Genomic DNA, 49,841 nt, shown 5'->3' on the forward strand with positions numbered 1-49,841 from the left:
TATCGCGACGCGTTACGATAAGCTCAAGCGAAACTACGAAAGCATAGTGGCCTTGGCGTGCAGCTTTTTATGGCTGCCAATGTGAAACGTCAACAGGCCCTAGTAGGGAAGCGACAGTGCCGTGGTTTAACCCTTTTTTCGGACGTGAACAGGAATAACTAAAAATCAGCAGCTTAGCGGCACTATTCAAAAAAGGGTAGTGCCGCTTTTTGGCGCATTAGCTCTTTAATAATCAATCAATTACGATTATCATGCTCTAGCTCGCTGCCGCCCAGGCAGCTCAGAAAGATGGAATACGACGGCAGCGACTTGCAGCTGGGCTCGCTGCCGCCCAGGCAGCTCAGAAAACGTATTCAAGGCCGCGCTCCTGAACCGGAAGGCTCGCTGCCGCCCAGGCAGCTCAGAAAAACAGCGCCCCGCTTCGGCGGGGCCATGGAGAGCTCGCTGCCGCCCAGGCAGCTCAGAAAAGAGTGGGTGCAGGATGCGATGGGTATCGGCCGCTCGCTGCCGCCCAGGCAGCTCAGAAATACACCGGCAAGGCCGCGCTGGTCATGCGGCAGCTCGCTGCCGCCCAGGCAGCTCAGAAAGTTACGCTCCTGCTACGCTTTTTGTGGCGACCGCTCGCTGCCGCCCAGGCAGCTCAGAAATATATGCCGATGGTCGCCGGCATCCTGAAAAAGCTCGCTGCCGCCCAGGCAGCTCAGAAATCGAAAAGAAAAATATCATCACGCCGGGGCGTGCTCGCTGCCGCCCAGGCAGCTCAGAAATTCGATCTGCGCGATAGTCTCGGCATCGGTGAGCTCGCTGCCGCCCAGGCAGCTCAGAAATGCCCGTCCTGCGGGCTGGCGCTGACCAAAAAGCTCGCTGCCGCCCAGGTAGCTCAGAAAAATATCATTATTGTGGACGAGGCCCACCTGTCGCTCGCTGCCGCCCAGGCAGCTCAGAAAAACAACATCGCAGCATTCGCCCGTGCCATGACGCTCGCTGCCGCCCAGGCAGCTCAGAAAGAGCAGGTGACGACGATCCCCCGGGGCTCGCAGCTCGCTGCCGCCCAGGCAGCTCAGAAAATGCCGCCGCTCTCGTCCGGCAGGTGGGCCAGGCTCGCTGCCGCCCAGGTAGCTCAGAAATCCCTGGCTAAACGCCTGACTCCATTTGCGTTGCTCGCTGCCGCCCAGGCAGCTCAGAAACGATCTCCGCACCCGCGGGGGTGGTCCGCTACGTTCGTTGCCGAACAGGCAGCTTATGCAGGGCACTATCCGGCAGGCCTCCGGCCTGCTTTGCCCGGTAAAGCCGGCTTCTTGCGGAAATGGGTGCGCTGCCCCCGGGCACTGTTAACCCTCCCGCGTGCAATTTTTTCAAGCACCTGAAACAATACGTGGGTTTTCGCAGCCGTACGCGCGCGGCTGCGATATGCTACAACGGTAGCCAGATTTTGCTCGGGCGGGGCCGCCCGCCGGCACTTATTTCACGTTTAGCGACGACGCTTATCCCGGAGACCTGCATGTCAGCCAAGACGCTCGCCCTGATCGAAGAACACGATGTGAAATGGATCGACCTGCGCTTTACAGACACCATCGGCAAGGAGCAGCACGTCACGATCCCGGCGCGGGACGTGGACGAGGATTTTTTTGAAGACGGCCAGATGTTCGACGGCTCTTCGATGCTGGGTTGGAAGGGCATCAACGAGTCGGACATGGTGCTGCGCCCGGAAGACGGCACGGCCTACCTCGACCCGTTCACCGAGGATGCCACTCTGGTGCTGCGCTGCGACATCATCGAGCCGGCGACCATGCAGGGCTACGACCGCGACCCGCGCTCGATCGCCAAGCGCGCCGAGGCGTTCTTGCAGTCCACGGGCCTGGGCGATACGGCGTTTTTCGGCCCGGAGCCGGAGTTTTTCATCTTCGACGAGGTGCACTGGAAGACCGACATTCAGGGCTCCATGTACAAGATCACCTCGGAAGAGGGCGCCTGGTCGTCCGATCACTCCATCGAAGGCGGCAACCTGGCCCACCGCCCCCGAGTGAAGGGCGGCTATTTTCCGGTGCCGCCGGTGGACAGCTTCCACGATATTCGCGGGGCGATGTGCAACACCCTGGAGGCCATCGGTCAGAGCGTTGAAGTCCACCACCATGAGGTGGGCACCGCCGGCCAGAACGAGATCGGGGTCAAGTTCAACACCCTGGTCAAAAAGGCCGACGAAGTGCAGGAAATGAAGTACGTGATCCATAACGTGGCCCACGCCTACGGCAAGACCGCGACTTTCATGCCCAAGCCGCTGGTGGGCGACAACGGCTCCGGCATGCACGTGCACCAGTCGTTCTGGAAGGACGGCGAGAACCAGTTTGCCGGTGACGAATACGCCGGGCTTTCGGAAATGGCGCTGTACTACATCGGCGGCATCATCAAGCACGCCCGGGCGCTGAACGCGTTCACCAACGCCTCGACCAACTCCTACAAGCGCCTGGTGCCGGGCTTTGAAGCGCCGGTGATGCTGGCCTACAGCGCGCGCAACCGCTCGGCCTCGATCCGTATTCCCTACACCGCAAGCCCCAAGGGCAAGCGGGTGGAGCTGCGCTTCCCCGACCCCACGGCCAACCCCTACCTGTGCTTTGCGGCGATGCTGATGGCGGGGATCGACGGCATCAAACACCAGATTCATCCGGGTGATGCCATGGACAAAAACCTCTACGACCTGCCGCCGGAAGAGGGCAAGGAAGTGCCTACCGTGGCGAGCAGCCTGGAGCAGGCGCTGGACGCGCTGGACGAAGACCGCACTTTCCTGACCGAAGGCGGGGTGTTCAGCGACGAGATGATCGATGCCTACATCGCGCTGAAAAGAAGCGATGTGGATGCGCTGCGCATGACCACGCACCCGGTCGAGTTTGAGCTGTATTACAGCTGTTAAAGGCCGGGTACACTGCCGGAAAAGGCGGAATCGGAAAAGTTGAACGGGAAACAGTTGAACCGAAAAAAGCGGCGTCAGGAAAAGCGAGCCTAACCGCGCCATGGCCGATGATGGGTACTCCCGCTTGGTGAGCGGGAGTCGCCGTCGCGCGTGGCCGACGGTCAGTCGACGCCCAGCCGCTCCATAAAGTCGGGCGCGGGTGCGGCCTCCAGCAGATACACGGCGTCGGCCGGGGCCGGCGTGTTCGGGCGGCAGGTGGCAGCCGGCAGCGGCATAAGCGTCATCTGTGCCTGCACGCTGCGCTCGGCAAGCTGATGGGCCACGCCGTCGTTGTACTGCATGTGCCCTGTGCCCATGAGCCCCACGGCGAGGCGGCCGCCGGCGCTGGCTCGGGCCAGGGCATCGGCCATGGCGGCGTCCCAGGCCAGCTGGGCGCGCAGGAATGTGGCAAACGGCTGCTCCAGCGGGTGGGCGTCGTATACCCGGCGCAGGCGCTGGCGGTAGGCCGGCGTTGGCGCGGCGGGCGGGGCAATGTCGTGGCGCTCGGCGGCGGGCACGGCGTCAAAGCCGTCGTCGGCCAGCCGGCGGCGCAGCTCAGGGGCGATGTTGAGCGCTATCAGCGGAAGGCGGTTCATCCGCGCGAAGTGGAAAATCGGCAGGTACATGGCCGCCTCAAAGCCCCACACCTCGTCCCAGCGGCTTTGGCGTAGCAGGGCGGCTTCGCTGAGTTTGCCGGCGACCCAGGCGTCAAGCACCGGCTGGGCGCTGCGGGGCAGCATTTCCAGGCCGATCACCATGTCGTCGCGGTGGGCGGCAAGGCCGGCTAGGGTGGCAAGTTCGAAGCGGTGATGGGCGATTTGGTCGTGGTGCTCGCCGATCAATACCACGTCCTGGGCGGCGGCCTGGGCCATGACGCGGGAGGCCGGTGTGACGGCCTCGTGCTGCCACCAGTCGCCCGGGGTCAGGCAGTCATCGGCGGGGCTGGGTGCGGCGAAGGCGGTAAGCATCAGCCCGAGCGGTAAAAGGCGTGATCGGCGCATGGCAATCCTTGACGATGTTGGTGAAGGCGAGAAAGCGAGAAGGCGAAGTGAAGCAGCGCAAAGCCGGCTCAGGCGCGGTTGGCAAGGGTCTGGCAGTGGCGCAGAAAGCGTGCGAAGTCATCGCCGATGAGGGCCAGGCTTGCGTGCAGGCGGTGGTCGTCGTCGACCAGGCGCAGCGACAGGCGCTGCTCTCGGGCGTAGTCGATCACCGCGCCGGGGGCGATCACGTCGTCCTGCCAGCCGTGAATGATGTGCGTCGTCTGAGCGCTGAGCAGCGGCGAGGTCTCCGGGTAGTCGACCAGCCCCAGCGCCGGGGCCAGCAGAAAACAGCCCAGCACGGCATGTTCGGCACCCAGCATGGCGCTGAGCCAACCGCCGAGGCTGGAGCCGGCCATGATGCAGCGGGCCGGGTCGTCGCCGCGGGCAAGGCGCGTGTGGCGCAAATGCAAAAGCCGTTCGCGAGGGTCGGGCAGGGTGCGATAGTCCATCACCACGGCTTCTATGTCGTCAATCTGCTCGGCGATGCCCTTGAGCGCTTGCATCTTGAGCGCGCCGGGGCCGCTTTCCAGGCCGTGAGAGAGGTAAACGGTAATCATGATTGCCCCGCGGTTGCGTGCCGATGAGCCGGATGCCGCAAGTGCGCCGCCGACGTGTAATGAAACCCTAGCGGGTTCGCCGGCGGCTGCCAAGCGAGGCGTTCGGTGCCCTGTATGACGTTTTGCAGTGAACGGGCCACATCCTTGGCGGCGAAGGTGACAGCCATGCCGGTTTCGGGCACGCTAGGAGGATGCGGGCGGTAGTCGGCGGCGCAGGCCGACGTTGGCTTGAACACAGGATAAAAACACGGCAAAGGAGAGCGCTCAGGTGGCAGTTTACGGCGGCATACGGGCCCATGAGCTGGGCTATTGGCTGAATGCGCTGACCCATGCAGCGTATGACCCGCGTCGCCCGCTGACCGGCGTTCACGGCGGCTCTGCCCGGGCGCGCACTGCCCGGCAGGATCTGCTGGATATCGCCTGCTGCTACCGCAGCAATCGATACAGCGCGGAAGAGGGCGCCGCTGCACTTTCCCGCTGGTGTCTGCACTATCTGGACGAAGCCGAATGGTACCGCCTGACCGGTGAGCGATGCGCCCCGGCCGCCGACAGCCGCAAAGCGCCCGCTGAGCCGCTGCCGCGCCATCGTGCCGGCTAGCTGTCCCGCCCCACTTTGTTATCGCAAGATCAATCGTTACGCTCAGGGAGTTATTTGTATGGCGGCTACCTACCGCGCGCCGGGGCAGGTCATCACCTCACTTCTGGATACCGACTGGTACAAGCTCACCATGATGCAGGGGGTGCATCATAAATACGCCAACGCCAGCGTGGTCTGGGAGTTTCGCTGCCGTAATGCTGAAGACCTGAGCCCTTATCTGGACCAGATCCGCGAGCAGGTGGAAAGCCTGCGCTCGCTGTCGCTGTCGCCGGCCGAGTCTGACTATCTGGGCGGCTTTGCCTATATGTCGCCGGATTTCATTCGCTTTCTTGAGCTTTACCGCTTCTGCCCTGACTACGTATCCATGCACATGGAAGGCACCGACCTGTGCATCGTCATCGACGGCCCCTGGACCCACAGCATTCTGTTTGAGATTGTGATTCTGGCGATTATCAGCGAGGTGCGTAACCGGGTGCTTTACCCCGGCGCCACCGTGGATCAGGCCGTTGGCCAGCTGCGCGACAAGTTTGCCGCGCTGCGCCGCGACTATGCCCCGTCGCAGCTGGCAGACCTGCGCCTTGCCGACTTCGGCACGCGCCGGCGGCTGTCTCAGCCGGTTCAAGAGGCCGTGATCGAGGTGCTGGCGGACGAGTTTCCCGGCCAGTTCGTGGGCACCAGCAACGTGGATCTGGCCCGGCGTTATAACCTGGCCCCCATGGGCACCATGGCCCATGAATGGGTCATGGCGCATCAGCAGCTGGGTAGCCGGCTGGTAGACAGCCAGCGTGCGGCGCTGGAAGCCTGGGTGCAGGAATACCGCGGCCATCTGGGCATCGCGCTCACTGACACCGTGACGCTTGACGCCTTTCTCGGTGATTTCGATTTGTACTTTGCCAAGCTGTTTGACGGGCTGCGCCACGACAGCGGCGACCCTTTGGTTTTTGCCGAAAAGTGCATTCGCCACTACGAAAAGCTGGGGATTGATCCGCAAACCAAAACGCTGATCTTCAGCGACGGGCTTACCTTCGACACCGCCATGAGCATCAGAAAGGCGCTTGCCGGGCGCATTCGCACCAGCTTTGGCATCGGCACCAACCTGACCTGTGATCTGCCCGGGGTGAAACCCATGAATATCGTGATCAAGATGGTCTCGTGCAACGGCCAGCCGGTGGCCAAGATCACCGACGAGCCGGGCAAGGCCGCCACCCACGATCCGGAATACGTGCACTACCTGAAAAGCGTGTTCAACGTGGCAGACTAATTTCACCCTTTCATTCATCGACAAAAGGCAACGTGTTACATGGCCGATCAAATTCGAGTCGCCATTGCCGGCTACGGCAATCTCGGGCGCGGCGTGGAAGCTGCGCTCCGGCAAAATCCTGACATGCAGCTGGTGGGCGTATTCAGCCGCCGGGACCCGGAAAGCGTCACGCTTCTGGACCCAAGCGTGCCGGTGTACGCCATGAGTGAGGTGGAAACGTTCAAAGATGAGGTCGACGTGATGGTGCTGTGCGGCGGCTCCAAGACCGATTTGCCCGAGCAGGGGCCGCATCTGGCGCAGTTTTTCACCACCGTGGACAGCTTCGACACCCACGCCACGGTCAACGACTACTACGCTGCGCTGGACGCACCGGCGAAAAAGGCCGGCACCGTGGCCATGATGTCCATCGGCTGGGACCCGGGCCTGTTTTCGCTCAACCGCGCCTTCGGTGAAGCCGTGCTGGCCGAGGGCGAGACCTATTCGTTCTGGGGCAAGGGCTTAAGCCAGGGGCACTCCCAGGCCGTGCGCAGCGTTGAGGGCGTGAAAAAGGGCGTGCAGTACACGCTGCCCTCTGAAGACGCCATTGCCCGGGTACGCAGCGGCGAGCAGCCCACGCTGAGCACCCGGGAAAAGCACGTGCGCGAATGCTACGTGGTGCTGGAAGACGGGGCCGACGCTGACGCCGTGCGCGAGGCCATCGTCACCATGCCGCACTACTTCGCCGAGTACGACAGCGTGGTGCACTTCATCGACGACGATACCTTTGCCCGGGAACATACGGCCATGCCCCACGGCGGCTTCGTGATCCGCAGCGGCGTGACCGGTGACGGCAACCGGCAGTCGATTGAATACTCGCTCAAGCTCGACAGCAACCCCGAGTTCACCGCCAGCGCGCTGGTGGCCTACGCCCGTGCCGCCTACCGCATGGCCAAACGCGGCGAGTCCGGCGCCCGCACGGTGTTTGATGTCGCCCCGGGCCTGCTTTCACCCAAAGATCCGGCCCAGCTGCGTAAAGAGCTGCTCTAGACGCTGAGCTGGCACCGGCACCGGGACGCGCGGTATCGGTGCCGGCGATCGAGGGAACATCGCAGTGCAGGAAAGGCAGCCACAAAAAAGGGCTTACGCCGTAGCGTAAGCCCTTTTTCTGATGTTGGTCGGAATAGCAGGATTCGAACCTACGACCTCTGCCTCCCGAAGGCAGCGCTCTACCAAGCTGAGCTATATTCCGAAATGCTGCCGGCCGTTACGGCCAACTGGTGGGCTACTATACGCCGCTCGCAGCGCTTTATCAAGCGTTTGTTGTCACGCGGCGACGATCCCTTTATGCCGTGCGCTCTACTGCGGTACGGGCCAGCGTGGCCATGGTGTCGCGAAATTCGCTTGCCGGCAAAACGTCCAGCTGAGCCAGTGCCTTGGCGGCCATGTCTTCTGCCCGGGCGCGGGTATCGTCCAGCGCGCCGGTGGCGTGGACAATTTCAAGCACCGCGTCGAGCCGGTCAAGCCCGCCCTTGCGGATGGCCTGGCGGATCAGCTTGGCCTGTTCCGGCGTGCCTTTGGCCATGGCACGCAAAAGCGGCAGCGTCGGCTTGCCTTCGGCCAGATCATCGCCGACGTTTTTGCCCATCGCCCCGGCGTCGCCCTGATAGTCGAGCAGATCATCCATCAGCTGAAAAGCCAGCCCCAGGTAGCGGCCGTAGCGCGTAAGCGCCTCTTCCTGTTCCGGGGTGGCCCCGGCGATGACGGCGCCGGTTTGGGTGGCCGCCTCGAACAGCTGGGCGGTCTTGCCTTGAATGGTGGCGAAGTAGTCGTCTTCGCTGATCGACGGGTTGCCGATGTTGGTCAGCTGGCGCACTTCGCCTTCGGCGATGATGCAGGTCGCAGCGGAGAGGATTTCCATGATGCGCATGGAGCCTACGTCGACCATCATCTGAAACGAGCGCGAGTAGAGAAAATCCCCCACCAGCACCGAAGGCGCGTTGCCCCAGGCGTCGTTGGCGGTTTGCTTGCCCCGGCGCAGGTGCGACTCGTCCACCACGTCGTCGTGCAAAAGCGTGGAGGTGTGCATGAACTCGATCAGCGTGGCAAGGGTTACGTGCTTGTCGCCGCCGTAGCCCAGCGCGCGCGCGGCCAGCAGCACCAGCAGCGGGCGCAGGCGCTTGCCGCCGCTGTCAATGATGTAGCCGCTGATGGCCTCGACCAGCGGCACCCGTGAGCTTAGCTGCTGGGTAATGGTGCGGTTGACCGCGGCAAAGTCATCGGCCACCGCCGCGTGCAGCGGGGAGGAACTGGCAGGCGTACAGGCGGAGGTGTCGGTGGTCATGGATTGTATTCATCGCGGCAGGTGAAGACGGCAAAGCCGCCGGGTGATGTGTGGCTTATGCTATGGGGCCGCCTGCCGGGCGTCAAGGCAGTACCGGCGCGTTCCGGAGGAGGTTTTTTTTGATCGGCCGATGCGTTTGCGCCGTGGCAGCGTGCCAAGGGCGTGGTAGGCTCACAGCGGCTGGGTGGCAGCGGCGCATGGACAGCGCGCCGGTCCCGCCGGCCCACAAGCGTATTGAAGTGCCCTTCTGGAGAAGGGCGGTAACGATGCGGGTGCAGAAAACGAGCGTTGAAGCGCCTGCCAGGGAAACATGAGGGAACATGATGCAAGGAGCTATAAAGGCCGTTGCTTTGGCGGCAGCCGTCACCGCGCTGGCGGGCTGTTCTTCCTACCAGCAGCGCAGCCAGATGGAGGCGTTCAACGCCTCCTGGGTGCAAGGGGATTATCAGGCAGCCGCTGAGGCAATGAAGGCCAAACCCGGATTTGGCGGCGCGAAAAAGGCAGAAGACAAGCGCCTTCTGCAAGTGCTCCACCAGGCCGAAGCCAAGCGAATGCTGGGCGCCCACGCCGAGGCCGTTGCGCTTTACGATGAAGCCGAGGCGGGCATGAAACTCGATGACACCTCGGGGGTGGCGTCCAATCTGCTGGAAGGCGGTATGTCCGTGCTGATCAACGACGCGGAGCGTGACTACACCCCGATGCTTGCCGAGACCGTGCTGGTCAATACCTACAAGGGGCTGTCTTTTTTGCAGCAAGGCCAGCGTGATCTGGCCCGCATCGAGTTCAATCGCGCTGACGACCGCACCCGGCGGGCAGTCGCCTCGTTTGCCGATGAGATTGCCGCGCAGCAGGCCGCACTGAAAGACGGTGACAGCGCCGAGCAGGCATCCATCAGCGACAGCCTGGAAAGTGACGCCCTGCAGCAAAGCGTGGCTCAGCACTACGGCAGCACCTCGCAGTGGAACGTCTATTCGCAGTTTATCGTGCCGGCGTCTACCTACCTTCACGGCCTCTTCTTTCTGGCCAGCCGGGACAGCGGCGACCTGGACAAGGCCAGCGTGTCGCTTTCGCGCGTCGCCGATATGGCGCCGGGCAATAAGGCACTGCGCGCCGATGCCGAGCTGGCCGAGGCGCTTGCCTCCGGCAGGCAGTCGCGGCAACGCCTGACGCCGCAGGTCTGGGTGCTGTACGAAAACGGCCTGGGCCCGGTGGCCAAGGAGACGCGCTTTGATGTGCCGCTGCTGCTTTTCCACGGCAACAGCTCCGTTCCCGCCTATACCGGCATTGCCCTGCCGCGCTACAGCAATCGCACGGCCAACCGCGACACGCTGGCGGTGCAGGCCGACGGCAGCCCGATTGCGCTGGAAGCGTTCTCGCCGATGAGCAAAGTGATCAAAACCGAAATGCAGTCGCGCTTTCCTGCCGTGCTGGGCCGGGCGGTTGCCTCGGCGGCAGTCAAGGCGCTGGTGCAGAAAACCGCAGCCGACGAGATGGGGGCCGTGGGCCAGCTAGGCTCTGCGCTGTTTGCAGCCACCACCACGCGGGCGGATTTGCGCAGCTGGCAGGCAACGCCGGCGCACTGGGAGGCGACGCGTTTTGACCGCCCGGCCTCCGGTGCGCTTGCGCTGAGCACCGAGGCCGGCCCGCTCGGCGAGCTTACCTTGCCCGACTGGCCGTATACGCTTGTCTACATCAAGCGCCCAAGCCAGCAGGGGCCGGCGCAGGTATCGCTTATTGACCTGCAGGGCGAGCAGCCCGGCGAGCAGCTGACTCTGGGCGCCGTGCCCGCCGTGGCCAGCCGCTAAGCGTTTTTCCATACCGCGGCTGTTACCTGGCCGCGCTGCTGCGCTGCCTTTTAGCGTGTAGCGCAAACGCATCATCGCAATAGGGAAGTGACGTCATGAAGTATCTGTTAATGGTGGCCGGCCTGGCGCTGGCGCTAAGCGGCTGTGCCACGCAAACGCACTATGTCGACACGGACAACGACCAGGGAAGCGTCAGCATGTCGCTTGACTACCGCGACTTTGAACGTGCCGCGGCGGCCTCGGTGGACTCCATGCTGGCAAGCGGCGCGGTGGATAACCCCAACGGCGGGCGCTACGTCATGGTGGTCAGCCGCATCGTCAACGACACCATGCAGCGCCTGGACACCGACCAGCTGGTCAAAAAGATCCGCGTGGATCTGCTGCGCTCCGGCCGGGTGGTAACCACCACGGCCGTGGGCATTGACGGCGCCGAGGACGAAATGAACATGCTGGCGCGCACGCTGCGCGATTCGGAAGAGTTTGATCAGCGTGGGGTGCAGCGCAAAGGCACGCTGCAGGCGCCGGATTTGAGCCTGTCCGGGAAGATTCTGCAGCGCAACCGCCAAGTCGGCGGCGATCAGCAGGTGGAATACTACGTGCAGCTGTCGCTGACGGATCTGGCCTCGGGGCTGGCATTCTGGGAAGACGAAACCCAGGTCATCAAACGCGGCTCGGCGGCCTCGGTTAGCTGGTAAGCATCAAAGGGACGATTATGAAACGTGTTATACAAAGTGTCGCGTTGACCTGCTGGGTGCTGGCGCTGCCGGCGGCGTGGGCGCAGGACCAAGCGGTAGCCGAGCAGGCCAGCGCGTCGCAGCAGCGTGCGGCCAGCACCCCGCCGTCGCCGTTCATGGCGGTAGGCGAGGTGTCCAGAAGCGACGAAAAAATCCAGGCGTTTCTCAACGAAAGGGGCTGGGTGCAGGGCGAGTCTCCCAATAACCCCGCCGGCGGCACCCTGGTAGTCGCCAGTCAGGATATCGCCGTCGACCCGACGAGCATTGATTTTAGCCAAGCGCGGCTGATTGCCACCGAAGAAGCGTTTTTGCAGGCAATGGGCGAGCTTGTCGCCCAGGACTCGGTACGCGTGGGCAAGACCATGGCCGACCGCTTCATGCAAAACGGCCTGCCGCAGGAAGTGGAAGACACCACCAGCCTCAAAGCCCTGGGGAAGGCCCTGTCGAGCCGTCTGGCCGAGGCCTCGGTGCAAACGCTCAACCGCGTGATCGAGGAGCTGGGCGGCGATACCGGCAACCTGCCGCAGCTCAACATAGCCGAGCGTGAGCAGCTGCTTTTCGACGAGTTCGTCACGCAAACCACCTGGCAGGCCATGGGCGAGCTGTCCGGTATCGGCATCTTCGGGGTGATCGAAGAAGTCGGCGGAGACGGCCCCGTCAACAACGGCCGCGTGACGGTTGTCGTGGTGAAGTCTGACCGCTTCAGCGAGTTTGGTCGCCAGCTGCGCACCGGTGACGTCGCACCCGGCCAGGCCATTCCGGTAGATCAGATCCAGCAGCGCCTAAAGCCGCAGATCGAAGCCGGCGAGCCGATGCTGGGCTACTTTGGCGTGCAGCCCATTGCCGATGCTCAGGGGCGCTACGGGCTGATGGCCTTTGGCACCGGCGCACCGGCCCTGGTGCGCGGCGCCATGGATGAGTTCGAGATCAGCGCCGAGCTTGAAGCGGCACGTTCCAGCGCGCAGCTGATGGCGGACGGCTGGCTGGCGCAGTTTGCCACCATGACCGTGCAGGGCCAAAAGAAAAGCTCCCGGCGCAAACTGCGTGAGCGCGTGCAGGAAACGCGGGCCGACGGCACCGCGCGTGAGTTCAGCGCGTCAAACGTCGGCCGCATGGTCAACAACGTGCTGCGCTCGGAAGCCCAGGCGCACCTGCAGGGCGTGCAGACCGTTGGCCAGTGGAACGCCACGGATCCGACTACCGGCCATCCTTATCTGGGGTATGTAAAGTACTGGTCGCCCGCCACCTCAGCCAAGGCGCAAGGGCTGGGCGCTGCCAAGGCGTCGCAAGAGCAGCCGGATAGCGCCGGCGGGAAAGACGCCGGCGGCGTGGCGGAAAGCTCGCGCGCTACCGGCGCTTTCGGAGAGTGGTAATGCGTGCCGCTGTTTTGCTGCTGCTGGGCTGGCTGATGCTCGGCCTTGGCGTATCGGCGCACGCCGGCGTACAAACGCGCACCGTGAGCGCCGAGAGCACCGGCGCCACCCGGGAAGAAGCCATCTTCAACGCCCTGGGGGAAGCGGTGCGCCAGGTGCACGGCGGTCAGGTGAACGCAAGCCGTGAGCTGCGCCGCTCCATGGAGCGGCTGTCGGTTCGCGATGGCAGCGGGCGTGAAGCGAGCGTGACGCACCGGCAACAAACCGCCAGCGCCACACAGGTAAAAAGCGACGGGCTGATCAGCGGCTATCGCGTGGTCAGCGTCTCCCCGGCCGCCGGCGGCGGGCAGCGGGCGCGGCTGAAGGTGCAGCTGCCGGTGTACCGTGTGCCCGGCAGCGGCGCCCAGGCCAATCGGCGCCGGCTGGCGGTTTATCCGGTGGAGGTGGATGCAGCGTCGCTGCGGCTCAACGGGCAGGTGCAAAGCGCCGGCGACGTGTCACGCCGTTTGACCCAGTCGCTGGTGCGTGCATTGGTGAGCGCGCGGCGCTTTAACGTGCTCGACCGGGACATGCGCAGAGCCATCGCCGCCGAGCAGCGCTTTGTGGCATCCGGGCGTGCCGGGCTTGCCCAAAAAGCCATGCTCGGCCGCGAGCTGGGAGCTGACTATCTGCTGACGGCCCGTTTGACCGGGTTCGATATGGCGATGAAAGAGATCAGCAATCCGATTACCGGCGAGCGCTCCCGGCAGGGCGAAGGCGTCGCCACTCTGGAAGCGCGGGTGGTGATTCCCGCTACCGGGCAGGTGATGTGGAGCCATACGCTGACCGCCTCACCGGCGGCGCTGGGCGTGGATGCGCCGGCCGGCGGCGGGTTCGCGCAGCAGGTCTACGACCGCCTGGGCGATGAGCTGACGTTTCAGGCCCTTAACGTCATCTATCCGCTGCGCGTAGTGGAAAGCGAGCCCGGCCGGCTGGTCGTCAACCAGGGGCAGGGCATGGTTCGGCCGGGCCAGCGCTGGGCCGTTTACGATATTGGCAAAGCCTATAAGGATCCGTATCACGGCGAAACGCTTGGCGCAAACGAAACCTGGCAGGCCGAGGTGGAAGTGACCCGCGTCGCACCGAAGGTGGCCTATGCCCGCGTGGTGAAAGGCAGCGTTTCGGGCAACGGGCAGGTGCTGCGCCGCGTGGATGCCACCGGCCACGCCACGCGTGAAGCCGAGCGCGCGGCACAGCGCGGCACGCGCAAGCGGGTGTGTCTGCCCATGGACCCGTGCTAGACGCACAGCGGCAAGTGCCAAAGGGCAAGGGGCCAAAGAGCGGAAGGCAAAAGGCAAAGCGTTTGTGGTGGCCGTGCCAGTTCGCTATAATGCGCGCCCGCTTGTCATGCTCCCTGTCAGATGGCTGCCAAAAGAGGCGCCACTCGCCGCAGGTCGATTGTGCGCGTATCGAACAAGAGCCAGGCGCGATGAGCCGGGCGGTACGCCGCCATTAAAATCCGTTTCGGAGACAGACATGTACGCAGTAATCAAAAGCGGTGGCAAACAGTACCGCGTTCAGGAAGGCCAGACGCTCAAGCTGGAAAAGCTGGAGCTGCCCACCGGTGACGCCATCGAGTTTGACCAGGTGCTGCTGGTAGACGACGGCAACGAAGTGAAAGTGGGCACGCCGCTGGTCGGCGGTGCCAAGGTTACCGCCGAAGTGGTCGACCACGGCCGCGGTGACAAGGTCAAAATCATCAAGTTCCGCCGCCGCAAGCACAGCATGACCCGCCAGGGCCATCGCCAGTGGTATACCGAAGTCAAAATCACCGGAATTTCCGCGTAAAGGCAATTCCCCAAAGGAGGATTTGATCCATGGCACATAAGAAAGCCGCCGGTTCCACGCGTAACGGTCGCGACAGTGAATCCAAACGCCTCGGCGTGAAACTCTTTGGTGGCCAGGCGGTAACGCCGGGCAACATCATCGTGCGCCAGCGCGGCACCAAGTTCCACGCCGGCACAGGCGTTGGCATCGGCAAGGACCACACCCTGTTCGCCCTGGGCGAAGGCGTGGTCAAGTTCGAGACCAAAGGCCCGAAGAACCGCAAGTTCGTCAGCGTCGTTTCCGCCTGAGCGAAAGCGCTGCCTGCGAAGACAAAGCCCCGCCACGGCGGGGCTTTTTTGTCTGCGTCTGCCTTGTTGAACTCAGGCGCAGGCCGCAAAATGCCAGAGATGCCGGCCAGGCATCCTTTGCGACAACCGGCGGCGAGAGCGGCCAGGAGCAACAACCATGCAGTTTCTCGATGAAGCCTCGGTCATTGTCGAGGCGGGAAATGGCGGCAACGGCTGTTTGAGCTTTCGCCGCGAAAAATACGTGCCCAAGGGCGGGCCGGACGGCGGCGACGGCGGCCACGGCGGCAGCGTGCAGCTGATCGGCGACGACTCGCTCAATACCCTGATCGATTTCAAATATCAGCGCTTTTACAAGGCGGAAAACGGCCGCCCCGGCCAGGGCCGCCAGATGAGCGGCCGCGCCGGCGATGACCTGCACGTCAAGGTGCCGGTGGGCACCACGGTGATCGACGAAGACACCCTGGAGGTGATTGCCGACGTCACCGAGGCCGGCCAGGTGGTGCTGGTGGCTCAGGGCGGCCGCCGTGGGCTGGGCAACATCCATTTCAAATCGTCGACCAATCGCGCCCCGCGGCGCACCACGCCCGGCACCGACGGCGAGCGGCGCAACCTGCGCTTTGAAATGAAGGTGATGGCCGACGTGGGGCTTCTGGGCCTGCCCAACGCCGGCAAGTCGACGCTGATTCGCGCGGTCTCGGCGGCCAAGCCCAAGGTCGCCAACTACCCGTTCACCACGCTTGTGCCCAACCTCGGCGTGGTCAAGCTTGGCCTGCACGAGCACTTCGTGATGGCCGACATTCCCGGGCTGATCGAAGGCGCCTCGGAAGGCGCGGGGCTGGGGCTGCGCTTTTTGAAGCACCTCACGCGCACCCGTCTGCTGCTGCACGTGGTTGACGTCGCGCCGTTTGACGAAACCGACCCGGTTGAATCCGCCCGGGCCATTGCCCGAGAGCTTGAGCAGTTCTCCCCGGCGCTGGCCGAGCGCCCGCGCTGGCTGGTGCTCAACAAGTTTGACCTGCTGGCCGAGGACGAGCGCGACGCCCGCGCCAAAGAAATCGTCGAGGCGCTGGGCTGGGAAGGCCCGGTATTCTGCCTTTCGGCCATCAGCCAGGACGGCACCCGGCCGCTGGTGCAGGCGGCCTACCGCTGGCTTGACGAGCAGCAGCGCCTGGAGTACGAAGACGAAACCGCCCGCGCCCGCGAGCAGGATATGCGCCGGCGTATGGAAGAAGAGGCCGTGGCGCGCACCGAAGCCCGGCTGGGCCGCAAACGCAAGCCCCGGGACGAAGACGATGATGACGACTTTGACGACGACGATTACGACGTGGAAGTGGAATACGCGCCCTGACGGCGCCGCCTTGTGCGGGGCGACAGGCGAAGGAGGGGTGCTGTGAGCCATGAACAGCCCGGGCGCGAGGCGCTCTCCCGGGGGCGCCGGGTGGTGGTGAAGATCGGCAGCGCGCTTTTGACCAATGACGGTCGCGGGCTGGATGACGTGGCCATCGGCCGCTGGGTTGATCAGATCGCCGCGCTGCACCGGCGCGGCGTGGAGGTTGTGCTGGTGTCGTCCGGCGCGGTGGCGGCGGGCATGCTGCGGCTGGGCTGGCAGGCGCGCCCCAGCGAAGTGCACGAACTGCAGGCCGCCGCCGCCGTGGGGCAAAACGGCCTGACCCAGAGCTACGAGCTGCACTTTGCCCGCCACGCGATTCTCACCGCGCAGATTCTGCTGACCCATGACGATCTTTCCAACCGCAAGCGCTACCTGAACGCGCTATCGGCCTTGCGCACCCTGGTGGACATGCGCGTGGTGCCGGTGGTCAACGAAAACGATACCGTGGTCACCGACGAAATCCGCTTTGGCGACAACGACACCCTGGGCGCGCTGGTGGCCAACCTGCTGGAAGCCGACGCGCTGCTGCTGCTGACCGATCAGGAAGGGCTGTTTGACGCCGACCCGCGCCACGACCCGAGCGCCAAATTAATTGCCGAAGGCCGCGCCGACGATCCGCGGCTGGCGGCGGTGGCCGGCGACGGCGGGGCGCTTGGGCGCGGCGGCATGAGCACCAAGGTGCGCGCGGCCAGGCTGGCTGCGCGCTCCGGCGCGGTGACGGTGATTGCCAGCGGCCGCGAGCCGGATATCCTCACCCGGCTGATGGACGGCGAGACGCAGGGCACGCTTTTGCGCCCGGTGCAGGCGCCGCTGGCCGCGCGCAAGCGCTGGCTGGCCGGCCAGCTCAAGGTGCGCGGCACGCTCGTTTTGGACGCCGGCGCGGTGAAAGTGCTGCGCGAGCGCGGCTCCAGCCTGCTGGCGGTCGGCGTGCGCCGGGTGCAGGGCACCTTTCGCCGTGGCGATATGGTAGCTTGCGTAGACGAGCAGGGCGCGCTGGTAGCCAAGGGCCTGGCCAACTACGGCGCCGACGAGGCGCGCCGTATTGCCGGAAAGCCCAGCCACCAGATCGAGGCGCTTTTGGGCTACGTGGAAGCGCGCTCGCTGGTGCACCGCGATAACCTGGTGGTCGTGCGCGCGGCGGAGTAGTCTGGCCTTGGGACGAACAGGAGAGTGACAGCGATGACGGAACCATCTCTGCAGCAGGTCTTGGGGGAAGACGTCGCCGATCTGCGCCGGCGTTTTAACCAGCTTTATATTGCCGTGGAGCAGAGCCCGGCCGCCACAGCGATTACCGATGCCAACGGCTATATCGAGTTTGTCAATCAGCGTTTTTTGCAGATCACCGGCTACCGCCGCGATGAGCTGCTGGGGCAAACGCCGGCGCTGATTCAGTCAGGGCAGACGCCCAATGACGTATACGACACGCTGTGGGCCACGCTGCGCGCGGGCAACGTGTGGCAGGGTGAGCTGCTCAACCGGCGCAAGAGCGGCGAGCTTTACTGGGAGGCCCAGACCATCACCCCGGTAAAAGACGCCGCCGGCAAGGTTGTAAGTTTCGTTACCGTAAAGGAAGACATCACCCTGCGCCGCGAACAGGAGCGTGAGCTGCGCCTGATGGCGGCGGCGTTTGATACCGGCCAGGCCACTTTCATTACCGATGCCGATATGATCATTCGCCGCGCTAACCGCGCGTTTACCGAGATCACCGGCTACCGTGACCACGAAGTTATCGGTAAAACACCGCGGCTGTTCAAATCCGGCCGGCATGACCGCGCTTTTTACCGGCAGCTATGGCAAAGCCTGCGGGATACCGGCCACTGGCAGGGAGAGATCTGGAATCGCAACAAAAACGGCGATATCTATCCGCTCTGGCAGTCGATCACCGCAGTACCCGACGATCCCAGCCAAGTGCGCCACTACGTCTCCGTGTTTCATGATATTGCCGAGCGCAAGCGCCTGGAGCGCGAGCTGAAAGCCCGGGCCATGCATGATCACTTGACCGGCGCGTACAACCGCCGTGCCTTTGACGATGCGCTGGCGCGTTACGTAGCGGAAAGCGCCCGGGACCGCGGCGTATTTTCCCTGCTGATGTTTGATATTGATCACTTCAAACAGATCAACGATATCTACGGGCACGCCCAGGGCGACGTGGTGCTCCAGCAGCTGGCCGGACGCATCGAGGGCTGCCTGCGCGCCAGCGACGTGTTTGCCCGCTGGGGCGGCGAAGAGTTTGCAGTGCTGCTGCACGCAACGGACCGCAGCGGCGCCTGGCGGCTTGCCGAACGCATCCTGAATGCCGTGCGCCAGCGGCCTCTGGGCCAGCACAGCATTACCGTCAGCATCGGCGTGGCCGAGTACATTCCCGGAGAAACCCGCCGGGCGCTGGTAAGCCGTGCCGACCAGGCGCTGTATGCGGCCAAGCGTCGCGGGCGCGATATGGCCGTTGCCTCTTCGTTTGTGCCGGTACGATACTGACGGGCCAGCAATATCGCCCTGCCAACAACAACGTTCCGGAACCGGCTGCCCGCGCTGATGGGTACCGGGCCGGATGGAGATAAGGAGCCTGCGGCATGTGCCGGTCAATGCCAGAATGCACAAAGCCGAAAAGCACTTCCCCCAGCAGCGACGAGGCGACGGCAAACGTATTCGCCCAGGCAAACGAAGCGCTGATCATCACCGACGCCGATAACCGCATTACCCACGTCAATCCTGCGTTTATCGAACTGACCGGTCTATCGCTTGAAGACGTCTACGCCACAACGCCGAACGCCTTTCTCCTGTTTTCCCGGGACGCAGGCGACGGGGCGGCGCTGGTCGAAGACGAGGTGCGCCGGTACGGCACGTCTCGCTGCCGGGTGACCTACCGCCGCCGCGACGGCGAGCGCTATCCGGGCGTGATGTCGGTGAAAGGCGTGCGCAATGCCCTGGGCACGCTGGTGCGACACGTGATCGTACTGGCTGATCTGTCCCTGGTTTCCCAGATGCGACCGCCCAGCTGCGATGTCGACTACGATGCGCTTACCGGGCTGCCCGGCTTAAAGCTGCTTACCCGGCTCATTCAGGACGCCATCGAGCATGCCGACCGCAGCGGCCAGGCGCTTGCCGTTTGCACGCTGGATATCGATTTTTTCAGCCGGGTCAACGAAACGTTCAGCCGCCGAGTGGGCGATGGGCTGCTGACCGATTTCGCCCGGCGCATCGGCCAGCTGCTGTGCGATGATGACGTGCTGGCCCGCGTAGGCGGCGATGAGTTTGTTCTGCTGGTGCGCCAAAACGCCGACGAGGCGTTTTTTCAGCGGCTGCTGGCGGTTATTCGCAAGCCGCTGATGGTCGAAGGGAAACGCTTGTATCTGTCCGCCAGCATGGGTGTGACCCGATACCCGGCGGACAAAGCCCAGGGCGATGTGCTGCTGCGCCACGCCAACCAGGCCATGTATCGGGCCAAGCAGCGCGGCCGGGACAGCTTTCATATATTCGACTCAGAGCACGACCGTTGGCTGCAGGTGCGTAACGAGCAGCGCCAGCGGTTTTTTGATGCGCTGGAAAACAACGAGCTGCGCCTGCACTACCAGCCCCAGGTGGATCTGCAAAGCGGCCGCGTGATCGGCGTGGAAGCGCTGATACGCTGGCAGCATCCTGACCGCGGCCTGCTGTCGCCGGCGGCATTTTTACCGATCATTGACGGCACCCTGCTTGAAGTGGATCTTGGCGAATGGGTGCTTGACGCTGCGCTGCGCCAGCTCGCCGACTGGCATCAGGCAAACAAAGCGCTTGCGATCAGCGTCAACATCAGCCCCACGCACCTGCTCACCCAGCGCTTTACCGAGCGGCTTGGCGAGCTGCTGGCGCGCTATCCGCAGGTATCGCCTGCGCTGCTCAAGCTGGAAGTGCTGGAAAGCGCTGCCCTGCACGACATTCAAACGGCGCTGGATACCATGGCCCGCTGCCGAGCGCTGGGTGTGAGCTTCGCCGTGGACGACTTCGGCACCGGGTTTTCCTCGCTGACCCATCTGCGAAAGCTGCCGGTCAACCTGATCAAAGTGGATCAAAGCTTTGTGCGCGATATGCTGGTTGATCCTGACGACATGGCGATTGTAGAAAGCGTTATTTACATGGCCAACCGTTTTTGCCACCCCATGATGGCAGAAGGCGTGGAAACGCTGGACCACGCCCGGGCGCTGATGTCGCTTGGCTGCATGCTGGCGCAGGGATACGGCATTGCCCGGCCCATGCCCCCGGAAGCGCTGCCCGAATGGCTGCTGCAGTGGCCGCTGCGCCGTGAATGGCGTGATATCACCGCAGCGCCCGTAGCGTAGATGACACCCGAGCACGGTAGCCGTTGACATGCCAAGCATTGACGTGGTGGTTCATCTGACCTATGAGGAATGCTTGGGGTATTACCACGGCGGCTTTGCCAACGTGCGCACCCGCAGCCTGGACGGCCGGCGAGTGGTGTTCCCTGCCGATGCGCTGCGCCGTGTGGTCCGCCGCGACGGTGTACACGGCGTTTTTCGCCTGACGTTTTCACCCGGCGGACGATTTCAGCGCATTCAGCGGCTGACGCGCGCCTGAGGCCGGGCATTCCGCCGGGCCGTCAACCGGAGCTGTACGATGATTCAACTGCACCATCTGGAAAAATCCCGCTCCCACCGCATTGTGTGGCTGCTGGAAACCCTGCAGCTGGACTACGCGCTGGTGGAATATCGGCGTACGGCCGACGGCCTGGCGCCCGAGGCGCTCAAACGGGTGCATCCGCTGGGCAAGTCGCCGGTGATCACCGACGGCGAGCAAACCGTGGCCGAATCCGGCGCGATTATCGAGTACCTGCTGGCGCGCTACGGCGAGGGCCGCTGCCAGCCGGAAGCGGACGATGCCGCCGGCTGGGTGAACTATCGTTACTGGCTGCACTACGCGGAGGGCTCACTGATGCCGCTGCTGGTCATGCAGCTGGTCTTTGGCCAGCTGCCCAAGCAGTCGCCGTGGCCGGTGCGGCCCGTGGCCAAGGGCATCGACAAGGCCGTCAATCAGCGCTTTCTGACGCCGCAGATCAAACAGCACCTGGCGATGATCGAAGCGCACCTGGCACGCCACGGTGCGTTTGCGCCGGGCTGGCCCAGCGGGGCGGATATCCAGATGAGTTTCCCGCTGCAGGCCCTGGCGCTGACGCATGCGCTGGGCGATTATCCGGCCATTGATGCGTTTTTGCAGCGCATTGACGCTGAAGTCGCCTGGCAGCGGGTGGTGGAACGTGTCGGGCCGGTCAGCCTGCCCGGCTGACCGGCTTTGCGCTTCAGGCGCCGGCAAAGCTGCCGGCGTTGAGCCACATGTGCACCGCGATACTGGCGATGTAGCCCAGCAGAATAACCGGCATCCAGCGCAGATGGCCCATGAAAGTGTAGGCCCCGCGCGCCTGGCCCATAACGGCCACACCCGCCGCCGAGCCGATGGACAGCAGGCTGCCACCGACGCCTGCGGTCAGGGTGATCAGCAGCCAGTGGCCCTGGGACATATCCGGCTCCATGGTCAGCACGGCAAACATGACCGGAATGTTATCCACCAGCGATGACACCGCACCCAGCGTGATGTTGGCCCAGGTGGCGCTCCAGCCGCCGTAGAGGGTTTCTGACAGCAGGCCCAGATAGCCCATAAAGCCAAGCCCGCCGACGCACATCACCACGCCGTAGAAAAACAGCAGCGTATCCCACTCGGCCCGGGCGACCCGGCTGAACACGTCAAACGGCACCACGCTGCCCAGCTGGGTCAGTTTTTTGTTGTCGCCCCGGCGGCTGTAGCGCTCGCGCTTGCGCTCAAGCGAGCGCGGCAGGCTGCGGCGCAGGTAATAGCCGAAAAACTGCAGATAGCCAAGGCCTGTCATCATGCCCAGCACCGGCGGCAGATGCAGCAGCGTATGGCACAGCACCGCGGTGGTAATGGTCAACAAAAACAGCAGCACGATGCGCCGGGCCCCGCGCTTGAGCCATACGTCTTCGTAGACGCTGCCGGGCTTTTCGCGCTTGATAAACAGGCTCATGATGATCGCCGGCACCAAAAAGTTGACCAGCGACGGCACAAACAGAATAAAAAACTGCTGGAATTCCACCAGCCCTGCCTGCCACACCATCAGCGTGGTGATATCGCCAAACGGGCTGAACGCACCGCCGGCGTTGGCGGCCACTACAATGTTGATGCACGCCAGGTTGATAAAGCGCTTGTCGTTTTCCGCGACCTTGGTGACCACCGCGCACATCAGCAGTGCGGTGGTCAGGTTGTCGGCAATGGGCGAGAGCACAAAGGCCAGCCCGCCGGTCAGCCAGAACAGCGAGCGATAGTTAAAGCCCTTGCGCAGCATCCACGAGCGCAGGGTATCGAAAACGCGCCGCTCTTCCATGGCGTTGATGTAGGTCATCGCCACCAGCAAAAACAGCATCAGCTCGGTAAATTCCAGCAGCGTCTCGCGAAAGGCGCTCTCTGACTCGGCGGACATGCCGTTTTGCACGTAGACCCAGCCGATCAGCCCCCAGATGATGCCCGCCGCCACCAGCACCGGCTTTGACTTGCGCATATGGATTTTTTCTTCGGCAATGACCAGCAGATAGGCAAGCACGAAGATAGCGACGGCCAACAGCCCGATGCCTGAGCCGGTCAGGTCAAGCTCGCCGCTGATGGCCTGAGCGGGCAGGCTGGTGAGCAGCAAAGGCACAAGCAACAGAAAAAGCCAGCGGCGCGATAGACGCGGCTGGCGCAGAAGCGAAAACGGCTGAGACATGACGACGTTTTTCCTTACGGTCGGACATCGGGAGGGGTGTAGAAACGTTCCTGATGTTAGCAGCCGGGGAGCCAATAAGATATGTTAGAAAAGCGAACGATAAGCGGCATGGAACGCGCCCGTTCGGTGATTTTTTAAGAAGTTAGCCCTTTTGGGTATAGTTATTTCACAGCTGATGGCGTAGATCTGGACGGCCGCGCCGAAGAAAGCGCGCGGATTTCCGGCGGTTACAAAATAAAACAATAAAGCGGGCCGGCAGCGTCAAGTTTTCCAGTCCCGTGCCGATGTACTACCCTAGACAGCCATCAGGCGCCGCAAGCCTGGGTAATGAACACGCACAAGCATCCTGCTGATTCAAGCGGGGCGGCCATAACGGGCAGAGGCGCGCGGCGCAAGACAGCAAACATGTTGCGCGCGGTGCTTCACCGCGCCGCAAAAAGGAAGGCTTGAACTATGGGTACGATTTCATCGCTAGGCATTGGCTCGGGCCTCGACCTTAACGGCCTTTTGGATCAGCTCAAGGACGCAGAGCGCGAAAAACTCAAGCCCGTCGAGCGCCAAATCGCCAACCAGGACGCCAAAATATCGGCCTTTGGCAAGCTTGAAGGCGCGCTTTCCAAGCTGCAAGACGCCGCCGAAACGCTTGGAGAAAGCGAGCTTTACTCCAGCCTCTCTGCCAGCGTCAGCGGCGATTCCGCAGGCGCGGCGGCGGGCAAGGAAGCCATGCCCGGCAGCTACCGGATCAACGTCGAGACGCTTGCCTCGCGCGGCACGCTGGCTTCCAAGAGCGTTGATAGCGTCGAGACGCCGTTGACCGGTAACGCCGAGGAAACGCTGTCGCTGAGCTTTGGCAAGAGCGCCAACGATACGACGATGAAAATCGCTGCGGGAAGCTCGCTTGAAGATATTCGCGACGCCATCAACGCCAACGAAGACGCCGGCGTTGATGCTTCCGTCATTAACGACGGTACCGGCTATCGTTTGGCGCTAAGCTCGCGGGAAGCCGGCGCGGACGCCTCCATCACCAACTTTACCCTGAGCGGGCTAACGGCCGATAGCAACCCGGTCGAGGATGGCGGCACGCTGCAGGCCGGCACCGACGCCAAGCTGAATGTCAACGGCATCAGCATCACCAGCCCCAACAACCAGGTTGAAGATGCCATCCAGGGCGTTACGCTCAACCTCAAAGAGACCGGCGAAACTACGGTAACCATTGAGCAGGATACTCTGGCCGTGCGCGAGGCTGTAAACGGTTTTGTAAAGGCCTACAACAGCCTCAAGGAAACCACCGCCAGCCTGACTTCGTTCAACGCCGAAACCGGCCAGGCCGGCGAGCTCAACGGCGACAGCACCGTGCGCATGGTGGAATCCCGCCTGCGAGGGCTGGTCGGCGGCGCCGGGCAGTCCGGCGGTGACTTCTCTTTGCTCAGCGATATCGGCATAGCGCTGGACAAGGACGGCACGCTCTCGGTTGAAAGCGACAAGCTCGACGACGTTATTGCCAACAACCAGCAGGCGCTGGCCGACTTTTTCTCCGGTACCGACGGCGCTGAAGGATTTGCCACCCGGCTTGGCGGCTCGGTAGGTCAGATGCTGGGCGACAACGGCGCAGTACAGGGCGCTATCAGCGGCGCCGAAAGCCGGGTGGACTCGCTGGGCAACCGCTACGAGCGCATGGAACAGTCGGTAGACCGTACCATCTCGCGCTATCGCTCCCAGTTCAGCCAGCTGGACGGGATGATCGCCGAGATGAACCAGACCAGCTCTTATCTGACCCAGCAGTTCAATGCGCTGGATGCGCAGATGAAGGCCGGCGGTTAACCCGACCCGCCAGCCCAGGACAAGCCCCGCCGGCGGGCGCTGGTCAGTGTGAAAAGTGCGTGCTAGACTACGCCATCCTCTCAGACATGCCCGTATAGCAGGCGGCCAAGCGTCGACCTGTTACGCTGTTGGTGAGCGGCAGCGCTGTGCTTTGGCAGCGCTATTTTTCCAACAGCCCTAATTTCAACAGCTCCATTTTTTAACAGCTTTATTTTTTTAACAGCTCTATTTTGAGCAACTCTATTCTCCAAGGAGATACCCTGTGGCGAACACCAAGCAAGCCCGTAAGCGCGCCCGTCAGGCCGAACAGCGTCGTGCCCTGAAATCCAGCCAGCGCAGCATGGTGCGTACCTACGTCAAGCGTGTGCTCAAGGCCGTTGAAACCGGCGATCACGCCAAGTCCATGGAGGCGTTCCAGCAGGCGCAGCCGGTGATCGACCGCATTGCCGACAAGGACGTGCTGTCCAAGAAAAAGGCCGCGCGCCTGAAAAGCCGCCTGAACAAGCGCATCAAGGCGCTGGCAGCGTAAGCCGGCAGACGCCTGCGAAAAAACCGGCTGCGGCCGGTTTTTTTGTGCCTGAAACAGCCATCCCTTCGACCGGCAAAACGCCAAGCCAAAAGGCATGCCATGAGCACAGATACCTCGGCTAACGCCGCCCCTTCGCGCAAAGGGCTAATGGGCTCGGGGCTGGTGGTCAGTACCATGACGATGCTGTCGCGGGTCATGGGGCTTTTGCGCGACGTAGTGATCGCCGCGCTGCTGGGCGCCGGCAGCGGGGCGGATGCGTTTTTCGTCGCCTTCAAGATTCCCAATTTTTTGCGCCGCCTGTTCGCCGAAGGGGCGTTTAACCAGGCGTTTGTGCCGGTGCTGTCGGAATATTCCGCCCGGCGCACCCGGGAAGAGGTGCGTGAGCTGTTAAACGCCACCGCCGGCAGCCTGGGCGCGGTGCTGGCGCTGTTGACGGCGCTGGCCATGCTGGCCGCGCCCTGGCTGGCGTGGATCTTTGCCCCGGGCTTTGGCCGCGACCCCGAAAAGCTTGCGCTGACGGCGGACATGCTGCAGCTGACGTTTCCCTACCTGCTGCTGATTTCGCTGACAGCGTTCGCCGGCAGCGTGCTCAATACATGGGGCCGTTTTGCCGTGCCGGCGTTTACCCCGGTGCTGCTTAACCTGTCGCTGATTGGCGCGGCGCTGTTGCTCACTCCGCTGATGGACGTGCCGGCTATGAGCCTGGCCTGGGGCGTGCTGATCGCCGGGGCGGCGCAGCTGGCGTTTCAGGTGCCGTTTCTGGCGCGGCTGGGGCTTTTGCCGGTGCCCTGGCCGAACTTTGCCCATGCCGGCGTCAGGCGTATTCTGCGCCTGATGGCGCCGGCGCTGTTCGGCGTGTCGGTGTCTCAGATCAACCTGCTGCTGGATACCGTGCTGGCCTCGCTTTTGGCCGCCGGCAGCGTGTCGTGGCTGTACTATTCGGATCGCCTGGTGGAGCTGCCGCTGGGCGTGTTCGGCGTTGCCATTGGTACGGTGATTCTACCGGCGCTGTCTCGTCGCCATGCCGAACAGTCAGCCGCGCACTTTTCCGCGATGCTCGACTGGGCCGTGCGCATGGTGCTGCTGCTGGGCCTGCCGGCGGCGCTGGCGCTGGCGGTGCTGGCCGAGCCGCTGCTGATTACGCTTTTCCACTACGGCGCGATGACCGATCAGGACATCCACATGGCCGCGGTGAGCCTGCGCGCCTATGCGCTGGGCCTGCCGGCGTTCATGCTGATCAAGGTGCTGGCTCCGGGCTTTTTTGCCCGTCAGGACACCAAAACGCCGGTAAAAGTAGGTATTGTGGCCATGGTGGCCAACATGGCGTTTAACCTTGTGCTGATCTGGCCGCTGGCCCATGCCGGGCTGGCGCTGGCCACGGCGCTGTCGGCCTTTTTGAACGCGGGCCTGCTGGCGTTTTTGCTGCGCCGCTGCGGTGTGCTGGTGTTTCAGCCCGGCTGGGGGCGCTTTGCCGTGCAGCTGCTGGGCGGCTGTACGCTGATGGTCGCAGTGCTTGGCTTGCTGGTGCCCGGGGTGCCGGCCTGGTTTGATGCCGGGCTTACCTGGCGGGCGGCCTGGGTGGCGCTGCTGGTTGCCGCTGGCATGGGGGTATATTTTGCCTGGCTTACGCTGCTGGGCCTGCGTTTTCGGCATTTGCGGATGCACGGCTAGCGCCGGCCAAACGCTGGAACGCAGCGTGCGGTGGGGTATAATCGACGGTTTCACGTCGCGATAAATCATCAAAGGCTTGAGTGGCATGCGCGTCCTACGAGGTTTGCACAATATAACGGCGTCCCATCGGGGTTGCGTGGCAACCATCGGCAATTTTGACGGCGTGCACCGCGGCCATCAGGCGATTTTGCAGCAGTGTCGCGAGCACGCCGCACGGCTTGGCGCGCCGCTTGCCGTCGTCGTGTTTGAGCCCCAGCCCCGGGAGTTTTTCGCCGGCGACCAGGCCCCGCCGCGCCTGACCCGGCTGCGTGAGAAAGTCCGCCTGCTGCGTCGCCAGGGCGTGGACCAGGTGCTGTGCCTGCCGTTCAACGAGGCCCTGCGCAGCCTGACCGGGCGCGAGTTTATCGATAGGGTGCTGCTTGCCGGCCTTGGCGTAAAGCACCTGGTGGTGGGTGACGATTTTCGTTTTGGCTGCGACCGCCAGGGCGATTTTGCGCTGCTGGAAAGCGTCGGCCGGGAGTGCGGCTTTGGCGTTGAGCACACCCGCAGCTTTGAGATAGAAAACCAGCGCGTCTCCAGCACCCGGGTGCGCACGCTGCTTGCCAGCGGCAACTTTTGCGCCGCCGCTCGGCTGCTGGGCCGCCCCTACAGCCTGGACGGCCGGGTGGTGCGCGACCAGCAGCTGGGCCGTACCATCGGCGCGCCTACGGCCAACCTGCCGCTTTTGCCGCGCCCGCTGGCCCTGCGCGGGGTGTTTGCCGTGGTAGCCGAGCGCGAAGACGGCGCGCGCTATGCAGGCGTGGCCAACGTCGGCTTTCGCCCCACGGTGGGCGGCACCAAGCGGCCCACGCTGGAAGTGCACCTGTTTGATTTTGACGGCGATCTGTACGGCCGGCGGATGACGGTGATCCCCTGTGCGCGGCTGCGCGGCGAGGTCAAGTTTGCCGATTTCCAGGCGCTGAAAAACCAGATTGCCCGGGACCAGGCCGCTGCGCGGCGTTATCTGGCCGCGACCTCTCTGAACACAGACAGCGCGCTACCGCTGGCGTCGGCGCCGCTTGAGGGGCAGGCTGCGCTGTCCGATCCTTTTTCCCTTGATTCTTCCTCGGCGGGTAATGCCGCCGACGCTAACGACGGCTGACCGGACTATGGACTATAAGCACACGCTGAACCTGCCTGAAACCGATTTTCCCATGCGCGGCATGCTGCCCAAGCGCGAGCCGGGGCGCGTGTCGCAGTGGCAGGACCTGGGCATCTACCAGCGTCTGCGCGATGCGCGCGCGGGCAAGCCGCTGTTTGTGCTCCACGACGGCCCTCCCTACGCCAACGGCAGCATCCATATCGGCCACGCCGTCAACAAGATTTTGAAAGACATTATCGTCAAGTCGAAAAACCTGGCCGGTTTTGATGCGCCCTACGTGCCGGGCTGGGACTGCCACGGCCTGCCCATCGAGCACAAGGTGGAAACCACCCACGGCAAGCAGCTCGCGCCTGCACACGCGCGTACGCTGTGCCGCGAGTATGCGGCCTCCCAGATTGAAACCCAGCGAGCGGAGTTTGTCCGCCTGGGCGTGGTCGGCGACTGGGACAACCCCTACCGCTCCATGGACTACGCCAACGAAGCCGGCGAGATCCGCGCGCTGGGCGCCATGGTCGAGGCCGGCTACGTGTTCAAGGGCTTAAAACCCGTCAACTGGTGCTTTGACTGCGGCTCGGCGCTGGCCGAGGCCGAGGTCGAATACGCTGACAAGAAATCCGACGCCATCGACGTGGCCTTCCCCGTTGAAGACGCCGCCAAGCTGGCGGCGGCGTTCGGCTTAAGCGAGCTTGCCAAGCCCGCCGCCGTGGCCATCTGGACCACCACGCCCTGGACCATTCCCGCCAACCAGGCGCTCAACGTGCATCCGGACTTCACCTATGCGCTGGTGGACGTGGGCGAGCGCCTTTTGATGGTCGCCGAGGAGCTGGTAGACAGCTGCCTGGAGCGCTTTGGCCTTGCGGGCAGCGTGGTCGCCACCGCCCAGGGCAAGGCGCTGGAGCTGATCCGCTTTCGTCATCCGCTCTACGCGCGCTCGTCGCCGGTGTATCTGGCCGACTACGTTGAGTGCGAAGTGGGCAGCACCGGCATCGTCCACTCGGCGCCGTCCTACGGGGTGGACGACTTCAACACCTGCCGCGACTACGGCATGAGCTTTGACGACATGCTCAACCCCGTGCAGGGCAACGGCGTGTACGCGGATGATCTGGGCTACTTCGGCGGCCAGATGATCTGGAAGGCCAATCCCCACATCGTGGAAAAGCTGCGCGACGAAGGCGCGCTGCTGGCCCACATCCCCATTACCCACAGCTACATGCACTGCTGGCGGCACAAGACGCCGGTGATCTACCGCGCCACCGCCCAGTGGTTTGTGGGCATGGATCTGGCCGGCAAGGACGGCAAGACCCTGCGCGAGCGGGCGCTGGAAGGCGTGGACGCCACGGCATTCACTCCGGGCTGGGGCCAGGCGCGGCTGCACGCCATGATCGCCAACCGCCCGGACTGGTGCATCTCCCGCCAGCGCAACTGGGGCGTGCCGCTGCCGCTGTTTTTGCACCGGCAGACCGGCGAGCTGCACCCGCGCACCGTAGGGCTGATCGAAGAAGCTGCCCGGCGGGTCGAGCAGGGCGGCATCGACGCCTGGTTCAACCTTGAGCCGGCGGAGCTTCTGGGCGCCGAAGCTGAGGATTACGAAAAGGTCACCGATACCCTGGACGTGTGGTTTGACTCCGGCACCACCCACCGCCACGTGCTGCGCGGCTCGCACCCCCACGGCCATGAGACCGGCCCCCGGGCGGATCTGTATCTGGAAGGCTCGGACCAGCACCGCGGCTGGTTCCATTCGTCGCTGCTCACCGGCTGCGCCATCGACGGCCGGCCGCCGTACCGCGAGCTTCTGACCCACGGCTTCACCGTGGATGCCAAGGGCCGCAAGATGTCCAAGTCCACGGGCAACGTGGTCGCCCCCCAGCAGGTGATGGACAAGCTGGGCGCGGATATTCTGCGCCTGTGGGTGGCGTCTACCGACTACTCCGGTGAAATGGCGGTCTCCGACGAGATCCTCAAGCGCACCGCCGACGTTTATCGCCGCATTCGCAACACCTCGCGCTTTCTGCTTGCCAACCTCACCGGCTTTGACCCGGCGAAGGACGCCGTGGCCTTTGACGACATGCTGGCGCTGGACCGCTGGGTGATCGACCGCGCCGCCCAGCTGCAGGCGCGTATCGAGACGGCCTATGACGAATATCGCTTTCTTGACGTCTACCAGCAGGTGCACAACTTCTGCGCCGGCGAGCTGGGCGGCTTTTACCTCGACGTGATCAAGGACCGCCAGTACACCACCCAGACCGACTCGCTCGCCCGGCGCAGCGCGCAAACCGCGCTGTACCACGTGGTCGAGGCGCTTGCGCGCTGGGTCGCGCCGATTCTGTCGTTCACCGCCGAGGAAATCTTTGAGCACATCCCCGGCAAGCGCGGCGACAGCGTGCTGCTGGAAGAGTATTACGCCGGCCTTTCCACGCTTGCTGAAGACGCCGAGATGGGCCGCGCGTTCTGGGCGCAGCTGCTTGAGGTCAAAAACGCGGTGAACAAGTGCCTGGAAGACGCGCGCAACGCCAAGGTGATCAAGGGCAGCCTCGCCGCCGAGGTGACGCTGTACGTAGACGACGCGCTCAAGGCCACGCTTGAGCGGCTGGGCAACGAGCTGCGCTTTGTGATGCTCACCAGCGAAGTGCATCTGGCTCCGCTGATTGATGCCGGCGACGCCGAAGCCACCGAGCTTGACGGGCTGAAAGTCGCGGTCAGCGCAAGCGAACACGCCAAGTGCGAGCGCTGCTGGCACCACCGCCCGGACGTGGGCCGGCACGCCGAACACGCCGACCTCTGCGGGCGCTGCATTGCCAACCTGCCCGAGGGCGAAGGCGAGACGCGCCGCTATGCCTGATCCGCAGACCACGCAGAGTCCGCGGGCCGGCCAGGCGCCCATTCAGCCGATGCAGCGCCCCCTGCGCTGGCTGTGGCTGGCGCTGGCCGTGGCGGGGCTGGATCTGGCGACCAAGTACGCCGCCAGCCATTTTCTGGGCTACGCTCAGCCGGTAGAGGTGACGGCGTTTTTCAACCTCACGCTTTTGCACAACACCGGCGCGGCGTTCAGCTTTTTAGCCGACCACCCGGGCTGGCAGCGCTGGCTGTTTGCCGGCATTGCGGTTGCGGCCTGCGCGGGGCTGGGCGTGTGGCTGACCCGCCTGAAGGCGGACGAAAAGCGCCTGGCCGCAGCGTTGGCGCTGATTATCGGCGGGGCGCTGGGCAACCTTTACGACCGCGTGGTGTACGGCTACGTGGTGGATTTTCTTTCGTTTCACGCCGCCGGCTGGTATTACCCGGCGTTCAACGTCGCCGACATCGGCATTACCCTTGGGGCCTTCGGCCTGATCTGGGAATCCATCGTCGGCGAGCGGCGGCGCGCCAAGCATGCGAGGCAGTCATGACCGATAGCACCCGCTCTGAAACCGCCAATCACGTGATTGGTGAAGGCATGGAAATTACCCTGCACTTCACCCTGAAGCTTGAGGACGGCACCGTGGTGGATTCCACCAAGGACAAAGCGCCGGCCACTTTCGAATTCGGCGATGGCAACCTGCCGCCGGGGTTTGAGCATCCGCTCAAGGGCCTTGCGCCCGGCGCCCACGAGCGCTTTAGCATTGCGCCAGAGCACGGCTTTGGCCAGCACAACGAGCACAATATCCAGTTTCTCAAGCGCGAAGACTTCGGCGAGGAGGTGCCTGAGCCCGGTATGGTCATGTCGTTTGCCGACAAGGCAGGCACCGAGCTGCCCGGCGTGGTCAAACAGATCGACGGCGAGCGCGTTGAGGTGGACTTCAACCACCCGCTGGCCGGGCATACCTTGACCTTCGAGGTGGAAGTCATCACGGTAACGCCCGCCGTCACCCATTAACGATGCACAGGCATCAAGGCGAGACCATGCAAACTGATTCCGTGCAGATTCATCCTGCCCAGACCGGCGCGGCAGAGGCGCAGCCGGTAGCCATCAAGCTGGCCAACCCGCGCGGCTTTTGCGCCGGCGTGGATCGTGCCATTGACATCGTCAACCGCGCGCTGGACGTGTTCGGCCCGCCCATCTACGTGCGTCACGAAGTCGTGCACAACCGCTTTGTGGTGGATACCCTGCGCGAGCGCGGCGCGGTGTTCGTCGAAGAGCTCGACGAGGTGCCTGACGATGTGATCGTGATTTTTTCCGCTCACGGGGTCTCCCGCGCGGTGCAGGAAGACGCCGAGCGCCGGGGGCTGAAAGTCTTCGACGCCACCTGCCCGCTGGTCACCAAGGTCCACATGGAAGTGCTGCGCTACGCCAAGCGCGGCCACGAGTGCATTTTGATCGGCCACCACGGCCACCCCGAAGTGGAAGGCACCATGGGCCGCTACGACACCAGCCACGGCGGGCGCATCTACCTGGTGGAAGACGAAGCCGACGTGGCAAATCTGGAGGTCAAAAATCCGCAAAAGCTGGCCTTTGTCACCCAGACCACGCTGTCCATGGACGATACCGCCCGGGTTATTGATGCGCTGCGCGAGCGCTTTCCCGACATTCAAGGGCCGCGCAAAAACGACATCTGCTACGCCACGCAAAACCGTCAGGATGCCGTGCGCGAGCTGGCCGATGAGAGTGACCTGGTGCTGGTGGTGGGCAGCCCCAACAGCTCCAACTCCAACCGCCTGCGCGAGCTTGCCGAGCGCATGGGGGCGCCGGCCTACCTGATTGATAACGCCGAACAGGTTGACGCCGGCTGGCTTGACGGCATCGGCAAGGTGGGCGTGACCGCCGGCGCCAGTGCCCCGGAAGTGCTGGTCCGCGGCGTCATCGAGCGGCTGCGCGCGCTGGGTGCAAGCCTGCCCGAAGAGCTGGCCGGACAACAAGAAGACATCACGTTTTCCATGCCGCGGGAGCTTCGCGAAGACGTGATTGCCAAGGGCTGATGGCCAAGGCTAAAGCAACGCGTAACGGTTTGTGACATACTCAAAACGTAGGAGCCGACCGCCGACCGCAAGGAGTTTTTGCCGTGCCTTACCCTTTCCTCTTGCTGCGTGCGGATCGCCCGTTCGGCCGCCAGCGCGGCTTCACCCTGATTGAGCTGCTGGTTGTCGTGGTTATCCTCGGCATACTGGCGGCCATCGCCTACCCCGCCTATACCCAATACGTCGAGCGTAGCCAGCGCGCCGATGCCCAGGCCGTTATGCTGGAGATCGCCGGAAAGCTTGAGCGCTGCTATACCAAAAACTACAGCTATAAAGACTGCGAAGCGGCCAAAGACAAGAGGGATGACGCCACAAGCGAGCTGTATACCGACGGGTTTAGGTTTCGCCTGGACCTTGGCAGCGGCGCCTACAAGATCGTGGCTGAAGGCGGCAAACGCGCCAAAGACGGCTGTGAAACACTTACCCTGAAAGACAGCGGCGCGCAACTCCCCGAAGGCTGCTGGTAAATGCGGAGGATGCGCGGCTTTACGCTGGTCGAACTATTGGTAACCCTGGCGATAGCGGCCATTCTGGCAGCGCTGGTGGCGCCGGCGTGGTCTACCTTGTTGGCGCGACAGCGGCTGAATGCCGACGCTAACGCCGCCGTTTCGGCGCTGGCGCTGGCGCGCAGCGATGCTATCCGGCTGCATCGCAACGTTGAGGTCGAGTTTATGCCGCCGGCGGTAAACCGGGCCGAACGCCGCCCGGAGGGCTGCCGCGATGGCGAAACGAGCCTCACGGATGTCACGAATGAAGAAAAAGAGCGCTACGGCTACGCCTCGTGGTGCTATCGGCTCGCTTGGCAGGGCAGTAATGAACTTATCCGTGCGGGCCAGCTGAAGTACCTGAGCAAGCCGAGCAAAAATTTTTCGCTGGTTTTTGAGCCGCTGGGCACTGCCAATATCGATGACTGCCCGACAATAACCCCGGACGGCTGCCGGCTGGTGTTCTCTCCGCCTGAAGATATCAGCGGCGTGAATGACGAGAAGCGCCTTGTTAACGTAACGGGCAGCGTTCGCAGGGAGGCGCGATGATTCGCCAACGTGGTTTTACCCTGATTGAGGCGCTGGTGGCGCTGGTTGTGCTCTCACTGGGGTTGATGGGCGCGGCCGCCATGCAGCTCAACGCCCTGCACAGCGCCACCCGCAGCTATCAGCACTCGCTCGCCACGCTGGCCGCCGTGGATGCTCAGGAACGGCTGTGGGAACAGCTTGAAAAGGGGGCGGGAAACTGCAAAGAGCTCCACAGCGAGATAGAGCCCGACTGGAAAAATGACTGGCAACGCGATAAGCCATCCAATCCTTTGCGTAGTGCCATAGCGATGGATATCAAGCCAGAAGGCTGCACCTATACGATTACAGTAACGCTGGATAACGCCGGAGACGACGACGGCTACGGCACCGTAACGTATACCGTGCGCCTGCCCGAGCAACCAGAGGAAGACTGATGATGCCCGCATCCCGCCAGGCCGGTTTTACCCTCGTTGAGCTGATGGTGGCGCTGCTCATCGGCAGCCTGGTGGTGCTGGGCGCCGGCTCGCTGTTTCTCACCACCCTGCAAACCTTCAACAAGGTGGACGAGCTGAGCCGTAAGCAGGAAGCGGTGATTTTTGCCGCCCACACCCTGAGCGAAAGCATCCGCAGCGGTGATGGCGAATACAAATTGAAGTGCCAGATAAATAAGGACAAGGACGACCAGTGTGAATGCACATTGAGTGATGACGCCAGACAAGGCCAGCCGCTGCTTACGTTTCAGCGTCCGCTGAAAAGCGCCGAACTATCGCCCGAGAGCTGCGCGCTGGAAAATCCTCCTGACTTTAGCCAGAACGTCGTCAGGATTTCCCTGCCGCTGGAAAAAGGCGGTAAGGCTATCAAATTCCGGGTAGCCAAACGCCAGCCGGTGCTGAATGCGTACCTTGACGACGATGGCGATGGCAAATCTCCTGATCCTGATAATGAGGGTTTCTATAAAGACGGCACAAGAATGTATAACGATAGGTGTTACAACGGTAGCGGAAAATTTAAACCCAATAGGGGAGGTTGTGACGCACCATGAGAAATAAACAACAAGGTGCTGCCCTCGTTATCGTACTGGCGTTTTTAACCGGCGCTATGATCGTCGGCGTTTCCGGAATGCAGAGCTCGCTAATCGACGAGCGCCTGGCCGGCAACTACCGCGCCTCCGCCCAGGCGCAGATGAATGCCGAGCAGGCGGCTTCTCTAGCTGTGAAGAAGGTTCGTGAATACAAGGAAAGCGCAGGAAAGAATAATCTAGATATTCTTGATCTGACTCAAGACAGCGCTGTCGAAGATGTAAAAATGCTGGACTACGCCGACGTTGATGCCGATGATAAAAGATTGCAAGGTAAAAAATACGGTGATTGTGCCAAAGAAGGCGAAGATAAAGATAGATGTTTTTATTTCCCTCTTGCTATAGCAAACAGTAACCACTGGGTAGCATTTGGTGCGGTTGTAGGCAATAGCGGAAAAAATGAAAAAGTAATTAGTCAAAGTGTCGCTTTGGTCTCTTTTACTTCTGCAACATCATCTGCCGATGAAATTGCCGACAAGTTCAACGACTATGGCATACTGTCGGATGAAGAGGCTGAAGTTGAAGCAGAGGAAAAAAATATACCGTTCTATGGCATAATTCGCAGCAACGACAATGATGAAGAGGACGAAGAAGAAGACGAAGAAGAAAGCGAAGAAGACGAAGAGGATGATTTTGATGTTGAGTTTAAAGATTCTGAAGAAGAGCGCGAAAATGAAGAAATAGAAGAGTCAGGGTTTTCGACCGAATATGTAAAAGTGCCTAAATTTAATTTTAAAAATTACTTTAATAGGTTAGAGAAAAGTAGATTTGGCGGTTACTCTGAAAAAAATTCCAATTGCAGTGTTCGCTATGCTATTGATGTTGAGCGGTTTTGTGAGAAAAATTTAGTAGTTGCTGAAGCATATATTTATCGTTCAGTTGTCTACTTTGATAAAGATGTAACTGTTGAATCTTCTTTGACGGTAATAGATTCGACGATATTTATTGACGGAGATTTGACGGTAAAAGGGGCGGCTCATCTTAGTGCCACTGGTGGGGTGTCAAATATCATTGTTACTGGTGATGTTGTGTTTGATGCTGAAGGAGGAGATGAAAAAGGCGAAGATGACGGCGAGAACAACAATCCTATTGGTCTTGATTTGAGCAACACCGTTATTGTTGCCGGTGGTAAGCTGGAGTTTGATGCCATGTCCAGTCAGGGACTTAGGAACGTGCTTATCATGTCCGATGACGAGATGGATATTTATTTTGACGATATTGATAAAATATATAAAGGTTGGTTTTATAGCGGTGATGAGCTGGATATGGAAATCGAAAACAGCCCCAATATGACCTTCTGTGGGTCGCTTATGGCACGAAAAAACGTTGGCTTGGAAACCGACCCTTACATTAAGCGCTTTGACAGCAGCGGTCGTAATGGCTGCCCAAAATTCAGTGGGTTCGATGGGCCGTTACACAACGGGAGCGACGGCGGCAAGCCGACAGTCGACGCCTGGCAGTAGCCGCCGGGCGGCTATAGCCATGCGCGTAACTGTGTGACAATAGCCGCCTGACCTTGCTGAAGAAGTGCGTAACCATGACCGAATCCCCCAAAACCCGCGTGCTGACCGGCATCACCACCACCGGCACGCCCCATCTTGGCAACTACGTCGGTGCGATCAAGCCGGCCATCGAAGCCAGCCAGTGCGCCGACGTGCAGTCGTTCTACTTTCTGGCCGACTACCACGCGCTGATCAAATGCCAGGACCCCAAGCGCGTGCAGCAGTCGCGGCTGGAAATCGCCGCCACCTGGCTGGCGCTGGGGCTGGATACCGACAACGCGATCTTTTATCGCCAGTCCGACATCCGCGAGATCCCTGAGCTGACCTGGATGCTTTCCTGCGTCTGCGCCAAGGGGCTGATGAACCGCGCCCACGCCTACAAGGCGGCGGTGGCCGAAAACGAAGAGGCCGGCAGCCAGGACGCCGACAAGGGCGTGACCATGGGGCTTTTCGGCTACCCGGTGCTGATGGCCGCGGACATTTTAATGTTCAACGCCAACCGCGTACCCGTGGGCCGCGACCAGATCCAGCACATCGAGATGGCTCGGGACATCGCCGGGCGCTTCAACCACCTCTACAAGGGCCAGCACTTCACGCTGCCCGAGGCGGTGGTGGATGAAAGCGTCGAGGTGCTGGGCGGGCTCGACGGGCGCAAGATGTCCAAGAGCTACAACAACACCGTTCCGCTGTTCGTCTCCGAGAAAAAGCTGCAAAAGCTGGTGCGCAAGATCAAGACCAACTCGCTGGAGCCGGGTGAGCCCAAGGATCCGGAAGGCTGCACGTTGTTTCAGATCTACTCGGCCTTTGCCTCGGCGGAAGAAACCCGCGCCATGCGCGAATGCTACGCCGAGGGCATTGGCTGGGGCGAGGCCAAAAACCAGGTGTTTGAACAGCTCAACGCGCACCTGAGCGCGCCCCGGGAGCGGTATAATGCGCTGATGGAAGACCCGGGCTATATTGAAGCCGTGCTGGAAAAAGGCGCCGAACGTGCCCGGGAAGAAGCGACGGTCACAATGGAAAACCTCCGCAAGGCCGTAGGGCTGGGGCGCTTCGTATAGGCTATATTCCATTGTGGAATTAAAAGTCTACGATAAAGCATTTTACGTTATCTTGACCTGGCGCTATTCTGACCGCCTATTCGCAAAAGCGCCTGCCCACCGGCAGGCGCTTTTTCAATCGAGGGTGATCACGATGGCTACCGCCTCTTCCACTGTTTCACTGACGCTGCCGCGCCACCGCGTGCCGATGCTGGCGGGGGCGCTTGTTGTGCTGGGCGCTTTGCTTATTGGCGTTGTGTTTACGGCCAATACCGGCCTTTTAATGATCGTGGGTGGCCTGTTGGGCATGGTGCTCTATCACGCCGCCTTCGGCTTTACCTCGGCCTGGCGGGCACTGATTATAAAGCGCCGCGGCCGCGGGCTGCGCGCGCAAATGCTGATGCTGGCCGTGGCCGTGGTGCTGTTCTTCCCCGCGCTTGGGGCGGGCCAGCTGAACGGCGTGGCGGTAGAGGGCTTTGTCGCCCCGCTGGGCATCTCAGTGCTGGTGGGCGCTTTTCTGTTCGGTCTGGGCATGCAGCTGGGCGGCGGCTGCGCCTCGGGCACGCTGTTTACCGCCGGCGGTGGCAATGCCCGGATGCTGATCACGCTTGTGTTTTTCATTGTGGGCTCGGTGATCGGCACGGCGCACTTCCGCTTTTGGACGGAGCTTCCGGCGCTGCCGCCGGTATCGCTGGTGGACGTCGGCGGCGCCTACGGCGGCATGGCCATAAGCCTTTTGCTGTTTGCCGTCATTGCCGCGGTGACCGTGGTGCTGGAAAAGCGCCGCCACGGCGAGCTGGAACACCCCCCTTTGGTGGCGCGCCGCGGCTTTGAGCGGCTGCTGGTCGGCCCTTGGCCGCTGCTGGCAGGCGCGGTGGCGCTGGCGCTTTTGAACTTTGCCACCCTCGCTTTGGCCGGGCGGCCCTGGGGCATTACCTCGGCGTTTGCGCTGTGGGGCGCCAAGGGCTTTTCGCTGCTGGGCGGCGACGTTACCCAGTGGGGCTACTGGCAGTCGCCGGGGAACGCCGCTGCGCTGGATGCCAGCGTCTGGGGCGACATTACTACGGTGATGAACGTGGGTATCATGCTCGGTGCGCTGGCGGCGGCGAGCCTTGCCGGGCGCTTTGCGCCGAACTTCCGTATTCCGCTGCGTTCAATAGCGGCGGCGGTGATCGGCGGGCTGCTGCTGGGCTACGGTGCACGGCTGGCCTTTGGCTGTAACATCGGGGCCTATTTCAGCGGCATTGCCTCGGGCAGCCTGCACGGCTGGCTGTGGGCGGTGGCGGCCTTTGCCGGCAATATGCTGGGGGTTAAACTGCGCCCGCTTTTTTTCACCGGCGAGGCAGCACAGCGGCCCGTAGCCAAGACGTCGTAGCGTTGCCAATACGCTATGCCAACTGCGGATGATGCCGTTTTTTTGTGCCGTCAGCGTGTTACATTGGCCGGGATTTTTTTCAAAAACGTTTTCCACAATCGGTTTTCACGGCCGCAACGAGTAGCCGATTCACCTGGTAGAGAGTAGCCATGACCACGAGCCAACGCCCCTTGTACATCCCCTACGCCGGTCCCGCCCTGCTGGAAACGCCTTTGTTGAACAAGGGCAGCGCTTTTACGCAGAAAGAACGGGTAGCGTTTAACCTCATCGGGCTGTTGCCGCAGGATCAAGAAACCATCGAGGACCAGCTGGAGCGCGCCTATCGCCAGTACCAGCAGTGCAACAGCGACCTTGAACGCCATATTCATCTGCGCGCTATTCAAGACGACAACGAAACCCTGTACTTCCGCCTGGTATCGGATCATCTGGAAGAAATGCTGCCGATTATCTATACCCCTACGGTCGGCAAGGCGTGCCAGGAATTTTCCAACATCTATCGTAACCATCGGGGATTGTTCATTAACTACCCGGATCGTGAGTACATGGACGATATCCTGCGCAGCGCAACCAAGGATAACGTCAAGGTGATTGTGGTCACCGACGGCGAGCGTATTCTGGGACTGGGCGACCAGGGAATCGGCGGTATGGGCATTCCCATCGGCAAACTGTCGCTTTATACCGCCTGCGGCGGCATCAGCCCGGCCTATACGCTGCCGATCACGCTGGATGTGGGCACCAACAATCAGGCGCTGCTCGACGACCCGATGTACATGGGCTGGCGCCACAAGCGCGTATCCCAAAAAGAGTACGATGCCTTCATGGCGGAGTTCATTGCCGCGGTCAAGCGCCGCTGGCCCAATGTGCTGCTGCAGTTTGAAGACTTTGCCCAGGCCAACGCCGTGCCGCTGCTGGAGCGCTACCGCGACGAGCTGTGCTGCTTTAACGACGACGTGCAGGGCACCGCCGCAGTGGTGGTCGGCACGCTGATGGCCGCCTGCCGGGCACGCAAGCAAACCCTTGCCGACCAGCGCGTGGTGTTTGTCGGCGGCGGCTCTGCCGGCTGCGGCATTGCTGAACAGACCGTGGTGGCGATGCAGGCCGAAGGGCTGAGCGAAGAGCAGGCCCGCGCCCGGGTGTTCATGGTGGATCGCGAGGGGCTGATGACCAACGATCAAACATGGCACCGGGATTTTCAGCGCCGCCTGGCCCACGACGCCTCGCTGGTGGCCGACTGGGACGGCCAAAAGCTGGATGAGACGATTGCCCGGGTCAAGCCGACGGTGCTGATTGGCGTGTGCGGGCAGAAGGGCATCTTTACCGAGCGCGTGGTGCGCACCATGCACGAAGGCTGCGATAACCCGGTGATTTTCCCGCTTTCCAACCCCACCTCCCAGGCCGAAGCGGTGCCCGAAGACGTCATCCGCTGGACCGACGGCGCTGCGCTGGTAGCGACCGGCAGCCCCTTTGCGCCGGTCGTTCACAACGGTCGCAGTATCCCCATTGCGCAGTGCAACAATGCTTACATCTTTCCCGGCATCGGCCTTGGCGTGGTAGCCGCAAAGGCCTCCCGGGTAACAGATAAAATGCTGATGAGCGCATCCCGGGCGCTGGCGCGGGAAGCGCCGCTGGTCAAGGAAGGCAAGGGCGCGCTGCTGCCGCCGCTGTCGCGTATCCGCGAGATCAGCATGGCGATCGCCTTTGAGGTCGCCGCCCAGGCGCAGGATGAAGGCGTGGCGCTGAAAACCGACGGTAACCGGCTGCGCGACGCCATTCGGTGCAACTGCTGGGAGCCTGAGTACCGTGAGTATCGCCGCCGTTCAATATAACGCTGCGCAGCGAAGATGATCAGGGTTTGAGCAAAAAGCCCCCGCAGGCATGGCCTGCGGGGGCTTTGTTCTGCAAGAACGGTTTTGCAACGAACGGTTTTGCAAGAACGGTTTGCGGTGAACGAACCTTTGCGGTTTACGCCGCGCCGATCATCTTGCGCAGCACGTAGTGCAAAATGCCGCCGTGACGGTAGTAGGCAAGCTCGTTGTCGGTATCGATGCGGCACTTGGCATCAAGCCGGTGCTCGTCGCCGTTGGGCGTTTTGATGACGACCTTGACGCTGCTGCCCGGGGTCAGGTCGGCCAGACCGCTGATCGAAATTTCCTCATCGCCGGTCAGGCCCAGCGATTTACGGTCCTTGCCCTCGGGGAACTGCAGCGGTACCACGCCCATACCGATGAGGTTGGAACGGTGGATGCGCTCGTAGGACTCGGCGAGCACGGCGCGCACGCCCAGCAGGCGCGTGCCCTTGGCGGCCCAGTCACGCGAAGAGCCGGTGCCGTATTCCTTGCCGGCAATCACTACCAGCGGCGTGCCTTCTTTTTGGTATTGCATCGCCGCGTCGTAGATCGCCATCTGCTCGCCTGAAGGCACATGGCGGGTTTCGCCGCCGACTACGCCGTCGAGCATTTCGTTTTGAATGCGCACGTTGGCGAAGGTGCCGCGCATCATCACTTCGTGGTTGCCGCGCCGCGAGCCGTAGGAGTTGAAATCCACCGGTTTGACGCCGTTTTCCTGCAGGTAGCGTCCGGCGGGGCTGTCGGGCTTGATCGCACCGGCCGGCGAGATGTGGTCGGTGGTGACCGAGTCGCCGAGCATGGCCAGCACCCGGGCGTTGGCCACGTCTTCGATGGCGTCCGGTTCGCGCTGCATGCCTTCAAAGAAGGGCGGATGCTGAATGTAGGTGGAATCCGGCCATTCGTAGACCTGGCTTTGGGGCACATCGATGGCTTTCCAGGTGTCATCGCCTTCAAACACGGCGGAATATTCCTTGTGGAACATTTCGGTGTTGACCTGCTCTACGGCCTTGGCAATGTCGGCCTGGCTTGGCCAGATATCCTTGAGATAGACCGGGTTGCCGTCGCCGTCCTTGCCCAGCGGCTCTGCGCTGAGGTCGGTCTGCACGTTGCCGGCCAGTGCGTAGGCCACCACCAGGGGCGGTGAAGCCAGCCAGTTGGTCTTGATTTGCGGATGAATGCGACCTTCAAAGTTGCGGTTGCCCGAAAGCACCGAGGCCACCGTCAGATCGCCGTCGTTGATGGCTTTGTCAATTTCGTCGGGAAGCGGGCCGGAGTTGCCGATACAGGTTGTGCAGCCGTAGCCCACCAGGTTGAAGCCCAGCGCGTCGAGATCGTCGTTAAGCCCGGCGGCGGCCAGGTAGTCGGTGACCACCTTGGAGCCCGGTGCCAGCGAGGTTTTGACCCAGGGCTGGGTGGTCAGGCCTTTTTCGCGGGCGTTGCGAGCGAGCAGGCCGGCGGCCATCATCACGCTGGGGTTGGAGGTGTTGGTGCACGAGGTAATCGCGGCGATGACCACGGCACCGGGGTTGAGCTTGAAGTCCTGGCCGCGGTAGCTGACGGACTGGCTGGTGGGGTGTTCGTAGCTGCGCTCCACGCCCACGGCCGTTTGGCCGCCTTCCGAGAACAGCCGGCCTTTTTCTTCGGCGGGCGTGCCGTTGCTGTCGTTTTCCATGATCTTGGCGAACGCGGCGGGCATGTCGCCCAGCGCCACCCGGTCCTGGGGCCGTTTGGGGCCGGCAAGGCTGGCCTCTACGTCGCCCATGTCCAGCGCCAGGGTGTCGCTGAAGATCGGCTCGGCGCCGGGTTCACGCCACAGGCCCTGGGCCTTGGCGTAGGCTTCGATCAGCTCGACCTGCTCTGCTTCGCGGCCGGTCAGGCGCATGTAGCGCAGGGTTTCCTCGTCCACCGGGAAAAAGCCGCAGGTGGCGCCAAACTCCGGCGACATGTTGGCAATGGTGGCGCGGTCGGCCAGGGGCAGATCTTTCAGGCCGTCGCCGTAGAACTCGACGAATTTGCCCACTACGCCCTTGGCGCGCAGCATTTCGGTGACCGTCAGCACCAGGTCGGTGGCGGTGATGCCTTCGCGCAGCTTGCCGGTGAGCTTGAAGCCGACGACTTCGGGAATCAGCATCGATACCGGCTGGCCGAGCATGGCGGCTTCGGCTTCGATACCGCCCACGCCCCAGCCGAGTACGCCCAGGCCGTTGATCATGGTGGTGTGGGAGTCGGTGCCCACCAGGGTATCCGGATAGGCCCAGGTCTTGCCGTCTTCTTCTTTGCTCCAGACGGTTTTGCCCAGGTATTCCAGGTTGACCTGGTGGCAGATGCCGGTGCCCGGCGGTACCACGCGGAAGTTGTCAAAGGCGTGCTGGCCCCAGCGCAGAAACTCGTAGCGTTCGCGGTTGCGCTCCATCTCGATTTCGACGTTATTGGCAAAGGCTTGCGGGTTGCCAAATTCGTCGACCATGACCGAGTGGTCGATGACCAGGTCTACCGGCGACAGCGGGTTGATGCGCGCGGGGTCGTCGCCGAGCGCTTGCACGGCGTTGCGCATGGAGGCCAGGTCGACCACGCCGGGCACGCCGGTGAAGTCCTGCATCAGCACCCGGGCAGGGCGATAGCCGATCTCGCGGCTGGACTTGCCTTGTTTTTGCCAGTCGACCAGCGCTTGAAGGTCGTCGGCTTCGACGCTTTCGTCGTCGGCGAAGCGCAGCTGGTTTTCCAGCAAAATCTTGAGCGTTTTGGGCAGGCGGTCAATGTTGCCCAGCGTTTCAGCCGCCTTGGGAAGGCTGTGGTAATGGTATGTCTGACCGCCGACATCCAGCGTCTGGCGCGTATCAGGTATCTGACTCATGCCGTTCTCCTCTGCTGACTAGACACGGATAGCTTGGTAGCAGGCGTTAACGAAGTGTGCCGCAGGCGGTGACGGATCAAGGGCTGGCACCGCCACGGCGGCCGTTGTTTTTTCGCAGCCGCTTTTTTTACTATGGCTTATCCTAGCCATAGTAGATGGGTGCTGACGAGGGGCGTTTCAAGCATCTTCGCCCAATGGCTAAGGCTTGGCCGGCGCTGAGCTTGCGTATCCGGCGTGCCGGGGGCACCCTGCACGGGCTCTGGTGCAGCGCCCCGGCTTATCAGGATGCTGTTTGACGTATTACGTGGGGTGCCCCGTTACCCCGTTGACGAAAAGGTGGTTTCATGGAAACGCGACACGAACGGTTGATCATTCTCGGCTCCGGCCCGGCCGGCTATACGGCGGCGGTGTATGCCGCGCGCGCCAATCTGCAGCCGCTATTGATTACCGGCATGCAGGCCGGCGGCCAGCTTACCACCACCACTGATGTGGATAACTGGCCGGGCGACGCTGAAGGCGTGCAGGGCCCGGCGCTGATGGAGCGCATGAAAACCCACGCCGAACGCTTTCATACCGAGGTGCTGTTTGATCACATCAACGACGTTCGCCTGGGCGAGCGGCCCTTTACCCTGACCGGCGACAACGGCGTTTACACCTGCGATGCGCTGATTATTGCCACCGGCGCCAGCGCCCGCTATCTGGGGCTGCCCTCCGAGCAGCAGTTCATGGGGCAGGGCGTGTCGGCCTGTGCTACCTGCGACGGCTTTTTCTACCGCAATCAGGAAGTCGTTGTGGTCGGCGGCGGCAATACCGCCGTGGAAGAAGCGCTGTACCTGGCCAATATCGCCTCGAAGGTCACTTTGGTGCACCGTCGCGACTCGCTGCGCGCCGAGAAAATTCTTCAGGACAAGCTGTTTGAGAAGGCCGCCGAAGGCAAGGTGGTACTGGAATGGAACCAGACGCTGGACGAGGTGCTGGGTGACAATACCGGCGTGACCGGGGTGCGGCTGACCTCCACGAAAGACGGCAGTACCCAAGAGCTTGCTGCACCGGGGGTGTTTATCGCCATCGGCCACAGCCCCAACACTGCCATGTTCGAAGGCCAGCTGAAGATGAACAACGGCTACATCGAGGTGGCGTCGGGCCTTTCGGGCAACGCCACCGCGACCAGCGTGCCCGGCGTGTTTGCCGCCGGCGACGTCATGGATCACGTCTACCGTCAGGCGATCACCTCCGCGGGCAGCGGCTGTATGGCAGCGCTCGACGCCGAGCGCTATCTGGACGGCCTGGCCTGAAAAAAGGCGGCCGGCGCCCGACTCAAACGCCGGCCGTGGCCGGGCTTGCAGCGCAGGTCATTTTTTCCATCCGAATGCGCCCCAGCTGGCTGAGCACCAGCCGGGTGCCGCTGTGCGCCCGGCGTCCGGCGCGGCAAACGATAAACTTGCCGTTGTAGCCGCTGCTGTGTCCCAGCCGGCTGAACTTTATGCGCCGCCAGCCGCGGCTGTAGGTCACGCCGGCGTCAGTGCCGGGCAGCACACGCAGAATGCGCTCGGCATCAATCGGCGCTGCGGTGCTTTGGGCGACGACCATCAGCGCGTTGTTCCAGTCCGTATCGCAGGCGTTTCGGTCATCCGCCCGGGGGGCACAGAAACACCGCTTCGCGACGCGTGATGGCCGTATGTCGCGCCAGCGCCAGCGCGCTTTGCAGCTGGCTTACCGCGGCCTGCTGGCTGCTGCGCGCGGCAAAACCGCGCATTTGCGGATAGCCCACGCCTGCCAGCGTGGCGATCAGGGCCATGATCACCAGTAGTTCGACGAGCGTGAACCCGCGCTGAGCGGCCGTTTCCATGGCGCTTCTCCCTTCCCTGTGCGCTGCGGTGCAGCGCCGTTTGTGCCAGAAAGGGTGCCGCTGCCGGCCGTGGCGGGGCACCCTGCCTGACTGTCAGGCTAGAAGCGCACGTTGGTGTGGGTATAAGACAAAGCGGACAGAAAGCGTAAGCCAACGCTGACGCCGGCGGGCCGGGCCGGCCGAAGGCTAGCGCGAAGCCTCATCCTGCTCGGCGAAAAAGCGGTCGCGGTGGGCCGAGCAGCAGAACCATTCGGCGCGTTCGCGCAGCGCCTCGCTTTCCGGGACGTGCACGTCGCACCAGCGGCAGCGCACCATTTGCCCGCCTTCGTGGCGGTGTTCGCGTTCCAGGCGGGCTTCGCGGTCAAGTTTCCATTCGCGGTAGATGCCGTAAAGCTTCAGGCCGGCGAAAAAAATGACGCCAAAAAGTATCAGCCGAATGATCAAGAGGTTCATCCTTAGTGTCTCCCGGGGTCATGCGCGTCTGGCCTTTGCCAGCCGGCAGTGCTTGCGGGACAATGCCACAAGACGCCGCGCAAAAATAGCGGTCAACGCTTGAGTCGGCGGTATATCCCGCGCTGCCGGTGCCGGCTTTGTCGACTTCCGATCTTCAAGAGTGCCCATTTCAAGATTGCCCGTTTCAAGAGTATCCATTTCAAGAGTACCAACGCCCATGCAAGAGTTAACCCTGGTGATGGCGCAGTTCGACCCCCTGGTGGGAGATATTCCGGGCAACGCCGCCCGGGCCGCTGAAGCCGTGCGCGAGGCGCGCATCGAACATGGTGCGGATATCGTGGTGTTTCCCGAGCTGTTTTTGTCCGGCTATCCGCCGGAAGACCTGCTGCTGCGCCCCGCGCTTGAGGCGCGCCTGCGCAAGGCTCGGGGCCTGTTGGCAGAAAAAGTGGCTCGGGACGTGCTGGTCATCATCGGCTATCCCGGCGTGCGCGAAGGCAAGCGCTATAACCTGGCCGGCGTGCTGTACAACGGCCGCTGGGAGGCCGAGTACGCCAAGCAGGTGCTGCCCAACCGCCTGGTGTTCGACGAGCAGCGCTATTTCGCCGCCGGCAGCGAGCCGCTGATCCATGAACACAAGGGGGTCCGGCTGGGCCTGCTGATCTGTGAAGACCTGTGGCATGAGGCGCCGACAAAAGCGCTCAGCGCCGCCGGTGCCGATGTCATCGTCAGCCTCAACGCCTCGCCGTACCATCAGGACAAGCCCGCTGAACGTCTGCGCCTGCTGGAAGATCGGGCGGCACAGGCGCAGCGTCCGGTTGTGTACGTTAACGCCATCGGCGGCCAGGACGAGCTGGTGTTCGACGGCGGCAGCTGCTGCGTGGACGCGAAAGGCGAGCTTGCCGTGCTGGCGCCGTACTGGCAGCCGGGGCTGATGCCGGTGTCGCTACGCCGGCAAAGCGCTACGGGCTGGACGGTCATGCCCGGCGAAGTCGAGCCCGACGTCGCGCCTGAAGAAAACCTGTACTGCGCGCTGGTGACAGGGCTTCGAGACTACGTCAATAAAAGCGGCTTTAACGGAGTGGTACTGGGGCTTTCCGGCGGCATCGACTCGGCGCTTTCGCTGGCCGTTGCCGTGGATGCGCTGGGGCCCCAGCGCGTTCAGGCGGTGATGATGCCGTATCACTACACCGCCGATATATCCCGGGAAGACGCCGCGCGCCAGGCCGACATGCTGGGCGTGCATTACGAGGTTTTGCCCATCGAACCCATGGTGGAATCCTTCATGACCTCGCTTGCCGGGGTGTTCGAGGGCACCGAGCGCGATACCACCGAGGAGAACCTGCAGGCCCGCTGCCGCGGGGTGCTGCTCATGGCGATATCCAATAAAAAGGGCCTGATGGTGCTGGCCAGCGGCAACAAAAGCGAAATGGCCGTGGGCTATACCACGCTGTACGGCGATATGGTCGGCGGCTATAACGCCATCAAGGATGTCTACAAGACCTGGGTGTATCGCCTGGCCCGCTGGCGCAATACGCAGTCGCCGGCTATCCCCGAGCGGGTGATTGAGCGGGCGCCTTCGGCGGAGTTGGCCCCGGACCAGCAGGACAGCGATTCGCTGCCCGACTATGACGTGCTGGACGCCGTTTTGCAGCGTTATATCGAAGGTGATATGAGCGCCGAGGCGATTATCGCTGCCGGCTTTGCCAGTGAAGATGTCTATCAGGTGATCAAGCTGGTGGATCGCTGCGAGTACAAGCGCCGCCAGGCGCCGGTGGGTGTGCGGGTAACCCCGCGCGGTTTTGGCCGCGATCGGCGCTACCCGCTGGTCAACGGCTGGCAGCCGGGAGAATAGCACGCTGTGCTTTATGCCCTGCCTTGCGGTTGCACGCATGGCAGGGCGCTGTAGGCCGGAGCGTTGAGGCAGGCGGCAGCGTTAAAAGCTTTCCCACTGGGATTCAGGCAGCGCGGACGGCGCTTGGTGCGTCGGTGCCGGCGCGCTGCTTTGCCCCGCTGCCGATATGCGGCTCGTGGCCGTATCGGGAAGCTTGAAGTTGGACATCGAATCAATCAGCTGATGCGCGTTTTGACGCAGGTTGTTGGCCGACTTGGCGCTTTCCTGCACCAGGCCCGCGTTTTGCTGGGTGACGTGATCCATTTCGGTGACGGCTTGCCCGACTTCCTGCACGCCGTCGCTTTGTTCGGCGCTGGCGTTGCTGATTTCCTGCATGATGTCGGTGACGCGGGCAATAGCTGCCACGATTTCCTTGGTGGATTCACCGGCTTCCTCAGCGCGCGCGTTGCCGTTGTTGACACGCTCAAGGTTGCTGGAGATCAGCTCGTTGATGTCCCGGGCGGCATCGGCGCTGCGCTGCGCAAGCTTGCGTACTTCAGAGGCGACAACGGCAAAGCCGCGGCCGTGTTCGCCGGCACGCGCCGCTTCTACCGAGGCGTTCAGAGCCAGAATGTTGGTTTGGAAGGCAATGGCGTCGATGGTGGAAATAATACCGGCGATTTCCTGGGAGCTTTGGTTGAGCTCATTCATGGTCGTGACGACCTGCTGAACGGCCTCGCCGCCCTGTGTTGCCGTGCTGGAGGCGCTGGCCGCTTCCTGGCTTGCCTGCGCTGAGTTGTCAGCGTTTTGCTTGACGGTGCTGCTGAGCTGCTCCATTGCGGATGCGGTTTGCGCCAGGGCGCTGGCCTGCTGTTCCGTCCGTGAAGAAAGGTCGTTGTTGCCTGCAGCGATCTGTTCGCTGTCATCGACTACGGCCTCAGCCGATGTGCGCACCTCGGCGACAATGCCCTGCAGCTGCTGAGCCATCGCTACCTGGGCGGCCATGATGCTGTGCTGGTCGCCCTGTTTCAAGTAGTTGGGCGCGGTGAGGTCGCCACGGCCGACGGCTTCGGCGAATTTTTTCACTTCATAGGGTTCAGCGCCCAGTTCACGCAGCAGCTGGCGCGACAGCAGCCAGGCAATGAAGATCCCGACGATGACGGAGAACAGGGTCAGCAGCACCATATCGAGCTGAAACCCTGACGCTGTTTCACGCGCTTTGGTGGTCGTGGCGTCGTTCAGCCGGCCTTGCAGGTCAATATAGTCGTTGATGCGAACAAGCCATTGCGCATACGCAGGCCCTGCCTGTTCAAGCAGCACGGCGCGGGCGCCTTCTCTGTTGCCGGCGTCGCGGGCGCTGAGCACTTTTTGCGTAAAGTTGCGTACGGTTTGCTGCTGGGCACTTATGCGCTCCAGCATTGTCTGCTCTTTCTGGCTGCCGGCATGTTCTGAAAGCACCTTTTGCATGCCTTCGGTTGCCTCGCTGTAATTGCTGCGCAGGCGCTGCATGTCGTTTTTGAGCGCGCGCACGTCGCTGCTGTCTTCGGTCAGTACGATATCGCGCAGGGCGATTGCGCGGTCGTGCACGCTGCCGCGCCAGTCGACGGCATAGGACTGCTTGAGATCGTTGACGTCGTTGATCGTTGTCAGGTTTCGATCAATCTGGTTGACCTTGAAAATGCCTTCCGTTGCGATAATGATCATCAGCACGATCAGTATCGCAAAGCCGACTGTCAGTCGGGTGCGAATCTTGGCGTTGGCGAAGCGGGCATACAGCGAGGACATAAGATTTCCTTATCTGCACAGTGGTTTAGCGCAATGGTGTAACACAACAGGGAGTCACGACGGCGAAGTCAGTCACAGTGATTAAGCCAGTCACGACAGCCGCTGGGCCCAGCGATGTAAGTGCTTATTCAAAATTAATCGCGTATTCAGTGCCATAACCACCAAGTAGGCGGTGTACCTCATCACAGAGGCGATCAAAAGAGAGATAGGCTCCCAGCGGC

43 protein-coding genes, 1 tRNA gene, 1 pseudogene and 1 CRISPR repeat array are annotated in these 49,841 nt (G+C 62.6%); of the genes and pseudogenes, 35 read left to right on the top strand and 10 right to left on the bottom strand.

Translation table 11 applies throughout. The features are described from left to right. Positions 1–85 (top strand): annotated as a pseudogene (locus ABD654_RS07895) (IS5/IS1182 family transposase); the annotation flags it as partial. A 174-nt stretch (positions 86–259) separates the two neighbouring features. After that, a CRISPR array of direct repeats spans positions 260–1,187; the repeat unit is 28 nt; unit sequence GCTCGCTGCCGCCCAGGCAGCTCAGAAA. A 314-nt stretch (positions 1,188–1,501) separates the two neighbouring features. Further along, on the top strand, positions 1,502–2,908 hold the full coding sequence (gene glnA, locus ABD654_RS07900) for a glutamate--ammonia ligase (protein ID WP_344704000.1): 1,407 nt from the start codon (positions 1,502–1,504) through the stop codon (positions 2,906–2,908). Positions 2,909–3,069: 161 nt separating this feature from the next. On the opposite strand, the gene ABD654_RS07905 is transcribed toward glnA, so the two are convergent. Next, a complete protein-coding gene (locus ABD654_RS07905; RefSeq protein WP_344704002.1) occupies positions 3,070–3,948 on the bottom strand; it encodes a ChaN family lipoprotein in 879 nt (292 codons plus the stop codon). Positions 3,949–4,016: 68 nt separating this feature from the next. Continuing rightward, a complete protein-coding gene (locus ABD654_RS07910) occupies positions 4,017–4,544 on the bottom strand; it encodes a YqiA/YcfP family alpha/beta fold hydrolase (protein ID WP_344704004.1) in 528 nt (175 codons plus the stop codon). A gap of 268 nt (positions 4,545–4,812) precedes the next feature. Here ABD654_RS07910 and ABD654_RS07915 point away from each other — a divergent pair, with 268 nt between their 5' ends. Genes ABD654_RS07915 through ABD654_RS07925 form a run of 3 tightly spaced genes read left to right on the top strand, consistent with a single transcriptional unit; the run spans position 4,813 to position 7,429 of the window. After that, complete coding sequence (locus tag ABD654_RS07915) at positions 4,813–5,142, top strand: hypothetical protein (protein WP_344704006.1); 330 nt, start codon at positions 4,813–4,815, stop codon at positions 5,140–5,142. A gap of 58 nt (positions 5,143–5,200) precedes the next feature. Next, complete coding sequence (gene pncB / locus ABD654_RS07920) at positions 5,201–6,403, top strand: nicotinate phosphoribosyltransferase (RefSeq protein ID WP_344704008.1); 1,203 nt, start codon at positions 5,201–5,203, stop codon at positions 6,401–6,403. A gap of 39 nt (positions 6,404–6,442) precedes the next feature. Continuing rightward, positions 6,443–7,429 (top strand): diaminopimelate dehydrogenase, encoded by a 987-nt coding sequence (locus ABD654_RS07925; protein WP_344704010.1) that lies wholly within the window; start codon positions 6,443–6,445, stop codon positions 7,427–7,429. A 125-nt stretch (positions 7,430–7,554) separates the two neighbouring features. Here ABD654_RS07925 and ABD654_RS07930 read toward each other — a convergent pair. Continuing rightward, positions 7,555–7,631 (bottom strand) — tRNA-Pro (locus tag ABD654_RS07930). Between the two features lie 93 nt (positions 7,632–7,724). Further along, on the bottom strand, positions 7,725–8,723 hold the full coding sequence (gene ispB / locus ABD654_RS07935) for an octaprenyl diphosphate synthase (RefSeq protein WP_344704012.1): 999 nt from the start codon (positions 8,721–8,723) through the stop codon (positions 7,725–7,727). Positions 8,724–9,043: 320 nt separating this feature from the next. On the opposite strand from ispB, the gene ABD654_RS07940 reads away from it, so the two are divergent. From ABD654_RS07940 to ABD654_RS07995, 12 genes are all read left to right on the top strand, one after another. After that, a complete protein-coding gene (locus ABD654_RS07940; protein WP_344704014.1) occupies positions 9,044–10,528 on the top strand; it encodes a COG3014 family protein in 1,485 nt (494 codons plus the stop codon). A gap of 95 nt (positions 10,529–10,623) precedes the next feature. Next, positions 10,624–11,223, top strand: coding sequence for a penicillin-binding protein activator LpoB (gene lpoB, locus ABD654_RS07945; protein ID WP_344704015.1), 600 nt, complete (start codon positions 10,624–10,626; stop codon positions 11,221–11,223). 17 nt (positions 11,224–11,240) lie between these two features. Next, positions 11,241–12,635 carry a DUF6844 domain-containing protein gene (locus ABD654_RS07950; protein WP_344704017.1) on the top strand — a complete coding sequence of 465 codons (1,395 nt, stop codon included), beginning with the start codon at positions 11,241–11,243 and terminating at the stop codon, positions 12,633–12,635. Then, positions 12,635–13,915, top strand: a complete 1,281-nt coding sequence (locus tag ABD654_RS07955) for a CsgG/HfaB family protein (RefSeq protein WP_344704018.1) — start codon at positions 12,635–12,637, stop codon at positions 13,913–13,915. The genes ABD654_RS07950 and ABD654_RS07955 overlap by 1 nt, the downstream gene beginning before the upstream one ends. A 235-nt stretch (positions 13,916–14,150) precedes the next feature. Further along, positions 14,151–14,462, top strand: a complete 312-nt coding sequence (rplU, locus tag ABD654_RS07960) for a 50S ribosomal protein L21 (RefSeq protein ID WP_344704020.1) — start codon at positions 14,151–14,153, stop codon at positions 14,460–14,462. A 29-nt stretch (positions 14,463–14,491) separates the two neighbouring features. Next, complete coding sequence (gene rpmA / locus ABD654_RS07965; RefSeq protein WP_344704022.1) at positions 14,492–14,749, top strand: 50S ribosomal protein L27; 258 nt, start codon at positions 14,492–14,494, stop codon at positions 14,747–14,749. A 157-nt stretch (positions 14,750–14,906) separates the two neighbouring features. Continuing rightward, positions 14,907–16,097: an Obg family GTPase CgtA gene (cgtA, locus tag ABD654_RS07970; protein ID WP_344704023.1), complete on the top strand. Its 1,191-nt coding sequence runs from the start codon at positions 14,907–14,909 to the stop codon at positions 16,095–16,097. 42 nt (positions 16,098–16,139) lie between these two features. Then, positions 16,140–17,285 carry a glutamate 5-kinase gene (gene proB / locus ABD654_RS07975; RefSeq protein ID WP_344704025.1) on the top strand — a complete coding sequence of 382 codons (1,146 nt, stop codon included), beginning with the start codon at positions 16,140–16,142 and terminating at the stop codon, positions 17,283–17,285. A 33-nt stretch (positions 17,286–17,318) separates the two neighbouring features. Further along, on the top strand, positions 17,319–18,614 hold the full coding sequence (locus ABD654_RS07980) for a sensor domain-containing diguanylate cyclase (RefSeq protein WP_344704027.1): 1,296 nt from the start codon (positions 17,319–17,321) through the stop codon (positions 18,612–18,614). Between the two features lie 107 nt (positions 18,615–18,721). Beyond that, on the top strand, positions 18,722–20,455 hold the full coding sequence (locus ABD654_RS07985) for a putative bifunctional diguanylate cyclase/phosphodiesterase (protein ID WP_344704029.1): 1,734 nt from the start codon (positions 18,722–18,724) through the stop codon (positions 20,453–20,455). A gap of 28 nt (positions 20,456–20,483) precedes the next feature. Then, entirely contained in the window at positions 20,484–20,711 is a 228-nt protein-coding gene (locus tag ABD654_RS07990) for a DUF2835 family protein (RefSeq protein ID WP_344704031.1), read from the top strand. A gap of 39 nt (positions 20,712–20,750) precedes the next feature. Further along, complete coding sequence (locus tag ABD654_RS07995; protein ID WP_344704033.1) at positions 20,751–21,416, top strand: glutathione S-transferase; 666 nt, start codon at positions 20,751–20,753, stop codon at positions 21,414–21,416. A gap of 13 nt (positions 21,417–21,429) precedes the next feature. Here ABD654_RS07995 and nhaD read toward each other — a convergent pair whose 3' ends face one another. Continuing rightward, complete coding sequence (nhaD, locus tag ABD654_RS08000) at positions 21,430–22,905, bottom strand: sodium:proton antiporter NhaD (protein WP_344704035.1); 1,476 nt, start codon at positions 22,903–22,905, stop codon at positions 21,430–21,432. A 453-nt stretch (positions 22,906–23,358) separates the two neighbouring features. Between nhaD and fliD the strand changes: the two genes are divergently transcribed. The 16 genes from fliD (at position 23,359) to ABD654_RS08080 (ending at position 40,827) form a co-directional block, all read left to right on the top strand. Next, complete coding sequence (gene fliD / locus ABD654_RS08005) at positions 23,359–24,726, top strand: flagellar filament capping protein FliD (protein ID WP_344704037.1); 1,368 nt, start codon at positions 23,359–23,361, stop codon at positions 24,724–24,726. Positions 24,727–24,988: 262 nt separating this feature from the next. Then, on the top strand, positions 24,989–25,255 hold the full coding sequence (rpsT, locus tag ABD654_RS08010; protein ID WP_344704039.1) for a 30S ribosomal protein S20: 267 nt from the start codon (positions 24,989–24,991) through the stop codon (positions 25,253–25,255). A gap of 99 nt (positions 25,256–25,354) precedes the next feature. Continuing rightward, entirely contained in the window at positions 25,355–26,926 is a 1,572-nt protein-coding gene (murJ, locus tag ABD654_RS08015) for a murein biosynthesis integral membrane protein MurJ (protein WP_344704041.1), read from the top strand. Between the two features lie 85 nt (positions 26,927–27,011). Then, the gene (gene ribF, locus ABD654_RS08020) at positions 27,012–28,067 is read left to right on the top strand and encodes a bifunctional riboflavin kinase/FAD synthetase (protein ID WP_344704044.1); all 1,056 of its coding nucleotides are present in this window, start codon (positions 27,012–27,014) and stop codon (positions 28,065–28,067) included. Between the two features lie 7 nt (positions 28,068–28,074). Then, positions 28,075–30,906, top strand: a complete 2,832-nt coding sequence (gene ileS / locus ABD654_RS08025; RefSeq protein WP_344704046.1) for an isoleucine--tRNA ligase — start codon at positions 28,075–28,077, stop codon at positions 30,904–30,906. After that, a complete protein-coding gene (lspA, locus tag ABD654_RS08030) occupies positions 30,899–31,450 on the top strand; it encodes a signal peptidase II (protein WP_344704048.1) in 552 nt (183 codons plus the stop codon). Before ileS ends, lspA begins: the two co-directional genes overlap by 8 nt. Continuing rightward, positions 31,447–31,917: an FKBP-type peptidyl-prolyl cis-trans isomerase gene (gene fkpB, locus ABD654_RS08035; RefSeq protein ID WP_344704050.1), complete on the top strand. Its 471-nt coding sequence runs from the start codon at positions 31,447–31,449 to the stop codon at positions 31,915–31,917. Before lspA ends, fkpB begins: the two co-directional genes overlap by 4 nt. A 26-nt stretch (positions 31,918–31,943) precedes the next feature. Next, positions 31,944–32,957, top strand: coding sequence for a 4-hydroxy-3-methylbut-2-enyl diphosphate reductase (ispH, locus tag ABD654_RS08040; RefSeq protein WP_344704052.1), 1,014 nt, complete (start codon positions 31,944–31,946; stop codon positions 32,955–32,957). An 83-nt stretch (positions 32,958–33,040) separates the two neighbouring features. Next, positions 33,041–33,463, top strand: a complete 423-nt coding sequence (locus tag ABD654_RS08045) for a type IV pilin protein (RefSeq protein ID WP_344704054.1) — start codon at positions 33,041–33,043, stop codon at positions 33,461–33,463. After that, positions 33,464–34,030 carry a pilus assembly FimT family protein gene (locus tag ABD654_RS08050; RefSeq protein ID WP_344704056.1) on the top strand — a complete coding sequence of 189 codons (567 nt, stop codon included), beginning with the start codon at positions 33,464–33,466 and terminating at the stop codon, positions 34,028–34,030. Continuing rightward, complete coding sequence (locus ABD654_RS08055; protein WP_344704058.1) at positions 34,027–34,443, top strand: prepilin-type N-terminal cleavage/methylation domain-containing protein; 417 nt, start codon at positions 34,027–34,029, stop codon at positions 34,441–34,443. The genes ABD654_RS08050 and ABD654_RS08055 overlap by 4 nt, the downstream gene beginning before the upstream one ends. Further along, positions 34,443–35,051 carry a PilW family protein gene (locus tag ABD654_RS08060; RefSeq protein ID WP_344704060.1) on the top strand — a complete coding sequence of 203 codons (609 nt, stop codon included), beginning with the start codon at positions 34,443–34,445 and terminating at the stop codon, positions 35,049–35,051. The genes ABD654_RS08055 and ABD654_RS08060 overlap by 1 nt, the downstream gene beginning before the upstream one ends. Beyond that, the gene (locus tag ABD654_RS08065; protein WP_344704062.1) at positions 35,048–36,550 is read left to right on the top strand and encodes a pilus assembly PilX family protein; all 1,503 of its coding nucleotides are present in this window, start codon (positions 35,048–35,050) and stop codon (positions 36,548–36,550) included. The genes ABD654_RS08060 and ABD654_RS08065 overlap by 4 nt, the downstream gene beginning before the upstream one ends. Before the next feature lie 74 nt (positions 36,551–36,624). Further along, complete coding sequence (locus tag ABD654_RS08070; protein WP_344704064.1) at positions 36,625–37,647, top strand: tryptophan--tRNA ligase; 1,023 nt, start codon at positions 36,625–36,627, stop codon at positions 37,645–37,647. 133 nt (positions 37,648–37,780) lie between these two features. After that, the gene (locus ABD654_RS08075; protein WP_344704066.1) at positions 37,781–39,001 is read left to right on the top strand and encodes a YeeE/YedE family protein; all 1,221 of its coding nucleotides are present in this window, start codon (positions 37,781–37,783) and stop codon (positions 38,999–39,001) included. Positions 39,002–39,150: 149 nt separating this feature from the next. Then, positions 39,151–40,827 carry an NAD-dependent malic enzyme gene (locus ABD654_RS08080; RefSeq protein WP_344704068.1) on the top strand — a complete coding sequence of 559 codons (1,677 nt, stop codon included), beginning with the start codon at positions 39,151–39,153 and terminating at the stop codon, positions 40,825–40,827. A gap of 136 nt (positions 40,828–40,963) precedes the next feature. On the opposite strand, the gene acnA is transcribed toward ABD654_RS08080, so the two are convergent. Then, a complete protein-coding gene (acnA, locus tag ABD654_RS08085) occupies positions 40,964–43,702 on the bottom strand; it encodes an aconitate hydratase AcnA (RefSeq protein WP_344704070.1) in 2,739 nt (912 codons plus the stop codon). A gap of 344 nt (positions 43,703–44,046) precedes the next feature. Here acnA and trxB point away from each other — a divergent pair, with 344 nt between their 5' ends. Further along, positions 44,047–44,997: a thioredoxin-disulfide reductase gene (trxB, locus tag ABD654_RS08090; protein WP_344704072.1), complete on the top strand. Its 951-nt coding sequence runs from the start codon at positions 44,047–44,049 to the stop codon at positions 44,995–44,997. A gap of 22 nt (positions 44,998–45,019) precedes the next feature. Here the strand turns inward: trxB and ABD654_RS08095 are convergent, their stop codons facing one another. The 3 genes from ABD654_RS08095 to ABD654_RS08105 form a co-directional block, all read right to left on the bottom strand. Then, entirely contained in the window at positions 45,020–45,292 is a 273-nt protein-coding gene (locus ABD654_RS08095) for a hypothetical protein (protein ID WP_344704074.1), read from the bottom strand. A gap of 37 nt (positions 45,293–45,329) precedes the next feature. Next, positions 45,330–45,551: a pilus assembly FimT family protein gene (locus ABD654_RS08100; RefSeq protein WP_344704076.1), complete on the bottom strand. Its 222-nt coding sequence runs from the start codon at positions 45,549–45,551 to the stop codon at positions 45,330–45,332. A 186-nt stretch (positions 45,552–45,737) separates the two neighbouring features. Beyond that, a complete protein-coding gene (locus ABD654_RS08105) occupies positions 45,738–46,004 on the bottom strand; it encodes a PP0621 family protein (RefSeq protein WP_344704078.1) in 267 nt (88 codons plus the stop codon). Positions 46,005–46,221: 217 nt separating this feature from the next. Between ABD654_RS08105 and ABD654_RS08110 the strand changes: the two genes are divergently transcribed. After that, a complete protein-coding gene (locus ABD654_RS08110; RefSeq protein ID WP_344704080.1) occupies positions 46,222–47,856 on the top strand; it encodes an NAD+ synthase in 1,635 nt (544 codons plus the stop codon). Positions 47,857–47,937: 81 nt separating this feature from the next. Here ABD654_RS08110 and ABD654_RS08115 read toward each other — a convergent pair whose 3' ends face one another. Continuing rightward, positions 47,938–49,620 carry a methyl-accepting chemotaxis protein gene (locus ABD654_RS08115; RefSeq protein ID WP_344704082.1) on the bottom strand — a complete coding sequence of 561 codons (1,683 nt, stop codon included), beginning with the start codon at positions 49,618–49,620 and terminating at the stop codon, positions 47,938–47,940. Between the last annotated feature and the right edge of the window lie 221 nt (positions 49,621–49,841).

Origin of the sequence: Halomonas cibimaris, from assembly GCF_039537045.1 — a bacterium.
Taxonomy (GTDB): Bacteria; Pseudomonadota; Gammaproteobacteria; order Pseudomonadales; family Halomonadaceae; genus Vreelandella; species Vreelandella cibimaris.

What these genes read in the sequence shown, in the direction of transcription:
- glnA (WP_344704000.1), top strand. Translation starts at nt 1,502, where the DNA reads ATGTCAGCCAAGACGCTCGCCCTGATCGAAGAACACGATGTGAAATGG.
- ABD654_RS07905 (WP_344704002.1), bottom strand. Translation starts at nt 3,948, where the DNA reads ATGCGCCGATCACGCCTTTTACCGCTCGGGCTGATGCTTACCGCCTTC.
- ABD654_RS07910 (WP_344704004.1), bottom strand. Translation starts at nt 4,544, where the DNA reads ATGATTACCGTTTACCTCTCTCACGGCCTGGAAAGCGGCCCCGGCGCG.
- pncB (WP_344704008.1), top strand. Translation starts at nt 5,201, where the DNA reads ATGGCGGCTACCTACCGCGCGCCGGGGCAGGTCATCACCTCACTTCTG.
- ABD654_RS07925 (WP_344704010.1), top strand. Translation starts at nt 6,443, where the DNA reads ATGGCCGATCAAATTCGAGTCGCCATTGCCGGCTACGGCAATCTCGGG.
- ispB (WP_344704012.1), bottom strand. Translation starts at nt 8,723, where the DNA reads ATGACCACCGACACCTCCGCCTGTACGCCTGCCAGTTCCTCCCCGCTG.
- ABD654_RS07940 (WP_344704014.1), top strand. Translation starts at nt 9,044, where the DNA reads ATGATGCAAGGAGCTATAAAGGCCGTTGCTTTGGCGGCAGCCGTCACC.
- lpoB (WP_344704015.1), top strand. Translation starts at nt 10,624, where the DNA reads ATGAAGTATCTGTTAATGGTGGCCGGCCTGGCGCTGGCGCTAAGCGGC.
- ABD654_RS07950 (WP_344704017.1), top strand. Translation starts at nt 11,241, where the DNA reads ATGAAACGTGTTATACAAAGTGTCGCGTTGACCTGCTGGGTGCTGGCG.
- ABD654_RS07955 (WP_344704018.1), top strand. Translation starts at nt 12,635, where the DNA reads ATGCGTGCCGCTGTTTTGCTGCTGCTGGGCTGGCTGATGCTCGGCCTT.
- rplU (WP_344704020.1), top strand. Translation starts at nt 14,151, where the DNA reads ATGTACGCAGTAATCAAAAGCGGTGGCAAACAGTACCGCGTTCAGGAA.
- rpmA (WP_344704022.1), top strand. Translation starts at nt 14,492, where the DNA reads ATGGCACATAAGAAAGCCGCCGGTTCCACGCGTAACGGTCGCGACAGT.
- cgtA (WP_344704023.1), top strand. Translation starts at nt 14,907, where the DNA reads ATGCAGTTTCTCGATGAAGCCTCGGTCATTGTCGAGGCGGGAAATGGC.
- ABD654_RS07980 (WP_344704027.1), top strand. Translation starts at nt 17,319, where the DNA reads ATGACGGAACCATCTCTGCAGCAGGTCTTGGGGGAAGACGTCGCCGAT.
- ABD654_RS07985 (WP_344704029.1), top strand. Translation starts at nt 18,722, where the DNA reads ATGCCAGAATGCACAAAGCCGAAAAGCACTTCCCCCAGCAGCGACGAG.
- ABD654_RS07990 (WP_344704031.1), top strand. Translation starts at nt 20,484, where the DNA reads ATGCCAAGCATTGACGTGGTGGTTCATCTGACCTATGAGGAATGCTTG.
- ABD654_RS07995 (WP_344704033.1), top strand. Translation starts at nt 20,751, where the DNA reads ATGATTCAACTGCACCATCTGGAAAAATCCCGCTCCCACCGCATTGTG.
- nhaD (WP_344704035.1), bottom strand. Translation starts at nt 22,905, where the DNA reads ATGTCTCAGCCGTTTTCGCTTCTGCGCCAGCCGCGTCTATCGCGCCGC.
- fliD (WP_344704037.1), top strand. Translation starts at nt 23,359, where the DNA reads ATGGGTACGATTTCATCGCTAGGCATTGGCTCGGGCCTCGACCTTAAC.
- murJ (WP_344704041.1), top strand. Translation starts at nt 25,355, where the DNA reads ATGAGCACAGATACCTCGGCTAACGCCGCCCCTTCGCGCAAAGGGCTA.
- ribF (WP_344704044.1), top strand. Translation starts at nt 27,012, where the DNA reads ATGCGCGTCCTACGAGGTTTGCACAATATAACGGCGTCCCATCGGGGT.
- ileS (WP_344704046.1), top strand. Translation starts at nt 28,075, where the DNA reads ATGGACTATAAGCACACGCTGAACCTGCCTGAAACCGATTTTCCCATG.
- lspA (WP_344704048.1), top strand. Translation starts at nt 30,899, where the DNA reads ATGCCTGATCCGCAGACCACGCAGAGTCCGCGGGCCGGCCAGGCGCCC.
- fkpB (WP_344704050.1), top strand. Translation starts at nt 31,447, where the DNA reads ATGACCGATAGCACCCGCTCTGAAACCGCCAATCACGTGATTGGTGAA.
- ispH (WP_344704052.1), top strand. Translation starts at nt 31,944, where the DNA reads ATGCAAACTGATTCCGTGCAGATTCATCCTGCCCAGACCGGCGCGGCA.
- ABD654_RS08050 (WP_344704056.1), top strand. Translation starts at nt 33,464, where the DNA reads ATGCGGAGGATGCGCGGCTTTACGCTGGTCGAACTATTGGTAACCCTG.
- ABD654_RS08055 (WP_344704058.1), top strand. Translation starts at nt 34,027, where the DNA reads ATGATTCGCCAACGTGGTTTTACCCTGATTGAGGCGCTGGTGGCGCTG.
- ABD654_RS08060 (WP_344704060.1), top strand. Translation starts at nt 34,443, where the DNA reads ATGATGCCCGCATCCCGCCAGGCCGGTTTTACCCTCGTTGAGCTGATG.
- ABD654_RS08065 (WP_344704062.1), top strand. Translation starts at nt 35,048, where the DNA reads ATGAGAAATAAACAACAAGGTGCTGCCCTCGTTATCGTACTGGCGTTT.
- ABD654_RS08070 (WP_344704064.1), top strand. Translation starts at nt 36,625, where the DNA reads ATGACCGAATCCCCCAAAACCCGCGTGCTGACCGGCATCACCACCACC.
- ABD654_RS08075 (WP_344704066.1), top strand. Translation starts at nt 37,781, where the DNA reads ATGGCTACCGCCTCTTCCACTGTTTCACTGACGCTGCCGCGCCACCGC.
- ABD654_RS08080 (WP_344704068.1), top strand. Translation starts at nt 39,151, where the DNA reads ATGACCACGAGCCAACGCCCCTTGTACATCCCCTACGCCGGTCCCGCC.
- acnA (WP_344704070.1), bottom strand. Translation starts at nt 43,702, where the DNA reads ATGAGTCAGATACCTGATACGCGCCAGACGCTGGATGTCGGCGGTCAG.
- trxB (WP_344704072.1), top strand. Translation starts at nt 44,047, where the DNA reads ATGGAAACGCGACACGAACGGTTGATCATTCTCGGCTCCGGCCCGGCC.
- ABD654_RS08095 (WP_344704074.1), bottom strand. Translation starts at nt 45,292, where the DNA reads ATGGTCGTCGCCCAAAGCACCGCAGCGCCGATTGATGCCGAGCGCATT.
- ABD654_RS08100 (WP_344704076.1), bottom strand. Translation starts at nt 45,551, where the DNA reads ATGGAAACGGCCGCTCAGCGCGGGTTCACGCTCGTCGAACTACTGGTG.
- ABD654_RS08105 (WP_344704078.1), bottom strand. Translation starts at nt 46,004, where the DNA reads ATGAACCTCTTGATCATTCGGCTGATACTTTTTGGCGTCATTTTTTTC.
- ABD654_RS08110 (WP_344704080.1), top strand. Translation starts at nt 46,222, where the DNA reads ATGCAAGAGTTAACCCTGGTGATGGCGCAGTTCGACCCCCTGGTGGGA.
- ABD654_RS08115 (WP_344704082.1), bottom strand. Translation starts at nt 49,620, where the DNA reads ATGTCCTCGCTGTATGCCCGCTTCGCCAACGCCAAGATTCGCACCCGA.